The organism is uncultured Psychrobacter sp. (assembly GCF_947500265.1).
Classification (GTDB): Bacteria; Pseudomonadota; Gammaproteobacteria; order Pseudomonadales; family Moraxellaceae; genus Psychrobacter.
Window position 1 is genome coordinate 1 of sequence record NZ_CANMRN010000011.1, and the last position, 57,671, is coordinate 57,671.

A 57,671-nucleotide genomic window follows, 5' to 3' on the forward strand; every position below is an offset into this window, starting at 1 on the left:
CTGAGTCCTTTGTACATACCGATAGCCATTAGTACACAGATGGCCAATATAAGAGACAAATGCGGCACCCAGCCAAAACCAATCATGGTGATGCCCATGATACCGATGACAATGGCGGATATGATAAAGGCGAGCTTGGCACTGATTAATGTAAGCGGTTTTGGTGGCATGACACATCCTTAAAATGCCAGTAAATACTGGCACTAAATTGGGTTTGATTTTAATTTTAATGGTAGAAGTATGATTGAAGTGATTTGCTAGTGAAGCAACTTATTACTTACCCAGTAAGTCATCGGTCTTAGCTGCCATGACGAAATCATTGCGATGCAAACCCTTGATACTATGTGACCACCAAGTGACCGTAGCCTTACCCCACTCTACCAATATACCCGGATGATGACCTTCTGCTTCGGCGATTTCTGCCAGTTGATTGGCAAATGCCATTGCTGAGACGAAGTTTTTGAATTTATACTGACGCTGCAATTGCTGAATACCATCTACTTCGATCAATGACCAATCAGGAATTTGCGGTAATAGTTCTCGTGCTTCGGCTTCATCAACTTTCGGTGCGCCAATGCGGCAGGCTTCGCAGCTGTTTTGTGATAATGCTGTCATAATAAAATCCTTTTATAATGGCTGTTTTTAATGGTTGTTTTGATAGCTATTTTCTAATACTTGTACATTGATGTTGATATAGCTGTATTGCTATCTCAATACTTCGTACTGAAGCGATAGTTTTCATGTTTAATTTTGAATTAACGTTTTTAACGGGTTTTTTCTGGATAGGTCGGCTCAAATAGTCCAAGCGACATTGCCTTTTTGACCGCTCCCATAATGTCACTATTGACGATATCAAATAAGGTATCTAATTCATCAATGACATAGTAGATCGGCTGTATCTGATCAATACGATAAGGCGTCCGCAACACATCGAGCAAATCAAACGCTCGGTGCTCAGGTTGAGACTGAGGTTGAGATTGCGGCTTGTTTTGAGCGACTGAGAGCTCTTGCGGCATCCGATTAAGTGCGTAGACTGTTTCAGAAGGTGAGCTCAATATACCGCCGCCGTAAATTCTACGATTTTCTACGCGACTGCCAACCAACCCAAACTCAATAGTGAACCAATACAGCCTTGCTAAAAACCAACGCTCATCTTTTGTTGCGCTAAGACCAAGCTTACCATACGTCTCATTAAAGGCTGCAAACGCAGGATGAGTCAATAGCGGACAATGCCCAACGATTTCATGAAAAATATCAGGCTCTTCAATATAGTCCATATCATCGAATCGACGAATAAACGTCGCCACAGGAAAGGACTTATTGGCCAGTAATTTAAAGAATTTACCAAAGCTAATTAATGCCGGCACAGCGGCGGTCTGCCAACCTGTGGTCGCTTGCAATACCTCATCGATATCATGCAACTGCGGGATATGCGTCGTCGGTAAATTTAACTTAGTCAAACCCTCTAGATATGCAGTACACGCACGATTGGGCGTTTGTTCCGCTTGACGTGCCAGCAGCGCTTGCCACATCGCATGCTCATTATCACTATAGTGAATATGACCATTACTATCTGGCTGGTGTGAGATGTACGGCTGTTTTTTATTTGTCGCGTTAGAATAACTGGACGCATCGTTGCTTTGCTTATTAGTCGCAACGCTATTGGTACCGATGGCAGTATTAAGAGAATCTATCTGTGATAGGCGTTCCATGCCTGTATTCCTTTTATCGCAATGAGAGCATTACCTTTGCTGTCGTGCTTGTAGGTAATACTCCTATTAAGGACAACACAAACTCCTTTTGTCTTGTCCATTGATTAAATGTGGTCTAAGCGTTAGATAATATTATAGCGTTTCAGTCTCTGGCTGACCGACTGTGCCGCGACGTACTTGGTCACGCTCTATCGACTCAAACAACGCTTTAAAGTTACCTTCACCAAAGCCATCTGCATAATCGCCTTTACGCTGAATAAACTCAAAGAACACTGGGCTACCCAAGATGGTCTCAGAGAAAATCTGTAGCAGCAGACGCGGTGCACCGCCTTCTGTCGTACCGTCTAACAAGATACCGCGCGTTTGCAAGTCAGCGACATTTTCACCATGGTTTGGCAAACGCTCGCTCAGCATTTCATAGTAAGCAGCATTTGGTGCAGTCATAAGTGGAATACCAGCCGCTTTTAGCTTATCGATACTGGCAAACAAGTCATCACTGGCTAGCGCAATGTGCTGAATACCTTCGCCATTGAAATGCATTAGGTACTCTTCGATTTGACCACCGCCCTGCTTGGCTTCTTCATTCAGTGGAATACGGATTTTTCCATCAGGTGCGGTCATGGCTTTGCTAGTTAGTCCCGTGTACTCACCTTTGATATCAAAGTAGCGAATCTCGCGGAAATTAAAGATACGCTCATAGAATTTTGCCCAGTACGCCATGCGTCCACGATAGACGTTGTGCGTTAGATGGTCGATGACTTTGAAGCCATAGCCGACAGGGTTTCTGTCGATATCTGCAAAGAACTCAAAGTCGACATCATAGATAGATTCGCCGTCTTTATAGCGGTCAATCAAATAGATTAGTGAGCCGCCGATGCCTTTGATAGCTGGCAATCTAAGCTCCATCACCCCAGTTGGCACATCTACTGGCTGCGCACCCATTTCAACCGCACGCTCATACGCTTTTTTGGCATCTTTTACCCGAAAGCCCATGCTACAAGCACCAGCGCCATGCTCTTCAACGAAGTAACTGGCTTGGCTTTTCGGCTCGCGATTTAGGATAAGGTTGATATCACCTTGGCGATATAGAGCAACGTCTTTCGAGCGATGATTGGCGACATGGGCAAAACCAAGCTGCTTAAACAATGCGTCGACTGCATCAGGCTGCGGAGAAGCAAACTCGACAAAATCAAATCCATTTAGTCCCATTGGGTTGTCAAATAAATCTGCCATTGTAATTATCCTTAATTTCAATTGGTGGTAAAAAATCGGTTATTAGCGAAAATCTATAAAACGATTAATAATCAATCTTTATTGTTGACGTTGTATTTATATTAGATTAGCTTTATTTATAAGACTAATTGTTTTTTATGATTTATTTATCAGGTTTACTTATGAATATCAGCATTCGCCAATTGACCGCATTTATCAAAGTCGCTGACAACGGCAGCTTTACTCGTGCCAGCGAACAGATGTATTTGACTCAGTCTGCTGTTAGTGGATTGATTAAGGAATTAGAGACTGGCCTCGGTATCGTGCTGTTTGATCGCACCACTCGCCAGTTGTCTCTGTCAGCAGTAGGACGGCATCTACTACCACAAGCGCGGCGTATCTTGAATGAGATGCAGCTGTTTGAAAATGAAGCGAGTAGCTTGACCAGCTTGGCCCAAGGTCAGGTACGCTTGGCGGTGTCACAGTTTGCAGCATCTTCCCTACCCGCAGTCATCGCTCAATTTGCCAAAGAATATCCAAATATCGGCGTCTCACTATTGGACTGTTCAGCCGAGAATTTGCTTAAGCATATCCAAGATATCGAAGTCGATTTAGGCGTTGGCACCGAGCTTGGTTTTATAGAAACTGAAGATGACATCGGGGCTGACTTGTTATATCAGCTACCTTTTTGCGTGGTTATGCCAGACAGCCATGCGTTGGCACAAAGAGATGAAATTACTTGGCAAGATTTATTAGAAACGCCACTAATTACCTTACAAGGTCCGTTCCTAGATCAAGTAACCGCAGAGCTCGACGACTCTATCTCCGCTCACGTTCAACAAGCTCGATACAAGGTGAACTTTATGTCCACCGCGCTTGAGATGACACGCCAAGGCTTTGGTATCACGCTGTGTCTGCCTTATATGCCTGAAGTTATTGATTGGGTCAGCGCCAATGGTCTGCTGATGCGACCACTCACTCAACCAGTCAAAATGCGGCAATTCTTTATCTATCAGCGTGCCTCGCGGGCGCTCTCTCCGGCGACAATTGCTTTTAAGCAGTTTTTGCAAACCTATTTTGCGACCCATTATAACGACCTACATCATTCTGAATCATCGTCTAGCGAATGACGTATAGCATGTCAAATGCGCTTGATAGATGGATAAACAATCTATTTGGCTATTTATTTTATTAATTGCCGTATATAACCCACTCTCGTGTTGAGTTCAGCCGCGATTTGCTCTATGATTTTCGGCTGCTCGATTTATATTTTTATAAGGAAATGGCATGTTTGAACGTATCGATTATTACGCTGGTGATCCAATCTTAGGTCTTATGGAAAAATACTCAGCAGATAGCAATCCTAACAAGGTCAATTTAGGTATTGGTATTTATTATGATGAGAATGGCGTACTGCCTGTACTCGACTGTGTAAAAACAGCCGAAGAGCGTATTGCTGATCCTATCGCACCGCGTCCATACCTACCAATGGCAGGTCTTCCAGGCCACCGTAAAGGCTGTCAGGAATTACTGTTCGGTAAAGACGCTCAGATTTTAAAAGACGGCTTGGTCGCTACTATCGCTACAATCGGTGGTTCTGGCGCGTTGAAAGTTGGTGCTGAATTTATTCATGACTGGTTCCCACAAGCTAAGTGCTATGTGAGTGATCCGACATGGGGCAACCATATTGCTATCTTTGAAGGCTCTGATGTAGAAGTCGGTAAATACCCGTACTACGACAAAGCCAACAGCAGCATCAAATTTGATGAAATGATTGCGTTTTTTGAGACATTAAACAAAAATGACGTTATTTTGCTACACCCATGCTGCCATAACCCAACCGGTATGGATTTGACCCAAGCGCAATGGGATACCGTACTCAACGTCGTAAAGGCGCGTGAGCTGATTCCATTCATGGACATCGCTTATCAAGGGTTTGGCGAAGACATGGACAGCGACGCTTACGCTATTCGTAAAGCAATTGAGATGGGCTTGCCCTTGTTTGTTAGCAACTCATTCTCTAAAAACTTATCGCTATACGGCGAGCGCGTCGGCGGCCTATCAGTCGTCTGCCCAACCGTAGACGAAACCGATCGCGTATTCGGTCAGCTAAACGCAACCGTACGCCGTATTTACTCAAGCCCGCCATCACATGGTGGACGCGTGGTCGATATCGTCATGAATGATGAAGCACTACATGAGCAGTGGGTTGGCGAAGTTTATGCGATGCGCGACCGTATCAAAGCCATGCGCCTAAAGCTAAAATCGGTATTAGAAGCTAAAATCCCTAACCGTAACTTTGACTACATCACTCGTCAAAACGGTATGTTTAGCTTTACTGGTCTCACGCCTGAGCAAGTCGAGCGTTTACAAACTGAGTTTGGTATCTATATGGTTTCTAACTCACGTATGTGTGTGGCTGGACTAAATACCAGCAACATCGACTATGTGGCCAATGCCATGGCAGACGTCCTAAAAGACTGATTAGCCCACGTAAGCCATGTTACTCAATATGTAACTTTATAAAAAATAAACATAGATAAGAAAGGCTGAGCGATTGCTCGGCCTTTTTTTGTGCCTAGCATTTAATCAAAATTATTTTATTAAAATCATCTAGTCAGAACCGTTTAGCTAAAACACTGACAACCACTTTTCAAAGCAGCCTTTTCACAAAAGACATTGCACAAAAAACTTGCAATCCATATATCAATAAATTACATTATACGTAAGTGATTAATTATAACGTAATTCATAATGTATATTAGCAAGGAGCAAATCATGTCAACGACTGACAGCACCCTCACCTCTTTTATCGATATCGCTACTGACTCTGACTTTTCTATTCACAATCTCCCTTATGGCATCTTTAGCGAAACTAAAGACGCTGCTAGTGATAACAAGCGCCGTGCAGGCGTTGCCATCGGTGAGCATGTGCTCGACCTGTCTGTATTAGAGACAGAAGGCTTGTTAAGTTTGGACGGTGGCCCTTATTTTGACCAATCCACTCTAAATGCTTTTATTGATTCTGGTCGAGACAATTGGACGCAGGCACGCTCGACTATTCAAACATTGCTGTCTAATGACAATGACACCTTACGTGACAATGCAGGCTTGCAAAAAAAGGCGCTGTTCAAGCAAGCAGACGTCACCATGCACCTACCAGTGCAAGTACCGGGCTTTACAGATTTTTATTCATCGAAAGAGCATGCGACCAACGTCGGCACCATGTTCCGCGATCCAAACAACGCCCTATTGCCTAACTGGACCGAAATGCCAGTTGGTTATAACGGACGCGCCAGCACCGTCATCGTCAGTGGAACTGATATCGTGCGTCCATCTGGTCAGCTAAAGCCTAGCCCTGATGAGCGTCCTATTTTTTCTGCCTGTAAGCGCTTGGATTTTGAGCTAGAGACCGCCTTTGTCGTTGGTAAAGGTAATCATATCGGTCAGCCAATCGCCGTAGATGATGCCGCTGATCATATCTTTGGCATGGTGTTGCTCAATGACTGGTCAGCCCGAGATATCCAAAAATGGGAATACGTGCCATTAGGTCCATTTAATGCCAAGACCTTTGCCTCCGAGGTGTCTCCTTGGATTGTCACCATGGATGCGTTGGCTCCGTTCAAAACAGCTTGTCCAACACAAGAACCCAAGCCACTCGCTTATTTAAATGAAAAAGCGAGCGATAACAGCTTTGATATCAATCTATCAGTTGAGTTGCTGCCTGAAAATGCGGAAACAGCGACCATCATTTGCGAGACCAACTTCAAATACATGTACTGGTCAATGGCACAGCAGCTCACTCACCACACTATCACTGGCTGCAAAGTCGAAGTTGGTGACATGATGGGCTCAGGTACGATTTCAGGGCCAACGCCTGACTCTTATGGTTCAATGCTAGAGATTGCTTGGAACGCTACCAAACCAGTCACGTTAAAAGGCGGCGAGACGCGCAGCTTTATCGAAGATGGTGACACGGTCATTATAAAAGGCTATAGCGAAAAAGACGGCATCCGTGTTGGCTTTGGTGAAGTACGCGGCAAAGTACTACCAGCGCTTAGCTTTGATTTTGACAAGTAGCATTTGGAAAGTAGCGACTGATAAATAGTATTTAAGAAATAACATAGATAGAGAAATAGCAAAATAGGTGTAAAAATTCTCATGCAGGCGGATAGGAAGACAAACGCATTCACCTACTCATCGTTATGTGAATAAAGCCAAATGAGTGACGCGCCTTATCAAAAGGAGTTTGATATGAGCTTTCAAATTGAGAAAATCCATCATGTAGCTTACCGCTGCAAAGATGCAAAAGAAACCGTCGAATGGTATAAGAAAAATCTAAACATGGATTTTATCTTGGCATTCGCAGAAGACCATGTGCCTTCGACCAAAGCCTTTGACCCCTATATGCACGTCTTTTTGGACGCTGGTAATGGCAATGTCTTAGCGTTTTTTGAAGTACCCAACCAACCTGAGATGGGCTTTGATCCTAATACTCCAAGTTGGGTGCAGCACTTAGCGCTAAAGGTTAAGGACCGTGATACGCTAATCGTTGCCAAGGAACATTTAGAAAATGCAGGCATTGATGTTATTGGCGTGACCAATCACGGTATATTCCACTCGATTTACTTCTTTGATCCCAATGGTCATCGCCTCGAGCTGACCTATGACGATCCAACTTCAGAAGACAAAGTATCGATGATTACAGATGCCATCAAGCAAGACATGCTAGATGAGTGGTCTCGTACCAAGCGTGCTCCTGCACACACGCAGTTTTTGCATAGTGATGAGCTGGCTGAAGCACGCGAGGTTGCTCCTGTCGGCGAGTAACTCTCCTGTCATCCTGTTTGCTACTTTTTTACATGATCAGTTAATCATCGCTTTAAGTATAAAAATGATGATTAGCGACACGGCCTACATAATGAAAGGTAGCGAACCATATCTAACCATCATGAAAGGATTCTATGATGAAAGTAAGAACCCCCTTAGGAATACTCTTGGCTGCCTCGCTTGCGATGACTGGTTGCTCCAATAACGACCAAGCAGCAGGCGCCTCTACAGATACAGGTGAGGTGACGACGTTGCGATTCTCGCATTTTATGACTGCCACTGACAATATAAACACCGAAGCATTGGAACCTTGGGCAAAAAAAATTGAAGCCGATTCAAAAGGCCGCTTAAAGGTTGAGATATACCCTTCTGCGACGCTCAGCAAACCAGGTGCTACCTATGATGCTACGGCGAAAGGCAGTGTAGATATTGGTATGCAAGCGCAAGGATATACAGCAGGACGATTCCCTTTGACTCAAATCGTAGAGTTGCCAGGCATCACAAATACTGCACAGCAGCAGAGCTGTATACTTCATAAACTATATGACGAGGGTGTCATTAAAGACGAGTACGAAGACACTCACTTGCTAGCGCTGATAGGCACTGGACAAGGTGCACTTCATACGGTTGATAAACCGATTCGTACACCAGCTGATATGAAAGGTCTACGTATTCGCCAACCTTCTGCGGTTGCGAGCCATATTATCGAAGCCACTGGTGCTGCACCTGTCGGCATGCCTGCCAGTGATACTTATACCTCTCTGCAGCGCGGTGTCATTGATGGACTCAGTTTTACTTGGCAACCTATTCAAGCGTTTCGCCTTGATGAGTTAATCAATACACACACCAACATTCCTTTTTATAATTCTACGTTTGTGGTCAGTATGAACAAAGAGAAATATAACAGCTTGCCTGATGACCTCAAAAAAGTGATTGATGACAATTCTGGCGCAGAGCTGGCAGCACATATCTCTAAAGTATTTGACGTCAGCAATGCCAAAGCGATGGCCGCCGCCAAAGCAAAAGGCGATATTATGATTGATATTCCTGATCCACTTAATGATCCAGATTGGAGAGGCCCATTAATGGAAGGTTCTCAGCATTACCTTGATGAAGTAAATGCAACTGGCCTAGACGCTGACAACGTATACGAAAAAGCAAAAGCGGCCAGTAGCGCCTGTATGGTCTAAAGGATACATATCAGATGACTATGGCGTGAATTGAAGGCACGCCCTAGCTTATAGCACCACATACTGGCTAGGCAATTTGATAACGCTGTGCTATCGCCAGTATTTGCTTAACCACGTTATGTTGCTCGCTCATCGGCAATTGCTCTGTTGTTCCAATGATAGTTATAGCATATTCTAGCGGTAAATCTTCACTATCAGTTTTGTCACTACTCGTGGATGGTTTAGTAGCACTATTGGCAAGCTGTGGCAATATAACAGGAATCGTAATGGCGTTAATCCCCATAAGCATATCGCCCGTCACTGTCGCATAGCCTTGAGTACGAATTTTGGCCTGTAGCTGGGTAAAGTGCTGCCTCTTCTCGGCCATATCTGTGGCGGTATTACTCGTATGCCACTCAGCTGTGACCAATGGTTGAATGACGGCATCAGGTTGATAACTGGCAAATAACTGCCCTGTGGCCGATGTCGTCAGCGGCATACGCGAGCCAATGCGAGTGATGATACTAATCGGACTGTCTGGCTCAACGGACTGAATAATAATCGGGCCTTCGCTAAACCATTTGGCAATTTGCACACCGCAGTTTAAGGTGTCTTTGATGTCATTGGCCACTTGCGTGAGACGTGCCAAAAGATTGTTTTGGTTGAGTCCAGTATGTCCTAGTGATGCCAATGCATTGACCCTATCGCCAAGCCCATAGCGACCATCATCGAGCTTACGCGCGTAGTTTTTGCGGATGAGACTGACCAAGTAACGATGGGATTTTGCTGGATGCATTTGCATGGCTTCAGCGATATCTTTTAGCATCATAGGCTCATTGCGGTCGATCAGCACATCGAGTATCGACAGCCCAATCTCAAGCGACTGAACCCCACTTTGGTTTTTACTGGTGATAGAACTGTCTACAAGGGTTTTGTCTGCTGGCATGATTTGCTCGATTCTGGTGTGCTTGGTTATTTTTTAATGATGGCTTGCTTAATAATGGTTTGTTCAATAATGACTTGATCGATCAAATACCAGTGAGATACAGACCTTACTTCATAATATTTATCTTTATAAAAACACATCTACATAAGGACATGAATCATGATGACACTTTATGGCTACTTTCGTAGTAGCACGTCTTACCGTACTCGTATCGCTATGAACTTAAAAGACTTAGATTACGATGATATCACGATCAACCTGGCACAGGATGAACAGTTAGAATCTGCCTTTAAAGCGATTAACCCGCAAGGATTAGTGCCTGTCCTACAAGCTGACGATTTATTATTATATCAAAGTCCAGCTATCTTGGAGTGGTTAGAAGAGGTCTACCCTGAGCACGCACTATTACCTAACGATGCTGCTGGGCGTATGCAAGTACGCGCGCTGAGCGCCATGATTGGTTGCGACATCCACCCAATTAATAATCGCCGAATTTTGCAGTACCTGCGTAATGAGCTGTCAGTAAACGAGGAAGAGGTGATTGCATGGTGCAATCGCTGGATCAGTGAAGGTTTTGCCGCTTTAGAGACACGTTTGGCGGCGGATAACAATCGCGGACAGTTCTGCTATGGGAACAGTCCTACTCTCGCGGATTGTTATTTGATTCCGCAAGTCTCTTCTGCTCGCCGCTTCAAAGTAGATTTGAGCGCTTATCCCAATATCGTCGCTATTGATACTCATTGCCGTACACTAAAAGCATTTGCAGATGCCGACCCTATGGTTCAGCCTGATGCACCGAAACGTGATGCCTAATTTGAAACAGTTTTTATAGGATACCTATCTTTATAAAATATTTATTTTCTCGGCCAAATATTAAGTGACTTAGAATTAACACTTAATACTTGGTCGAGCTTTATTCTTCGCTATTCTTTACCCCTACCTATTTCTACAGCTTGATTTCTAGCTTTATCGCTTAACTTTGCCTCATTGATTACTATTTATTCAATTTTTACAATATAATTTTTAATATATTCATATTAACGGTTGTATGGTGGGCGGCTGTTGGTTATTCTTTATATAAGCATTTGTCATCGCTCAAATTTGTACTTTATCAGCTGTAGAAAAAAGTACTGTCTTATTCATCACAATAAGGTTGAACAATATGAATGATATATCCTCAGCAAAGATAACCACCCTACCATCGGATGCAGCAAACAAGATTTATGCATCAGCAATCATGTTCAGAGATGAAACAGAAAGCGCTAGAAAAATTGCGCCCGTAGTGGTCAATAAACTTTCAGAATTTGCATTATTTAGAATGGGGCTGCCTAAATCGTTAGGAGGATGGGCAGGAAACCCAATAGAAACGCTAAAAACTTATGAGACGTTGGCCAGTGCTGAAGCCTCCGTTGCTTGGATTGTTTGGAACAACCATTTGGCCTGTACATTCGGTCGATTTTTGGACGAGTCCAGTATGAAAGAGGTATACAGTAACCCCTCTCATATTTATGCCAATTCCGCACGTCCTGAAGGCGTGGCCCAAACAGTAGATAATGGCTATATGGTATCAGGACAATGGACACTCGTCTCTGGATGCCAATTGGCTGACTGGTTTGTACTCCGTTGTCTCGTTATCTCCGAAGGCTCTCCTACGACCCTTGGCCCAGGTGCAAATTTAAAGCTATTTTTTATTCCTAAAAAAGATGTAAAAATCATTGATACATGGGACGTGGGCGGCCTAAATGGCACAGGTAGCCACGATATAGTCGTCAAAGACGCTTTTGTCAAAGAGGCTTATGCAGTTGACTTTGATAGTCCTGTGGCTGTCGATACTGCCTACAGTCGTCTGCCTATCGGTTGTATCAATGCTGCTGGCTGTGCGGCGATGGCGCTAGGCGTATTAAAAGCCGCTATGGATGACTTGGTTGATATGTGCCTTGAAAGAGTAACACCTGGTAAGAGTCCAGATCTACGCGACCGTGCAACGGTACAAGCTACCATTGCTAAGAGTAAAACAATACTAGCATCGAAACGCGCCCAACTGCATCACAGTGTAGATATATTATGGAAAGAATCTCAGCAGAAGAACACCTTTACTGATATACAGCTTGCCGATGTGTGGGCAGCGTCTTGTGAAGGCGCAAGAGAAGCTCGTGACATGCTATCTGAAATTTACGCAGTCGCAGGCACAGCCTCCCTATATAAAAAGCATAAGATAGAAAGGGCGCATAGAGATATTCATGCGATTTTGCAGCATGGCATTATTCAACCTCACTGGATGAATCAAGCAGGTATGGCCTATGTTGGACTGAAACCGAATGGCGCAATGTTCAGAATATAGAAGCCCTTAATTAGAAATAATAAGCGCTTGTAAAACACAATTTACAAGCGCTTATTTTGATTTATCGATAGCTTTATTACCTTAATTGTTTATCTTTAAACCGTAAAAAAGCAAGACATCCAATGTCTTGCTTTTTTATAGTCTATCGATAACTACAATTGAGAAGCTTTGTTAGTCAAAATGGAAGCCTGCACCAACTGCACCGCCTACGTTGCCTTGAGTATCTGCTGTACCATTTACCTTAATGACCCAACGACCGTCATTAGATAATTTAGAGAAACCAATTGCTACAGCACTTTCTCCATTATAGGTACCGACACCGCCACCAATCAGTGACTTACCTGCGATATAAGCCTGAGGCATTGCTGACATTGCCATTGCAGCTGAGATACCTGCATTTGCATCGTCTTCTACTTCGTCGATTTTGTAGCCAAGATCGCTCATATTGTTATTGAGTCGACTATCAAGCGCGCTAAGCTGACTATAATTGACGGCGTCTGTTGCTTCGACCCCATCGGCGACACCGGTCATGCGTTGGTTACCAGCATATAGACCTTGAGACGTCATACTTGGCCCATCTTGCATACTGATGCCCTCACTATTGATAACCGTCGTCCCAACTGTGACACTATCAACGCTGATATTACCGTTTAGATCAAATTTAATACTACTACCATCTGCTGTGGTGGTGATGTTATTGCCACCAGTGAAGCTTAGGACACTACCATCGCCAATTGGTTTGTTGATATTGGCACCACTGTCTGCACCAAAATTGAGTCCAGCATTTAGCTTGTCCGTGTTGGTTTCGATATTCGTAGTATTGGTCGTGATATTGCTGGTATTCGTAGCAATATTTGTCGTATTGGTCGCGATATTGGTTGTATTAGTGGTAATGCTCTCTGTGTTAATTTGCACATTTTCACTAATTTCAATCGTGCCTTGTCTGATAGAAGCAATCGCACCATCGATATTGCTTTCACCCGTTCCACCAATGTCACTGTTGATGAAAGTACCATCTTCGGCATTGTAAACAGTGTCACCACCGATAATACTGCTGATACCAGTTCCTTGGGCATAAAGCTGACCACCATTTATAGCGTCCTGACTTGTCGCCGAAACTTCCCCATTTTGAACGTTGGTAATTTTGGTATTAGCGGCATCAATACCACTTTTCGTGATGCTTGGGCCACCTGCAATGGTCAGTCCATTATCATTCATAACCGTACCACCAGTGGTTACGCTATTCAAAGTAATATCTGGGTTCAAATCAAAGCTAATGTCATTAGCATTGGTAGGTATGGCTACAGCTTGTAGTGATGGACTACTATCGAAAGCAGCCACATCACTCACTGATTTCCTAGATACCTTGATATTACCGTCTTTACTACTGAGGTCGACAGCATCTCCTTGTTTTACCATCGTAGCGATATCACCTTGAGCGGTGATGCCCCAACCTTGATCTAAGGCAATGGCGACATCTTTTAACTGCCCAACATTGACAGCATCCGTATTTAGCACACCTTCCCCAACGTTGCGAATGGTGTTGCCTCCATTGTCTAGACCACGGCTACTCAATGAGACCTGCGAAACCATTCTATTCACGCCATTTCCAACGAAGGTAAAGCCTGCATCACTCATGATGCTATTGCCTATCTGTATACTGCCATCATCTCCGAGGTCTAACTGATTATTGAGCTCAAATGAGATATCATTACTGTCTGCTGTTTTAGAGACAATGATGTTGCTGTTTTTACTATTAAAGTCAACTGAGTCGCCAGGCTCTACGGTACTTACAGTGGTAGCGATACCTTGTGTACTAATATCCCAACCTTTATTAGCTGTTTCTTTAACACCTTCTAGCTGACTGACATTGACAGCGTCTTTAGCCTGTATACCATCATCAACATTCACAATTCTTTTGTTTCCAGCATTTATACCACCAGACCTAGTTACGCTTGGACCATCGATAATTGTTAAACCATCCATGGTTAGAACAGTACTAGGAATACCTAATGGGCCATTCACAAATACCCCTAAGCCATTAACTGCTGTACTGCCTAACCAATTACCTGTCAAGACACCTAGGCTATTAACAGTTGTTACAGGACCTAAACTATAAGGAAGGCTACTACTACTTCCCATTTTGACACTTCCATTAGTGCCAAGGTCTACGTTTTCAGCTAACTTTACAGTTAGGGTATTAGTACTAGCATCAGACTCTACCCCAATGTTGCCTGTAGTTAAAGCAGCAGTGGCTTCTGCACCACCTTTGATATTAAGTGTCTCACCAAGCTTACGATCCACGGGAGCTCCTCTATCACTCGCAAAGGTAATCTTGCTTTCTGATAAATCTTCAATAGATTGATTAGTAGCGTGTAGCTGACTACCATTGATAGCATCAGTACTGTCTGTATTGACTGCTCCAGCAGCAACGTGCTTGATCTGACGCTCATGTTCTACTGAACCAACAGATACTTGTGCTCCTTTATCACTTGTTACACCAGCGTAATTATAGATCTTGTTGCCGATAATAAGGTTCTTTTCCTCCGTAGCTTCACTAAGCGTAGTTGATCCTGCACCTAAAGCTACAGAACCGTCTCGACTTGCTGACGCCCCCACACCAAAAGCAGAAGATGCTGCACCTACTGAGCTTGAACGGACACCGACAGCAGTAGAAAGATTACCTTCGGACCGTGCTTTAACACCAACTGCTAAGGATGCAGCGCCCCCTGCTTCAGTATGCCCATATGGATTATTTGGATCCTCTATAAGATCACTACCAGTATATGCATTGAATAAGTCGTTAACACCATCAACATTTGCAGCAGCATCTAAATCATCACCACCAATAGCGATAGATGAGTGTCCTTTTGAGACAACATTGGCACCAATAGCAATAGATTGTTCACCACTTGCCAGCGTCTGTTGTCCAAATTCAGAGCTACCAATAGCGATGGTTTGGCTGCCAGTCGCCTTTGCATTGCCACCCATGGCCATAGCGTTATAACCTGTTGCGCCATCGTTGTTGGCATTGCCAATAGCTTCAGAGTCAACACTATAATATTTAGTTTTGTTATCCTTGACTATATTAACTAGCCTATATAGCTGCGAGCCATTAACTGCATCTTTACTCCCTGCTATCACAGCACCATTGGATACATTGGTGATTTTGTTATTACCATTGTTTAGGCCACTATTGCTCAAAGTGATACTATTGGCTAGATTTGTGGCTGTAATCTTAATGCCAGAGTTATCGACTAAGGTATCACCCGTCTTAAGACTGCCATCAGTCCCTAAGTCGACATTTTCATCGAGCTTTATCGTTAGCGCTTTATCACGCCTACTAGCAGTCACGCTGATATTTTTGGTATTGGGATCGCCCGAGACTGTCTCTCCACCCTGCACCGTTAGTGTTTGATGAAGGAATGAATTGGTATGTATTCTAGGTGTTGGGTCGTCTCCAACAAAGTAAGTACCCAATGCATTTGCCTGCATGCCAAAGCCAGCACCTAGTAGCCCAAGCGCTATGGTGCTCAGACGTATCGTACGGATAACGGACAGGTTAGACGTTGTATTGATGGTAGCGTTAGAGCTAACGCTAGATTTGGAAGATTTGCCACGTCCCTTCGCGTATTCACCAACGGCGGTAAAACAACTTAAGGCTTCATTCCAGATGACTTTATAGATGCGGTTCATGATGCGTACTCCCTTACAGACTTGTCAGATTTAAAAAATCAGAGATAAGATCTATGTCAGAGAGACGATGTGACAAAATAAAACGGGTTATAAGCTTATAATAACGAGACCTTGTTCAAATAATAGTTGTAGTAGTCTTTAAGGAATAAGACGTTCTGTTTTGTATAATCTTTATCACTCTCTGTATATATTAGTATCACCGAATATATACAGAGAGACAATGCCGTTTATCCGTGTTTTGATACCGTTCGTCTATTATATTCACATAAACGAATATAAATACTTTTAATTTTTGTCTATTTATAATAAATTACGTCGGTTTTAAAAAGAGTCAGCTTTTATCTACTATCAAATATGCGCTTATACACATTAAAAATACATGATAAGCGCATATTGGTTACATAAATTATTTCTGCATTATTTATCTTTTTATCTGCTAGGTAGCACTATTTGAACCACCAACCCTTGAATACCATCTTGCCGGTTATGAGCATTGATATATCCTTTATGCGCCATAACTACAGCATGAACAATGGCCAATCCAAGACCATAGCCGCCAGTATCACGATGCCGAGCAGTATCGAGCCGCACAAAAGGATGAAAAATACGTTCTAAGTCTTTTTCTGCGACACCGCCACCTTCGTCTGTTATATTAATTTGAACAGCTGGTGCCTTATTATCCATTTGTATTGCCTTTACTTCAGCAATCACTGTCGAACCCGCTGCCGTGTGCATAAAAGCATTGCGAATGACATTTTCAAGTGCGCTATATAACTGCTCTGCATTACCTTGGACTGTCCAAAATCCTTCCAAACTATCTAACGCTGAGGCTACAGGCGGTTGCCATTGCCAATGCACGTCTTTATGTTGAAACTCAAAGCAGACATCCTCTCCGATACTGCTAATGATGTCAGATATGTCGACTGCCTCACTCTCCAAATTATCGACGGTATATTGCTGCATTTGTAGGGATTGAATATGAATGATTTGCTCAATTAGCTCATTCATTCGTGTAGATTCTTTATCGATACGGTCTAGATAGCGATTGGCATTGGGCGCAAAGTCTCGAGTCAGCTCAGTCGCTACATCCAGACGAGCAAGCGGCGAACGCAGCTCATGTGAGATATCACTGAGCATCTGCTTACGTGCCAGCTCACTGTCAACCAGTCTCGTCGATAGATGGGCGACGTCTTTGGCAAGTAGCCCCAACTCATCATCGCCCATCTTGGACAGTTCTGGGTTGGCTTGATAGTTACCATCAATCATACGGTGTACGGTATTTTGTACACGGCCAATTCGCTGGGTTAGCGTACGACTGAGCCATATGCAGACCAATACACTAAAGATAACAATCAATAGCAAACGGATTGGAAAATTACCGTGCTGTATTTCTACCACGTCTGAGAAACGCAAGTGCGGACGCAACTGTATGATAATTGACTGACCATCAGGTAATTCAACAGACATATCGGCCAATTCAGGACGAGTATCGATATCAGCCACTGCGGCACTACTTGCTGTTCTTGGTTTTAGAAATTTTTGCCAAAAAGACGGCTCATCTTTTGGTATCTCATTGTCGTGTTGGCGCAGTCTATTGTCAGCATTGCGGCCTTCTACGCCATAAACATTACTCTCTATTCTAGGCGGTCTAGACGGTATTTGCTGCAACGGTTGTATTGCACGATCCATTAGCTGCCGACCACTTTGCAGCTGTCCTTGCGCGCGCTCATCTTTTTCACGGTAACGCGGGAATATAATAGCGCCCTGCTCATCATAGACTCTGATTTGATTCATCAACTGGCGGTCTTGACGATACATCTGCCTGACAGACTCTACATCACCAGCCCGTAGTGACGCGACCATCTCTTTACGCTTTATTAATAGGCTATCGATTTGCACGTCCATACGAGAGGTCAGCTCTTTTTCAGCTAGCCAGCGTTCTACCACGATGGACAGTACAGAGGTGATTAAAATCGTCAGTAATAGGCTCAGAAACAGACGCCAAAACAAGGTGATGCGCACCTTAAACTTAGGTGCTTTTTTGAGATTCTGCTCAGCAGCTTTCATCGATATGTCCGTCATTACAGCACCAGTTGATAACCTTTTCCACGCACCGCTTTTATTGGCTCATCGTGGAAAGGTTGAAGTTTTTTGCGTAAGCGAGATACATGTACATCAAGGCTACGGTCAAATGGCTGTAACTCACGCTGCAAAACGTTTTCTGACAGCCATGCTTTACTGACCACCTCCCCTTTTTGCTTGAGTAGAGCCACGAGCAGATCAAACTCTGTACCAGTGACTTGTAGCGTCACCCCATCTATCTGACAGGCACGTTGGTTTTGATCGAGGTGCAAACGACTCTCTGGCAACGGAGTATGCTCTGATGCGGTCGTATTGGTACGTTTAATCACTGCATTAATACGTGCCAGCAGCTCTCGTGGGTTACAAGGTTTGGTAATATAATCATCGGCACCAAGCTCTAGACCAATAATACGATCAATCTCTTCCCCTTTTGCCGTCAGCATAATGACTGGAATATCGATAATATTTGGTAATTGGCGCAGGACACTCAATCCATCCAGTTTTGGCATCATAATATCGAGCACGAGTAAATCATAAACCGTATCTTCGTGTGCTACCGCTTTGAGTCGTTGTATGACTGCTGCACCATCATGCACGCAGTCACAGCGAATACCGTGATTGTCCAAGTACTCTTGCAATAACTGAGTCAACTCTTCGTCGTCATCGCCTATCAGGATGTTTGGCATACTTCTCTCCTTTAATTTTTATTTATCTCTATTTACTCAATCCAATCACTCTATAGTAATCATGACGCAATAAATCCGCGTACAAGTGTCATTGTGATATGGTTAGCGAAATTGCCGCCGTGGCATTCTTATTGTCGGTAGACTGTAGTTAACCATATTATCAGGCAAGCACTTGCCAATTCACCAGAAACGTTACCTTTCTTAATACTTCATAAATGTTCGTAACCTTTAACTGTCGTAATATACTCATATCAACAGCAAGTATTGCATTTCTAAGATGGCTGACCATAACGAGCGATAACGTTCAACAGATGCTACTTGCGAGATAAAAATTTAGTGCTTATGAAATCAAACTCAATGTAATCAAGGATATTATGATGAAAAAATTACTATTAGGCTCAGTATTAGCAGCGTCTAGCATATTTACAGTAACCGCTTGCACCAGCGTTAACGCAACCACTGATACAACGCCAACTGCGCAAATGCAAAAGAACCACAAAGATGGCATGAAAAAAGGTGAGATGAGAGGCCCAATGTCAAAATTGGATCTAACAGCGACACAGCAAGCGCAAATCAAAGCCATCATGCAAAACAAACGTGGCGATCGCACTGCTGACCGTGCAGAACATCAAGCAGAACGCGCGCAAATGGATCAGCAAATACAAGCGCTGACCAATGCCAGCACTTTGAATACTGCTGCTTTAAACCGTCTGGCTGATCAACGTGCGGCAAAAGAAAAGCAACGCTTTATCGAACGTGTACAAACCCAACATGCCATCGCTCAAGTGTTGACTGCTGAGCAACGTGCAAAGATGGAACAGATGAAGTCAGAGAGACAAGAAAAAGGTCGCAAGCATTCAAAAGATCGTAAAGGCCATGACAAACAGCATCAAGGTATGTAATAAGCCACTCCGGAAAAGTGTTATTTTACCTAGCTGTATACGTATAAAATGAAAAAGCGCGCCGTTAATAGGTGCGCTTTTTTTTAATGCAAAATTATCCTGTTCAAAAACTAATAATGCTTTCTATTTACTCATTAATACTCTAACCAGTTACTCAACCGAACCAAAACGCTCTCTGACCATCGGCAACATGTTAAAGACCATTTTACCTACTGCCGTGCCATTACCATCTTGGTAGTATTGCAGCAGCTCTGGAGCATACTTTCGTAAATCAATGCTATTGCTAGCGTTCGGCGACTGCACATTGCTTGGTAGGTTAGGGAACGCCAAATCCTTAGTGCCGATAGCAGAATACTGTTGCAACACATCTATCCTCATACCCTTATTGTTATTCGCTTCGCTAGTGTTATCTAACTGACGACGTAAGTGCTCCCATTTGAGTTGACCGCGTTTATCAAACCCGTACAGTTCCTGTACTTCTGTATTGGCAACGGTCTCACCTGTCGTGGCTTCCTCATTCATTTGATTTTTTATCATAGCCAGTATTTTTTGTACTATAGACTTACTGGTGAATACCTTTGGATTTTGAATCGACTCAAACGCTGTCATCGGTTCGGGTTCTTGTACTAGCTCTGGGTATTTTTCACTGATCCGATCGTAGAAAATTTGCATATATTTCTGTTGCGACGCTTGATAATCCCCAAAGCTTTGTACTCGGCGAATGATTTGATCGCTTGGTAGCATAGCCGATAACTGGTGCGCAGGCAGTTTTGGAGACAGTGAAGCAAGTGAGTTAGGAGCAACATAATTAAACTGGCTAACAGGAGCCGCATCATAAGTCGCATCTAACGCCGCAAAGTGGCTTTTGATTACTTCACCACCAAACCCTTTAGGTAACGTACCATCATCAATGGGTATTTTTAACCATTTGTTTTGCCATTTTGTACCGAGTTTATTATCTAACAATTCTGAGTTTAGAATCGCAAAATTATCTGCCCATAGGTAAATATCACCGTTTTTAAAATCCATATAAATAGGCTGGTTGATACTGCTGTGATGATTACGTGCTTGATATTGTGCACTAGCGAGCATCGTAGCCTTGCCTGCCATCGGTTGATAAATCCCTTGAGAATCGATAGAAAGCGGCTTTAGTAGATACTCATCTAATAACTGTGCTTTTTTCACATCTAACGGTCTTTGTTTATCTTCATAATTATCAAATAGCGCTTGATAATCTGGTGCTACTTTTACATCACTATCGTATTGATGGTCATCCCATGCATGATAGGCAGCTACGCACTCAAAATACGACTGCCTTATGCTGTCACGCTTAGTATCGTAATCCACCGCTAAGATATCTTTGTTTTGCTGTTCTGCTTGCAGGATTAGAGCGGCGTACGCTTGGTCATGTGTCTCTTCGCAATGTTCATCTATGTAGTCTGATGCCGCCATTTTCTCCGTACTAGTATTAGTATCGGCATCAGCATCTGTAAATTGTTGGTTATTGCCAATTTCAAGATTGCTATGATAGCTAAAGGACTGACGTCGCTGTTTTTGCAGGGCTGTTTCTAGTGTTTTTTTGGCAATGCTAGGTGCTTGTTTTACAGCCGCCGTGTTGGACTGGCCCAAACTGGTAGACTGGCAACCTGTTAACAACAGCGCCCCTGTCAAAAATGCGCTGGTGACTAGCAGATTGTTTTTAGTCTTAAATGGTAGACGTTGTGCAATGGTGTGATGTACTGTTTTCATTTTTTATCCTTAATAGATATGAGCGTAAATGCAATGAGATAATGTCATTTGACTTCTATTTTTCATTCATATCATCTTGAGCATCGTCAACTCGGCTCTCATCGACAGCGTCTGCGCCATTGTCATTATCGTTACCATACTCATCAGTGCCATATTCATTACTGCTATAAGCACCTTCGACACCGCTATCTTGATAGTCGTAGCGTGCATAGCGAGCCGTTTGTAATCTGTCTTTTTTATCGCGCTGCTTAGCCATCCATGCATTGCCATCGATAGGAGGCGTAGCGTCTGAACCAAAAGACTCTGTAAGCAATGGTGTCAAGGCATGATGGTTAAAGCTGGCTTTATCGTAACGTACTTGGTTTAGCATGGTTGTGGTCGACCCCATAAAATCACTACCGATATTGACACGTTGCTGCTTGGCCAGCAGTCGATCTGAGCTGTCTAAGTAATAGTAGTTGATTTGATTAAACGAGATAGGACCGATGGCTTCGATCAGCTGCAATAGCGAACCGATATCCGCGCTTTGATAGCCTTTATTGTATAATTGCGCTTTAGCCAGTGCTGTCTTCAGTGCAGCACCATCAGGATATTTATCTGGATTGGCATCTACGTATTCTTGCAGTGATTTGGTTACATATTTGAGCATCTTGCCAATTACTTCACCGCTTTGCTGACTACCGAAATAGACTTTTACGGCGCGAGTCGCACCGACTTCTTTGGCAAACGTGTCACCACTGATATCTACTGCGCTAAAATGCTCAGGCGCGAGCTCAGCCATACTGTTCTGTATCGCATTGAGCACTGCATCGTAGAGCACCGCTGGTGGCAACTGTGCCGTGATGCTTTCAGGCAAACCAAAGCTCACCGTATGCGAGGTCATCTGTGATGGTAATGGCGTATTCTCAGGATTGACAAGTGCAACAATCGGCATAATGGCCGATGGATCTACTACGACACTGCTGTTATTAAAATCAAATGCTAACGGTATCTGTATTGATGAGCTAATCGTTGGTGTGGCGTAGTCGTAGCTATAGGCGCTTTGTAGTTGGCGCTGCTTGGGACGGTATTGACTGACACTATTGAATGTTAAATGCTCATACTGATAAGCATTGGATGCAGCTATTTGCTCAGGAGTACGATGGAACATATCAAGTATATTGCCAATCATGCCTGTAGATGACATTGGTAGGCTGCCACGATTTACCGTCTCTGTCTTAGCTTGCTGTTTCGCCATTTGCATGGCTTCATACTTTGCAGCCATTGATTTAGGACTTAACCCTGACATCCCTGAGAGCATACCTTCAGCACCGCTACTGTATTCATCATAATTATCATAGTCGTCACTACTGTAATCATCGCTGCTATAGTCATCTGCTATATCGTAAGCATACTCGTTATCGCTGCTAGCATCACTGCTCGTCGGCTCATTCTCCCCTGCTTCAGCCAATATAGCAGCAATAGCTCTTCTTTCTGCTTCAGCTTCTGCTCTAGACTTATCATAGTCACTAGGGTAGTCGGACTCTATGGAATCTTTCGCATCATCATAATCGTAGTTAATACCCTCTACCACACAGACTTCATAAGCGTCATCATCTTCGTTTTCATTGCATTTATTCGACTCTACACCTACCGCTGCTAATTCTGCTCTAGCCTCAGCTTGCGCCTCATCATCGCTACTATCATACATACCCTCAGGCTGATACACGTAGGTTTCTATAATCGTTCTGAGCAAGCTACTAGATCCTGCGTCGATACTATCTGGGTCAATGAATGGTGCTGATCGATAATTGGCTGTGGCGACTGCCACATGCTCGGTCGCCAAGTGCTGACGAATGGCTGCTAACAAGTGCGACTTGGCTTGGTTTTCGGTACTTGGATACTTCTCTTGATCAAACAGCTGCTCATAACGCGCGGCCTGAGCGTTTTGACTGACAGTAAAAGCTTGACCTTGACGTTGGCTCTGCGCGGTATCTGCGACACTAAAGTCCATCATGGCACTAGAGGCGCTGCTATTCGACGACAGATTGGCAGTTGAGCTGGCTGGAGTTGATTGGCAACCTGCGAGTACAAGCGAGGCACTACTAACTAGCAATGCGATAGAAGTCAATTTACCGGTTGGATATAGATGACCGTTGTTATTTTTACCATTATAGTTTTTATGATCAGTGTTAGGTAAACAAGCAGGCGCCGTCTCAGAGTAGCGCTGTCGATTGCGGTTATTAATATGGTGTGATGACATAGTAATCTCTTTGTATGAATAGACAGTCGATAATGAGTGTACATTGGTACCGTTATTTATATCACAAGACGTTACAATTTAGTAATATTAGCGAATATTTTTAAAGAATTTCTTCATTCATAGATAACTTTCTCTTTATAACTGCTGTCTTATCATTAGCTTCATTTGCTTGAAAATTAGCTCCGCCGATTTGAAATAGAGCTTTTACAGCTAAGCGCTATAAAAGCGTACACCACAAAAGATAATAAACAACTTTCTACTATTTCATATTTTCGTTACTATTTAGACTTATCTATTTCCTAGCTCTATTCCTTCCACTCGCGTAAAAAGGACTTTGCGATGTCACAGTTATTATCTCGCCACCATCGAACCGCTCAGCAGCGTAAACCAAAAATTAATACCTTACTCAAATCTAGCGTCGTGCTCATTACCAGTACGCTACTGCTATCTATATCCGCACAGGCTGTAGAGCCAACGACCTCAATAAGTAATGCGACGGTCAACAATACATCAATCAATACCAGTGCTATAAACTTGGCCATCATGGCTGATAGTCCAATGGTACTCTCTGAAACCAAGCGCATCACGCGAGCGAAGACAAATACCCTTAGCACCACATCGAACAATGCTAACAATGCTAATAGTGACCAAGCCATCTATTCTGAAGACGCCATTCATCATCCAGTTTGGGCAAAAAACGGCATGGTCGCTACCCAAGAAGCGCTTGCCTCTGACATCGGTTTACAGATTCTAAAGGACGGCGGTAATGCGGTAGATGCTGGCGTTGCGGTTGGTTTTGCCCTAGCAGTGACCTTGCCGCGCGCAGGTAATATCGGTGGCGGCGGTTTTATGATGATTTATGATGCCAAGCAAGGCAAAACGGTGGCGCTTGATTACCGTGAAAAAGCACCGAGTAGCGCCTCGCGCGATATGTACCTCGATGAAGCAGGCAATGCTGTCAGCGACTTATCTCGCTATCATGGCTTGGCCGTTGGCGTGCCAGGGACAGTAGCAGGACTACTAAAAGCACTAGAAGAGCATGGTACGATGAGCCGCGAGCAAGTCATGGCACCAGCGATAGCACTGGCTGAAGACGGCATAGAAGTCACCGCTGGCTTGTCCGAGTCACTCACGGCGTTGAGTGATCGCTTGCAGAAATGGCCAAGTACCAAAAAAGTGTTCTTTAAGCCTGATGGCAGCGCTTATCAGCCGGGCGAACGTTTAAAGCAGCCTGAGCTTGCGCGTTCGCTAAAGCGGATTGCGGTACAGGGTACCGATGGGTTTTATAAGGGTGAAACCGCTCAAAAACTGGTCAAAGCAGTCAACGAAGCAGGCGGCAGCATGAGCCTGAAAGATTTGGCCAATTATCAAGCCATTGCTCGCGAACCTGTCAAAGGCTACTACCGTGGCTATGAGATTGTCTCTATGCCACCGCCTTCCTCTGGCGGTATTCATATCGTGCAGATTTTAAATATCTTAGAAGGCTATCCGCTGGGTGACTACGGACAAAACAGCGCACAGACTATTCATCTAATGGCGGAAGCGATGCAGTTAGCGTATGCAGATCGAGCTGAGTATCTGGGAGATGCTGACTTTATCGATGTACCTGCCAGCGGCTTAACGTCACAAGCCTATGCGGACAAACTGCGTACGTTGATTGATCCCAATAAAGCCACGCCAGCATCTACTATCAAAGCTAACAACCCTCTGCCGTACGAGAGTGATCAGACCACGCATTTCTCTATCGTTGATAAAGAAGGTAATGCCATAGCCAATACTTATACGTTAAACTTCTCTTATGGTACTGGTCTCGTTGCGGATGGCACAGGCATTCTACTCAATAATGAAATGGACGACTTCTCTGCCAAACCAGGCGTACCAAACGGCTACGGTTTACTTGGTGGCGATGCAAATGCGGTGGAAGCCAATAAGCGTCCGCTGTCCTCTATGAGTCCGACGCTCGTATTCAAAGACAGCAAACCTTATATCGTTACTGGAAGCCCAGGTGGTAGCCGTATCATCACGACTGTCACTCAAATTATCTCCAACGTCATTGACCATGATATGAATATCGCGGAGGCAACACATGCGCCGCGTATCCACGATCAATGGCTACCTGATGAGATTCGAGTGGAAAAAGCACTGAATATCGATACCGTGAAAAAGCTCGAATCAATGGGTCATACCGTCAGTCCAAAATCCGCGATGGGCTCTACGCAGTCGATTATGCTTACCCCAAATGGTGTTTATGGATCGTCTGATCCACGTATTGTCGATGCAGCGGTGGTTGGTTACTAAGTTATGAATATATGTCTCTAGTCATTATAAAAAAGCTCTATGTGTTGCTATAACTCATAGAGCTTTTCTTGTATAAATAAGTAAATACTGACCTGCTTTAATATAGCTTAATTCTTTCAAAAAAGTCATTGTCCAATAATAATTTTGGTCTGGCATTCACCTCTTTTAAACCGACTTTATGTTGCATCATTAACTCGATCAAGTTCATCTGATCAATGAGAATAAGACTGTGCGAATCAGTCGAATTAGCATAGTCTTGAGCAGGCTTAGTAAAGCTAGTGGTAGTAATAAAGATGCCATGATGATTGGTTTTTTGTGGAGGGTATGCACCTATGAAATTTCTCAAGTCGCCATTAGATATATTATTGCCATTACTATATAGCTTGGCCTGTATATAATAATTGTGCACCTCACCATCTGGAAAGTCCTGAATAATTAGTCCATCAATACCATTATCGTTAGACCGCCCTGTATGACGAGATGTTAGATTACTTTCAGGACTTTCTATCTCTAAGGATCTCTCAATTAATTTCAAACAAAACCACTCAAACTGCAAAGGTGATAAGCTTTCAAGCTGAGCCATGATCATATCAGGCGTCACTTTGACAAAATCATTACCAACAGCAGCATCTGCATAATTATTCATAAATATAGAGGTTCGACGTTTAGTTTCGTCAATCAAATGACTAATAAGTGCGTCACCATTTTTGCCATAAGCAGCAATATTAACTTTTTGCAAATCAGCAAAAGATTTGCTATCGAAGCGTTTAAAGTTAGCAATATAATCACCATTTGGTATTCCTTCACCAATATATTGATTAAAATTATTACCCGCCAGCCAAAAATAAACTTTACCGAAAGGGTCTAAACGTATGATATTTTTAGGCGTTACTTTCTCATCGAAAGTAATAAAATTGGCAAAGTTCTGATTTAGATTAGGAATCAAACTAAATTTATCTTCCTTAACCAAGCCCATTGCAGATAAGCATACTAAGATCAAATCAATAATTTCGTCGTAGCAAGGCGAACCATCATGACATTCATGGCGTATATCGTAGTTACTCATATAGTTGATGTCTTTATGATCATTTACGATTTGCGCTAATTTCTCAAACTCTCTGTAAAATACAGTGCGCCCAATAGTATTTCGCGTACTTAAATTTTTTATAGTTTGTATTCCAGCATTTAACATGTCGCCAAATGCAGGCAGCTTAGTAATATTACTCATAGTATTATCGTCTTTTTTGATTGCGTGAATAATATAGTGAAATCGGCATAGTATTACAATTATTTAAAAACAAATGTTTATGCTAACAACTATTGAGAGAAAACGCAGCAAAATTTCATGTTAATAAATAAGAAAAACAAATCCTCTCACGCAGATTAAACACTTTGAACCTGTGGCTGTCTGCGGCAAATAATGCTATTATTGACGACCCCATTTAAAACGTATCAATATGGCTATCGAGGTCTTATCGGCCTCTAGATATCAGTATAATTGATTGATAATAATCAATTATTTTATCGGTAGCTTATTTCTTTGATCGTACCAGTAAGAGTCTTCTATGGCATTTGTACACCTTGGCATTCACAGCGAATATTCCATCACCGATTCTATCGTGCGTATTAAACCGCTGGTAAAAGCTGCTGCGGCTGACAATCAGCGCGCTTTGGCATTGACCGATTTGTCCAATTTATATGCCACGGTGAAGTTTTATCGTGCCTGCTTAGGTGCGGGTATCAAGCCTATTATTGGCAGTGAAGTTATCATGGATAATGAAGACACACGCCTTACCTTACTTGCGATGAATAACGAAGGGTATCAAAACATTACCCGTATCGTATCGCTCGGGTTTACCGAAGGTCGCGCTGATCCTATCAATCATGGTACGCCAGTTATCAAGCGCAGTCATATCTTAGAGCATGCAGCAGGTGTCATTGTACTGCTCACAGAGAAGTCAGACGTGGGTCAAGCTTTGGTCGGCTCGATGCCAGAAAAGGCTGATGAACTACTTACTGAGTGGCAGGCAAAATTTGACGATCGTTTGTACTTTGCTATCAAGCGTACTAATCGTTCAGGCGAAGATGCTTTTATTAGAGCAGCTATCCATTCAGGCGCCAAACACAATATCCCTATCATTGCGCATAATGACGTGCGTTTCTTAGAGCAGGATGATTTTGATGCTCATGAAGCCCGCGTATGTATTGCAGGCTCTTATGTCCTTGCTGATCCAAACCGTCCGCAGACTTACTCAGATGAGCAGTATCTAAAAACACAAGCTCAGATGGAGCAATTATTCGCTGATATTCCGCAGGTCATTGATAATACCTTGCGTCTCGCTACACGCTGCAATGTCACCTTGACACTTGGGATTAACGTCCTACCTGATTTTCCTGTTCCTGAAGGCGAGACGATTGAATCGTTTTTTCGTGCCGAGTCACAACGCGGTCTTGAGCAGCGCTTAGGTAAGCTGTTTCCTGTCGAAGCACGTACGGACAATTGGAGCGACTTCCGTCAGAGATACGATGAGCGCCTTGCATATGAGTTAGATATTATTCTATCCATGGGCTTCCCGGGTTACTTCCTAATCGTCATGGACTTTATCCGCTGGGCAAAAGCCAATGGCGTACCAGTAGGCCCTGGACGTGGTTCTGGTGCAGGTTCGTTGGTCGCATACGCATTAAACATTACCGATCTTGACCCGATTCATTACGATCTATTATTCGAGCGCTTCTTGAACCCTGAGCGGGTATCCATGCCCGATTTCGATATCGACTTTTGTATCGAAGGTCGTGACCGCGTTATTGATTATGTCGCGCAAACCTATGGCCGTGATGCCGTCTCACAGATTATTACCTTTGGTACGATGGCCGCAAAAGCAGTTGTGCGAGATGTGGCACGTGTACAAAGCAAATCGTACTTTTTAGCTAATAAAATATCCAAGCTGATTCCAAAAACGCCTGGCATCACACTGAGCCAAGCGCTTGAGCAAGAGCCACAGCTCAAAGACTTGATCTCTAATCCTGATAATATGGATTATGAAGATGCCATTGAGATTTGGGAGATGGCGATTAAGCTTGAAGGCGTATGTCGAAATGTCGGTAAACATGCCGGTGGCGTATTGATTGCTCCGCACAAGATTACTGACTTTAGTGCCATTTACTGTGATGATGAAGGTCACCGTGTCAGCCAGTTTGATAAAGACGATGTAGAAGCTGTTGGTTTGGTGAAGTTTGACTTTTTGGGTCTACGTAACTTAACCGTCATCAACGCTGCGGTTGAAAACATCAATTTGCGCCGTGCAAAAGAAAACGTACCTGCCTTAGTTTTAGAAGATTTGCCGCTAGATGACAGCAAAGCCTATAAACTGCTGCAAGATGCCAAAACCACGGCGGTCTTTCAGCTAGAAAGTATGGGTATGAAAAAGTATCTGGCTAAACTGCAACCGACCAATATCGAGGATGTCATCGCCATGTGTGCGCTGTATCGTCCCGGCCCACTCGATGCAGGCATGGTAGAGATGTATATCGACCGTAAGCATGGTCGCGAGGAAGTCATTTATGACCATCCCAATCTTGAGCCGATTTTAGAAAACACCAATGGCGTTATTGTCTATCAAGAACAGGTGATGCAAATCTCACAGGTGATGGCAGGCTATAGTTTGGGCGGTGCGGATATGCTACGCCGTGCGATGGGTAAAAAGAAACCTGAAGAGATGGCAAAGCAGCGCGATATTTTTGTCACGGGTGCCACCTCACAAGGCATTGATGAAGTCACATCAGGCGGTGTGTTTGACTTGATGGAAAAGTTCGCAGGTTACGGTTTTAACCGCTCGCATTCTGCGGCTTATGGCGTATTGGCTTATCAAACGGCCTACCTAAAGCAATACTACCCTGCCGAATTTATGGCAGCGGTCTTAACTTCAGATATGAACAACACCGACAACGTCGTGTTCTTTATCAATGACTGCCGTGAAAACTTTGGGTTAACTGTAGTCAATCCTTCAGTCAATCGCAGTGAATGGCATTTCGTTGCCGATACTCCGACCAATATCATCTATGGTCTTGGCGCAATCAAAGGCGTGGGTGAAGGCGCGGTAGAGTCTATCGTAGATGCACGCCGCCGCGAAGGTCCTTTTAAAGACTTGTATGACTTCTGTCGCCGTGTCGATATCAAAAAAGTCAATAAACGCACGCTTGAAGCATTGGTCAGCGCTGGCTGTTTTGATGACTTTGCCGCCACGCTACGACCTGACCTGCCAGCCGATGAAGCTTACGAAATTCGCGGTGCCTTGATGAGTCAATTGCCAAGCGCAGTGCAGGCCGCTGAGCAAGACCGTCAAAACCGCGAAATCGGTATGATGGATTTGTTTGGTGAAATGGATGGTGTGGTCGCAGCGCCGCCGTTAGTGATGACGCCAGAGCTCATCTGGGGTGACAAACACCGCCTAAAAGCCGAAAAAAACACCTTGGGGCTTTACTTAACGGGACATCCAATCAATGAGTATTTGGATGAGCTCAAACGCTATACCTCTGGTGCGCGTCTCGATAAGTTAACTGATACTGGCTATAACGGCAGCTGCTATTTCTCGGGGCTTATTATAGATATTGCCAACTTTGGTAATCGTAACGTGATTACTTTAGATGATGGTACATCGAGACTCGAGGTCAGCTGCTACGCTGAGCGTTTTAATCGTGTCAAAGAGCAGTTGAAAATCGATGAAGTCGTCATCATCAAAGGCAGCATCCGTGAGCGTGATGGACGTTTGTTTGCACGTCTTGATAGTGCCATGAGCATGGTAGATGCGAGACTACGTTGGCTCAAAAAAATCAGTATCAAAGTTCACGGTAGTGATATTAATCTGCTCACACGTCTACAGCCATTACTCAAATCAGCCCAAGCTGACATTATTCCTGAGCCGCGTCTGGCTTATAACCAAGAGCAAGACGAGCAAGGTGGCAGCGGTAGTAATGTCTACGACCCTGCAATGGGTGGTAGCTTGTATGATGAGAACGGTAATGATTTATTGGCATTAGAGAGCGACATGAACCATGACGCGGCCAATCAAAACGGTATGTCAGCCAGTTATGCCAATAATGCCCTGAGTAATACTGACGCTTCTATCAATGATAACTGTCTGCCACTTGGACTAAGCATTTATGAAGTCTATGGCATCGCAAATGTTGGACTGTCTGAGCACTGGCGCGTTTACCCAAATGACGACAACCTGCAGACATTAAAGACTTTGGTCAGTGAAGAGAACTTACATTTCCATTACAGCTAAGACGTACATTACGTTTTAAAAATTCATTATAGTAATCTTATTGCTTTAACTTTTATAAATTGGACAACCACCATGGATGACACTACAAATAATAATATGCTCGGACAAACTGATGAAGAGATTATCAATCATGAACAGTTCGAGGACATGCGTGACCTGCTCGAAGAAGACTTTGTTGATTTGATACAAGTATATTTTGCTGATAGTAAGCAAAGAGTTGCAGCGCTGCGAATTGCCCATCAAAAAGACGATAACGCCAATGGCTTTGAAACTGCGCATGCCCTAAAAGGTGCCAGCGCCAACTTAGGTACGACTCAATTAGTCCGTCTTAGCAGCCAGTTACAAGAATACTGCCGTGAGCGCCGTATCAATGAGCAAGCCGTCCTGATCGAAGAGATTGCCATTGCATTACACCGTGCTGAACAAGAAATCAATCAGAGACTGGGACAATAATGAGTAACGACGCTTCATTAGCAGTATCATCACGCACAGTGAACGACTATCTTGATTGCCTACAAGTAGTCATGGTTAATACAACTTTGCCTGCCAATATTGGTTCGGCTGCCCGCGCGATGCATACCATGGGCTTGTCTCGTTTAACGGTTGTCGATCCCAAATTACCGATTGACGAAACCAGTGTGTCTCATGCAGCGGGTGGCAGTGAGTTATTATCGTCAGCTTTGATTGCACCTACCTTAGAGTCTGCTATCTCTGGCTGTCAGTTGGTATTTGCTGCTAGCAGTCGTAGCCGTCATATGCCGCGCCCTGTCGTTACACCTACGCAAGCCGCTAAGATTATGTTTGACTTTATCGATGCACAGGCAGCTTTAAGTGCAGACGATAGTAATGTTGATACCTCATCTGCTGCTACTTCTAGCAAACCAAATATTGCTATATTATTTGGACGTGAAGACCGTGGATTGACCAATGAAGAATTGGCTTATGCCGATTATCATATTCAAATCGACGCCAATCCTGCTTACCCTGTGCTAAATGTCGCATCAGCGGTGCAAGTCATCGCCAGCTTTATCTTTGCTTATGCTCAAACGCACACTCAGACAGCTGATAATTTAGAGTCGGATACAAGCACAGATGTCCAATCGACAATCAATGTGAATTTGCGTCAGCAATGGGATGAGCCTGCTATTAATCAGCAGCAGCTGCAACAGCTCACTCAGCGCACCACTGACCTTATGGTGCAGCGTGGACTAGCCAATAGCGAACATCTAAAGTCATTGCCATCACGCTTGTCTAGACTTGGGTCACGCCTACAGCTTGATCAAAAAGAGTATCAGCTATTAAGCGCTTTGATTGCAAAACTATCGAAAGACTAAAACAAGCCATAGTTTATAAGCTTGCCTTTATTTGACAGCTTTTTACTATATTTTGCGGTATAAAGCTGTTATAACTTGCAGAAGCTTAGCGAAAATATATATTCTTAATTATCCGAACTTTATGACCACAGATTAGAGGCATCGCTGTTTTCGCAACGACACTCTACCGACGAATAGATAGGACGCTTTATGTCATTGCCATCCAAATTATTCAAATCGCTTATTAATATCAAGAACGATTTGAAAGAAGATATTGATGCAGTATTCACCCGAGATCCTGCGGCGCGTAATAGTCTGGAAGTGATCCTAACTTATCCGGGCATACATGCGCTTGTTTTGCATCGCGGGGCTCACTGCCTTTGGAACAATGAACAAAAACTAGCGGCACGCGTGATCTCCTACGGCTCGCGCATCATGACAGGTATCGAGATTCACCCTGCTGCTAAGATTGGTAGACGCTTTTTTATCGATCATGGTGTCGGCGTCGTCATCGGTGAGACTGCTGAGATTGGTAACGACGTGACGCTATACCATGGTGTTACTTTGGGCGGTGTGTCTTGGAATAATGGCAAGCGTCACCCAACGCTGGAAGACGGTGTAACCGTTGGTGCTGGTGCAAAAGTCTTAGGGCCGTTTACAGTCGGTAAAAACGCTAAAATCGGCTCGAATGCAGTGGTAGTCAAACCTGTACCAGCAGGCGCTACGATGGTCGGCAGTGCCGCGCGTATGATCTCAGATCATCACGATGAAAAAGGCAATCCAATCGCGACAAAAGTACAAGACGCCAAGCAACAAGAAAAAGTCGCGCAAGCTGGTGAGAGCAACGATCAAACTAACGACACTACCCCTACTGCCAAACGTACCAATACCTTCCGTGCCTATGGTATCGACCCTTATTCACAAGACCCTGTCGCAGAAGCTTTTGCTAAAATGCTTGAACACATCCAACAGTCAGAGAATCGCCTCGATCAACTGCAGTCAGCGATGTGTGATATTGATCCTAATTTTTGCAAAAAAGAATATGATAAGCTTTGTTTAGAAGATTTAGATGTGATTGGTCGTGCTGATATCAATGACGTAGATAACGAGCAGAAGTAACTACTAGAACTTCAGTAAAAGAAATAAAACTAAGGGGCCTACAATATATTGTACACCCCTTAGTTTTATCTACTGCAAAAATATCAGATGTAGTCAGTGTCAGTTAAAATAAGTCACCCCACTAACTGTCTAAATCTATCAACAATTTTCCCTAAAAACGCTATTCAAACATCTAATCAGTAGATACGGCCAATTCCCTGACTCCCGCTTCCTCATGCGTTTTAAACGGATAACGATCTGCCATTACTATCCAATCAGATATTGATTTAAATATCGAATATTTGCTTAGGCTATTTTCTATAGTAGCCAATTTAATCATCAAAATATCAATATCCATCGTCACCTGCCGTACTTGATTCGGCTCAGTCTGTCGGCATCTATTACAATCGCCTTCAAGCGTTTTAAAAGTTTGCTGTAGTTGTTGCAGACTCATCGGTGTGGTCAATGTTAGATGGACACACTGATTGGTATAATCAGGTTTTGGTAATTGGGTAGTCGCAGTAAAATCAGGATTTTGAAAAGCCGTAGACAATCGCACCTCACCTAGCGCTGCCAAGCGCTGCCGAGCAAGCGGGAGATACTTGTCAGCTTGATAGTTACTACCTAGCGCTAACACTAGCTCTACCACGGGTTGCGCTTGCACAGTCTCAGGTGCGCATTGTGTGAACGTTGTCAAATTCAAATCCACGGGCTTTTCATGCATCATCGACTTGGCTGTCATTAACTTCTTTGGCAGCTTCTTTAGTAGCTAGCTCGTTGGTTGATGCTGGCGCATAGCGCGTTATTTGTACCCCGACTGCATCAGCTTGGGCAATAGCGGTAGGCTTAGCAATGCTCAACGTTATTTTTTGACAGTCATATTTTGCAAATATCTTATCAGAGATCTGACCAGCCAAATGCTCAAGCAGCTTTGCTTGAATCTCTTTGCACCACTCGCTCACATCATCGCAGACTTCTTTATAGCTCAGCGCATCGCTGACATCATCTGACACAGCAGCACGGCTAATATCCGTTTCAAGCGCGATATCAATTAGTAATGGCTGAGTGATAGCACGCTCCCAATCATAAACACCAATTACTGCATCGACTTTTAGACCTTTTATAAATACAACATCAGACTGAGTATGAAACATGCTTTCATCCTTGTTTGCTAATTTTTTTCGTATTATTAATATTTACTTAACCGATTTTAGCGCTTCTTCACGTAGGCGCGCCGCTTTTAACACTTTACTTGGACGATGGCGCCACAGGTCAATGCTGAATAATAGCAGACCTAACCAAATCAAACCAAATACTGCCAAACGTTGTAAATCGAATGGTTCTTTATAATAGAACACCGCTAAAAAGAAAATAAAGGTCGGCGTCAGATAGTTCATAAAGCTCAGAATACTGTATGCAACGAGCTTGGTAGATTTATTGAATAATAAAAGCGGTATTAGCGTAATCGGACCTGCGATCATAAGCAGCCAAATGTTTGAGCTAAACCAAAAGCTCAGTTGATGGCTTGCCACATCAGATTGCCAAAACCACCACAGACATAACGGCACCAACATCGCAGTCTCGACAAACATGGCATCGACAGCAGTCAATGGCGTTTGTCGTTGAATCGTCCCGTAAGTACTGAAACTAAATGCCAAAATCAACGATATCCACGGCAGACTACCAAGCATCACCACTTGAATGATGACAGACAATAATGCAAAGCCAATGGCTACCCATTGTAGCGTGCGCAAACGCTCTTTGAACAATATCATGGATAGTGCAACGCCAACCAATGGCCCGATAAAGTAACCCAAACTGGCCTCAAGGATACGGTCTTGATTGACCGCCCATACATAGGTCAGCCAGTTGGTTGCAATAATTAACCCAGAGACGAGTGATAGCGCAATCCATCTTGGGTTTTTCTTGAGCGTTTCTATCCATCCCCAACGTTTGGTAGCCACTAACACAATCAGTAGGCAACAAAACGTCCAAACGATACGGTGGCCTATGATCTCCGTCGCATCATAATCAGAGAGCTGTTTGAAGTATAACGGAAATCCACCCCAAATAAAGAACGCGATCAGCGCAGTAATAATGCCGCGTCTGGTTGTGGTTATCGGGGCAACGGGTTTTTTGACGACATTTTGGGTAGTCATAATATAAGACAACTTTTTAGAGCAAAGCGCGCTCCCACCTAATTCTAATTATTATTGTTAATCGAATTGTGAAAGCGCAGGGTTACTACAGTGAGATTATAAGGTAAAAAGCAATGTACTCATGCCAATAGTGACATGAGTACATTGCTAACGATGTTAGATTAAACTTTTAAGAGTTAATGGTAGCTTAGCGACTTACTCAGCACTAGTATCTACTTGGATAGACATACCGATTTGGTTGGCAAGTTCAGCAAATCCTGGGAAGCTGGTATTAACCGTTTCAACCCCTTCAATGGTAATTTGCTGGGATGCACGCAGACTGGCAACAGAGAAGCTCATTGCAATACGGTGATCATGATGCGAGACAATATGACCACCACCAAAGACAGGCTGGCTATTGTTGACTTCACCGCTTTCAGTAGCAACGCCTTTGCCTTCGATAATCAGACCATCATCAGTTACAGTACAATCAATACCAAGCGTATGTAACCCTTCTGCCATCACAGCGATACGGTCCGATTCTTTAACACGCAGCTCTTTGGCACCAGTCAATACCGTCTGACCTTGTGCACAGCTGGCTGCGATAAATAGCACAGGAAATTCATCAATCGCCAGTGGTACGAGATGCTCTGGTATCTCAATACCGACTAGGTTTGAGCTGCGAATCGTAATATCAGCAACTGGCTCGCCGCCCACATGCGTCTCATTGCTTAGGCTAATATCTGCATTCATTAATTTTAGAATATCAATGACGCCAGTACGCGTAGGGTTGATACCTACTTGGGTCAAGGTAAGCTCACTATTTTGACTGATGGCCGCTGCTACCATAAAAAATGCTGCAGATGAGATATCAGCAGGAACCGCGATATCGCCGCCTGTTAGTGTACCGCCACCAGTGACACTGATGCGATTGCCTTCTACGGTTACTGGATAACCAAAGGCCGATAGCATACGCTCAGTGTGGTCACGGCTAATCTCAGGCTGTGTGACCGTTGTCGCACCCTCGGCCCATAGACCTGCTAGTAGCAAACAAGACTTTACCTGAGCTGAAGCAACTGGCATATCATACTCAGTGCCTTGTAATGGCTTGCCAACCGTGTCACGACCAGTGATGCTGAGCGGCGCAGTACCACTATGACCAGTGCTCTGAATCACAGCTCCCATCGTGCGTAGCGGTGCCGCCACGCGCTCCATTGGGCGTTTATTCAAGCTAGTATCACCTGTCAATACACTATCAAACGATTGCGCTGCCAAGATACCAGATAGCAGACGCATACTGGTGCCAGAGTTACCCATGTACAGTGGAGTTTTGCTAGGTTTTAAACCATTCATACCGACACCATGAATGGTCAAGTTGCCATTATCAGGGCCTTCGATAGTCACACCCATATCACGGAATGCTTGTAGCGTTGCTAGCGCATCTTCCCCTTCCAAAAATCCAGTCACATTTGTCACGCCTGTGGCAAGACTGCCGAGCATAATGCTGCGATGCGAGATAGATTTGTCACCAGGAATCGCGATGGTGCCAGAAACAGTATTGCTAGGGGTAATATTATAAGAAGCTGACATAGCAGAAGTATCCGTATAAGGGGTGCTGGCTAACATATGGCCGAAATGTCGCCGTGCGGCTTGCGCGCGGCCCAAAAGTCCCATCAGGGCAGTTGAATCTTGATCAATAATAAGCTGGCGCATCGTCTGTAAATAGACACCATACTCATCAAGGGCGCTGACAATCGCGCTTTGGTTGGCAAAAAATATATCATGCCACATTTTAGGGTCACTGGCAGCGATACGCGTAAAATCGCGGAACCCACCAGCAGCATAACGAAACATATCTAAATTATCATCATGGCTTGCCAATTGCTCAACCAAATTAAAGGCAAGTAAATGTGGCAAATGGCTGGTGTGCGCTAATATGCGGTCATGATGCTCAGCATCCATTGACATAACATTTGCGCCCACTGATTCCCATAATAGTCGCAACTTTGCAATAGCAGTTGCACTGGTTGTCGGTAGCTCGCAAATAATGACGCTATGATTGACAAATAAACTGGCGCGGCGCGCATGATACCCTGAATTTTCAGCCCCAGCAATTGGATGCGCTGGCACTAATCCTATCGGTAGCGAGCCAAACACTGCTTTAGCGGCATCAATGATATTGACCTTAGTACTACAGACATCCGTCATGATGCAATCACTGGCAAGCTGTCCGTTATCCATCGCTTGCTTGATATCAACGAACACTGCTTGAACTGCCTGTACTGGCACTGCAATGATGATTAAATCACTGCCAGCGATGACGTCCTGTAAATTTGCACTACCTGCATCTAGCAGGCCATGCTCAATAGCTTCTGTAATACTTGGTGCATGTCTATCGACTGCTACCAGTCGCGCGCTTAAGCCATTGTCTTTAATAGCTTGCGCAAAACTGGCACCAATCAGCCCAAGTCCAATCACACAAACTTGTTTAAATATAGGTAGCGTAGTATTTAGAGACGATTGAAGTTTATTATTTTTCTGACTACTCACGGCTTTTCTCGTTGGACACACTAAGACATAGATAGGGCCAGTCTTAGTGTTATAAATTTTAATGGCTAATTAAGAACAATTTTTAAGTTAAAAAATATTAATAGATGCGCTTAGTCTTCAGTCAAAATAGAACGCAAAGTATCAATCAAACGCAGATTATCTTCAGCCACACCTACTGTGATACGCAACCAGTTAGGCAATCCATAAGCATCCAACGGACGGACAATAACGCCTTGTTCAAGTAGTGCCTGATGGATAGAAGCAGCAGTTATATCTTCCATCTCAACCTGCACTTCGACCATAATAAAATTGGCATGCGACTTCACAAAACCCAGCCCTAGCGCGTCAAACTGCTTTTCTAACCAACGCATTTGCTCATCATTTATCAGACGAGTTTTTTCGATAAAGTCTTGATCGGCAAGTGCAGCAGCAGCGGCAGCTAAACCAACACGGCTGACATTAAATGGCTGACGAATTCGGTTTAGTAAATCCGCCACTGCCACCGAGCTTAGAGCATAACCGACGCGTAAACCTGCCAGCCCGTAAGCTTTGGAAAAAGTGCGCACAATAATGACATTATCGAATTCATCCAATAAGGCGCGGTTGTTACTCTCAGGACTATACTCGATATAAGCTTCATCTAGTACCACCAAGACTGAGCTTGGTACACTGGCAACGAACTGATACAGCTCTTTTTGCTCTAGCTGCGTACCCGTTGGATTGTTCGGATTGGCAATAAAGACGATTTTGGTATTCGGATTGTCTTGAACCGCTTGGCTCATGGCTTTTAGATTATGGCCGAAGCGTTGAGCAGGTACTTCAATTCCCGTGGCACCTTGCATCTTCGCTAGCATAGGATATACCACAAAAGCATACTGGCTATAGACGATGGCATCATCAGCACCCACAAAGCTACGTGCCAAAATATCGAGCAAATCATCAGAGCCATTACCCAAGGTAATTTGATTGGCATTGACATCGTTAAAGTCAGCCAGCGCCTGCTTTAGATAGTAACCATTGCCATCAGGATAACGTGACAACTGCCCTAGCTGCTCAGTCACTGCTAGCGTCACTCGGGGTGAGCATCCCATTGGATTCTCATTACTAGCCAGCTTGACCACGTCTGAGACACCATACTCACGTGTCAGCTCCTCAATTGGCTTACCGGTTTGATAAGGTGCCAATGCCAAAATACTGTCGTAAGCTGGCGTTAACGGCGATAGATCTGACACGGTCAATTGAGTAGTCTGCATGGTTTATCCTTAGATGGTATCTATAAATGCTTTTTTTGAATACTATCTGCAAAAGCTAAGACCCATCTATTATGTATGAATACCAGTGAGTAAGCCTGTAATTATCTATAGGTAGTTGTCTATAGTACAGCTTTTGGATATGAGCCTAATATGCGCAAATCTTTGACCAATGGACGAATATCATTGATGGCAGCGCTAACGTTTGGATCATTAACATGACCATTCATATCGATAAAGAATACGTATGCCCACTTGTTAGGACGCTCAGGACGCGTCTCAATACTGGTCATCGATACGCCATGATATGACAAAGGTTTCAAGATTTCGATCAGTGCGCCTGCTTTATCATGAGCGGAGACGACGATAGAGGTTTTGTCTTGGCCAGATGGCGCAATTGCTTCATGACCGATGATAAGGAAGCGTGTGGTGTTACTTGGATTGTCTTCAATATTTGAGTAGAGCTTATGCAAACCGTACTCTGCAACAGCAACGTCACCTGCAATCGCAGCTGAATGCCATTCGTTTTTAAGGCGGCGAGCGGCTTCACCATTGCTTGATACAGCAACGCGTTCGACATTAGGGAAGTTTACATCTAGCCAATGACGGCACTGAGCAAGCGACTGCTGGTGCGAATAAATACGGCTCAAACCATCAATCTTAGTATGCTCAGCAACCAAGAAGTTTTGATGAATTGGCAATTCAACTTCGCCAATGATCTTCAAGGTAGAAGACAAGAAACCATCTAGAGTATGGTTGACCACGCCTTCTGAAGAGTTTTCGACAGGGACCACGCCATACATCGCTGTACCTGCTTCGACTTCGCGGAACACATCGGTAATGGTTGTCATCGGTACGGTATCAGCTGCTTTACCAAAGTGCTTGAGCGCAGCGGCATGCGTGAAGGTACCGACAGGGCCCAAGAAGGCAATACGCTGCGGCGCTTCTAAATCCAAGCATACTGACATGATTTCACGGAACAAGCGCGCCATTTTTTCATCAGCGATTGGACCTGCATTACGCTCCATGACAGCTTTTAATACCTGTGCTTCACGCTCAGGGCGGTAAAAGATAGGATTGCTATTGTCATCAGCAGCGGTATGATTTTTCTTTACCATGGCTACTTGCTGAGCCAGCTTTGCACGGTTATTGATTAACGTTTGGATCTCACAGTCTACTGCGTCAATATTTTGGCGAATATTGTCTAAAAACTCTTTTTCAGTTGCGGTATCGCTAGCGCCTGTAGTGGTTTGATTTAGATTATCCATTGTTTGCTCTGGTGACTGCTCGCTCATTACCGCCCATCCTTTTTAGATTTTATCGCTGTTAGATATTACTATTATTTAAATATTGCTATTACATTTTATTACGTAGGGTAGCTCTATTGCCAAATCTGACTGTTTTCTGTTTTTAGTTAAAGACTAAGACTGATGATAGAAACTATATTCAAAATCAACCTCAAAACAGTCTATCAAAAACACCTTATATTGCTAGTGCCACTTGGCGTTAATACTATATTTACTGCCAAATACAGCAGCTTGATACATAGCCGGCTCTACTATAGCAAAAACTAAGGTCAGTGCCCATGCGTAAATGCGTATAAATATACCAACTGTTATTAATATTAGCACAGCTGAGCCAGATAACAGCGATGCATAGCATAACTATGAAGCAACACCTGCCCAAAACTGTGTTACAGTTCCAGTTCAGCTCCCTACCCCGCTATATATAAGAGGAGCATCATGTGATTAATAAGAAAAAGGATACCTGATGAGCGCATTACAACAGCTACGCACTATGACCACAATTGTTGCTGATACTGGTGACCTTGCCGCTATTGCCCGTTTAAAACCTATCGATGCAACCACCAACCCAAGCCTTATTACCAAGGCTCTGATTCATCCTGACAACCAAGGTATGTTGTCAGAGACCATGAGTCGTCACAATGGTGACGTGGATGCCGTGATCGATGCGCTGACCATTCAGGTTGGCTGCGATATTTTAGAGCTGATCGAAGGCCGAGTCTCTACCGAAGTTGACGCTCGCTTATCTTACGATACTCAAGCGACGATAGATAAGGCACTGGCCTTTATGGATGCTTACCAAAAAGCGGGCGTCGATTCAGAGCGAGTATTGATCAAAATGGCAGCAACTTGGCAAGGTATTGAGGCGGCGCGCTATCTTGAGACTCAAAATATTCACTGCAACCTGACCTTACTATTTGGACAACACCAAGCGATTGCCTGTGCAGATGCTGGCGTGACCCTGATATCACCTTTCGTTGGCCGTATTCTAGATTGGCAAAAACGCCAACAAAGCCGTCAAAACGTACCGGCTTCTGATGACATGGGCGTACAGTCAGTCAAGCTCATTTACCAGTATTACAAACAGCACGGTTACGAGACGCAAGTAATGGGCGCCAGTTTCCGCTCTACCGAGCAAATTTTGGCATTGGCAGGTTGTGACTTGTTGACTATAGCTCCCAATCTCATTGATGAATTGGCAGCCATGGATACCGAGGTAACTCGCCAACTGTCTCCGAGTATGTCGATGGATATGAAAGCGATGACTCAAGTAAGCTTAACGCATGAAGAGTTTAGTGCTGCATATCAGCAAGACAAGGTTACGCAGGACTTATTACCTAAGGGTATTGATGGTTTTATCGGGGCGCGTGACGAGCTGTCTAAGACATTAGCAGCCATTCGCGGACAATAATAGCCACACGACAGAGCACGACGGATACTGGGCTGGCACAAAAGATATTTGCCTACTAATAGTAAGTTGGCTATCATTACCTACTTCAAATGACAAGAAGCAAGGCTTATATGAAACGGCTATCAATATTATTGGCAGGCAGTGCTTTAGCGATCAGCGCCCAGGCAGTCAACTGGGTAGAGGTGTCCGAGAGCAGCTCTGGATCAATTTTTAGTATAGATTTGGATTCTATTGAAAGCTCTGACATCAGTATCATAGATGAAAAAGACGTCGAAAATATCACGGTATCTATCCTTAGAACCTATCCTAAAGACAAAGATGCCGATAAAGATGACTCGAAGGAAGAAAAAAACAGTATTGACCATAGTGAGCAGCAACTACTCATTTCATGTAAAGACGCCAGTTACTATAGACGAGCCTTCGTTAACTACGATGCTGAAGGCAAAGTAACCAAATCATGGCAGTCAGAAAAACCAATATTGACCACAAAAGACTTTAAAGTCACTACACCAAAGACAGTCGGTCGTACGGTGATAGAGCAGTCTTGTAAGGACTACGAACAAGACGAAGAGCAATAAACACAGCCTACTTAACACAATACTAAAAAACATTAATACAGCATCAAAAAAAGCGCCCTGACATAGTATCAGGGCGCTTTTTTATTTGGAGAATCGTTTAACTATATCGACAATACAACCTGTCTAGTAGTCAAAGAAATAGCAATTCATTTTAAGCTTTGAGTACCGTATAAACAGGTACTGGGAACTCGCCATGCAAGTCGACCAAGTCCAGTAACACTAACGCACCGACTACAGTATGGTCAGCCGATTGGCACAGCTCGTAAGCAGTGGTCAACGTACCACCAGTCGCCAAGATATCATCGACCAATAGTACGCGCTCAGGCGGTAGATTGTTTTGCATCTCAAGCGTGTCTTTACCATACTCCAATGCGTAGGCTTTGTTGGCAACCGGTGGCGGCAGCTTACCTGGTTTACGCAGCAAGATCATGCCTTTGCCCAGACGGCCTGCTAGCATACTGGCAAATACAAAGCCGCGCGCTTCTACTGCACCCAGACAATCTACCTCGTCCATAAGCCCTTCTGGCAAAGCGGCAAGCAGCGCATCGATGACAGCGTCAATATGACTGCGCAGTAACGGGGTAATGTCGTAAAAATCAATGCCAGCTTTTGGAAAGTCTGGTACTGTGCGAATAATCTGCCAAAACGGATGGTCAGTATTGAGCACATGAGACGTCTCATTGTTGGTGGCGGATGTGGCGGCGGCATTGGTACTCATGATGACCCTTAGCTTATGTATTTAGATGGTTTAGTTAGTTTAGATAAGACAACAGCTGGATGATATATCAGCGATAAATGCTAAGCATTACTGTGAATTTAGCGGCGATTATTATAGCATAATTGGTTTTCGTATGGCGGGCTGGCGTCCAGTCTTGTTATTAAGCGCTAATAAGGTAACGTATGTGATTGACTTGATAAAAGAAAAGTCATCTCAATATACAAGTGTAAACTTAACTATGAAAATTGCGGTTATATGCTAAACTACGTGCGTTTTTGCAGTCTAATATAATAGCTGTAATATTAAAAATGAGCGTTTATAGCACGCTGTAACTGTAATACTGGTAATGATCGATAGGACTATTTATGAAACGTTATGAATGTATTGTCTGCGGCTGGATATATGATGAAGCGCTTGGCTGCCCAGAAGAAGGTATCGCACCTGGTACTAAGTGGGAAGACATCCCTGATGACTGGACTTGCCCTGAGTGCGGTGTCGGCAAGCTTGATTTTGAGATGCTTGAGCTGTAGTAGATGACCCTCTAATTAGGACACTTCATGACAAAATCAAATGACATCAATAGTGCCAAATTGCCTGAAACGCTAGATAACAATCTAGAAGATCATCTGAATAACTACCCTACTCCTGAGTGGCGCAAGTTTGGGGAGCATCAATGGCGCGACTCTGACTTGAGTAAGCACCTTCGTCAAGCAATGATTGACATCGGTGATGGTATTGAGTTGTGTGTCGAAGCTGGCGGTAACCCCAACAATCCGCCGCTGCTGATGATCATGGGGCTAGGCTCACAAATGATATTTTGGCCAGACAATTTTATTAAGCGCTTTATCGATGCTGGTTTTTTTGTGATTCGTTTTGATAATCGTGATATCGGCTTGTCTTCTAAAGTACAGATAGAAGGCTTGCCGCGTATTAGCCAGCTTAAAATGATGGTACGTCTACAGACAGGGCTGTCTAACAAAAGCACACAGGTTGCTTATAACTTGACGGACATGGCTGAAGACACCGCACGTCTAATTAAAGCACTAAAGCTTGGTAAGACACATCTGCTTGGGGCTTCGATGGGCGGTATGATTGCACAAATCGTGGCGGCACGTTATCCAAGCTTAGTACAGCGAATGGCACTTATGTTTACCACGACCAATCGTGCATTTTTGAAGCCGCCAAAACCCAAACAGCTATACACCCTTATCAATCGTCCAGAGAGCCACTCTGAGCGTGATATCGTACGTCATAGCGTTTGGTTTATGAAGACCGTTGGTACACCAGGTCATGTGAATGTGCGTATGGTGCGTGAAATTGCTAAGATTCGTTATCAACGCAACTTCCACCCGCTTGGTACAGTACAGCAGCTCAATGCTATCTTAGCATCAGGCTCTATCAGCCGATTTAGTAAGCAAGTTAAAGCACCAACGATTGTATTACATGGTAGTGCTGATGGACTCCTGCCTGCCTCGCAGGGCCGAGTCGTTGCCAAGACCATCCCTAATGCTACGTTCCATCTCATCGAAGGCATGGCACACGATATTCCAGAGTATTATCAGCCTTATATGGTTGACTTAATCAGCAATCATTTATCGAGCAAATAGCTTTAAACACATCAGTGTCAAAAAAAGAGTGCAAAACCTATCGCTAACTCACAGGTTTTACACTCTTTTTTATTGCCTATTTAATCCTAGGGCGTGTCCTCAATTCAATCGATAGTTATCTAAATGGGTTAAAAATGGCTAAATCTTGCCAAATGGCGTCAAATAGCTGACTAATATCTCGATATTATCCTTGTTTGACTGCGATTTATCTCATTTTTATCACTATTTTTAAAATGAGGACACGCCCTAGCAATTGCATCAATCACAAGCAACGCCAGCGCCTTCCTTATCAATACACATTTTATTCCCATTCTTTAGGTTACCAATCCACGCCTTACCACCTGTAAATACAAAGGATGGTTTACCCTGATAGCTATCGTTAGCGTTCACACCATTATTAGCAAAGCGAAAAGGAATCACCAGCTCACCGCCTAAATTGACAAACCCCCACTCTTCACCGATACGCACGCCAGCATACTCCTCAGAGAACGGACGCACTTCGTCAAATGAGTACGTAATCATCGTGACATTATTGTCATCGACGAAACCCCATTTACCATCTTGCTGACGCGATTGAAGCGTCGTAAAACGCGCTGGTACAGACTGTGATGCCGCGCTAGGTTTTTCGTTAGAAGAAGTAGGTTTATTTACTGCCTGAGTGTCATTCTGGGCATTTGGATCATTCGCTGCATTACCGTTTTTATCCACCCAACTGGTTGCACGGCCTTTGCGTACACGCGCCACTCCATTACGATAATTATCGATATCATCAATCGCTGCAGAAAACGAGATAACGGTATTATTGGATGTATTAATCACACCATAGTTACCCTCTTTTTTTACCACGATACGCCCATCCGATACAGGACGCGCCCAACCTTGACTCTCTGTCAATATATCGTACATAGCAGGCACGACTTCGCGGCCCTGCATATTAAGATAACCAACGCGACTGTTGCGCAGTACAGGCAACAGACCGCCTGACAGTTTATCGGCATCGACTTTTTGATAACGTGATAAATCAACGACTCGTTTGCCTTTTTTATCAATTAAAGCCACTGGCGCACCAAAGTCTTTGATCGCCAAAAAGTAACTACTACTAGCCGTGCAGGAGACGTTTTTATAATAACTTTTTGGGATTTTACAACTGGCGGCATGTGCGCTAGGCATCAAAAACAATGCGCTAGATAGCATTGTCACGACGACACCGTATTGCGATATTTTTGGTAGCGAGCCAGACAATGTATGTGGCTGTTTTTTTGATAGCAATCGTTGAAGCATAAATAAACCTAGACAAATAATATAGATTGTTTTGTATAAAAAATCAGACGTTAAGTACATTATATCGTCAATCTACTATACATGTGTTGCAGCGTTAATGTCGCTTAAAGTGCTACACACATATCCTCTGTGTAGAAATATCACTTGTATACATTATGCTCTTTCCTACTCCTACGAATCGTCGCCCTGATACAAATATTTTGATATAAGTACTATTACCCAACTGTCATAAGTCTATTTCTAAAAACGCAGCCATATCAAATACTTTGGTTATTTATTTGCGTCTGACATACTCAGAAATTTTCCGAACAGCGAGAATATCTGTATTCAGCATAATAAATTATGGTTTTGCCATTTCATTTTGTACTTAAAACCACGACAATATGGCTTTGTGTCAACATAAGTTCTGACATGATGCAATGATAATAAGAGTGCTGTTATTCAAAATGCTGTTATTCAAATACTGTTATAAGGATAAATTATGGCTATTGCTTCAACGCGATCTGCACCTATTGGCTTAGTCATTGGTTGTATCATTTTTGGATTGGGCAGCTTAATTGTCGCTCACGTCGATATTGGTGGCTGGGCCATGTCGTTTTGGCGATTGGCTGTTTCTGGTATTGTATTTGCGGTATTGGCTAAGATAATGGGCCAACGTATGCCCAAATCAAGACGCGCCATTTTTTATGCGCTACTATCAGGGGCGTTTTTAGGATTAGATTTGGCGCTGTGGCATGAGAGTATTTATGCGGTTGGGCCTGGTATTTCGACGCTGCTTAATAGTCTGCAAATATTTTTCTTGGCCGCGATTGGGTTTATGTATTTCAATGAGCGTCAGTCTATCGTGCAGCTTATTAGTTTGTTTTTGGCAATGCTGGGCGTGGCGATGATAGGTAGCCCTGAATTCGCACATAACACTGCTGCGACTTGGGGCTTTGTTACTGGTATTGTGTCAGGTGCCATGCTAGCTGCATCAATGACCTTTATCCGCAAAACGCATGACATTGAACCGACACCTATATTTATGCTAATGCAGCTGATCAGTATCGGCGGCGTCTTAGCCATGATTATACCGATGTTTGTATTTGACACAGGTAATATCCTACCCAATACATGGTCTGAGATTGGCTGGGTGCTTATCTATGGTACGGTGATGCAGTGCTTGGCATGGGGATTGATTGCCTACTCTATCCCTAAGCTATCTCTGGCACTGACTGGACTGCTATTGTTGACTGAGCCTATTGCAGCCCTTGTCATTGACTATAGCTGGCTGGACAAGCCGATTAACACTTTACAGTGGAGTGGCGCATTACTAACGATGTTTGCTATTTACTTAGGCTCATTGAAGCCAAAGCCACGCGCCCTTCGCCGCTATCGTTTTTTTTCAAGATTTTATAAGCGAAATTATAAGTAATATTGATTTTTTTCAAGACTGTTGTTCAACACTGCCATAAAAAAAGCGCCCATGCTATCGATAGCATGGGCGCTTTTTATTAGATGAGATATGCTTTGACCATATTTATTTGATAGGCGCAAACTTCACTCTCATCAGTATTACTTATTTCGCTTCAGAACTTTGGTTAAACAAAGCATTTAACACGATAGCGGCTAAAGTAGCAGTACCGATACCGCCTAAATCAAAGCCACCTAAGTGCAAGCTAAAGTTACCAGTACCCATAATGACCGTCACTGCCGCGATGATTAGGTTGCTGTTTTTACTAAAATCAATATGGCTATCGATCCAGATTTTTATCCCAGCAACAGTAATAAGACCAAAGACAACAATAGAAGCACCGCCCAATAGAGCCGCCGGTATAGTCTGAATAATCGCACCAAACTTTGGTGACAGTCCCAATATGATAGCAACCAATCCTGCTACGACAAATATCGTCGTACTATACACTTTGGTAACCGCCATGACACCGATGTTTTCAGCATAAGTGGTGACACCTGTACCGCCAAACCCTGCTGAAAAAGTCGTGGCTAAACCGTCCGCCAAAAATGCTCGGCCCATATAAGGGGTCACACGAGCCTTGGTCATGCCCTCTACTGCCTTAAAATGTCCTAGGTTTTCAGCCACCAAAATAAAAGCCACAGGTGCAATTAGGATAATAGCGCTCATCTCAAAGCGCGGCGTATGAATGCTTGGTAGTCCAAACCATGAAGCAGCAGCTACTGTACTAAAATCAATCGCAGTACCAAATCCTAAAATATTGGTCATGACAAAATAAGCAACGTACGACAGTACCAGACCGACGAGTAGCAATAGACGACGCAACATACCGCGAGTAAATACTGCAACACCACTAATGAGCAGTACGGTCAAGGTAGCCATCCAAGCATCAAACTGATTGGCAGACACGCCTTGAATGGTCACTGGCGCCAAGTTAAGACCGATAATCATGACAATCGCACCCGTCACGATAGGTGGCATCAAACGCTCAATCCAACCTGTACCCGTCTTCATCACTAGCAGACCAATCAATGCATAAATGATACCGCAGGCCATAATACCGCCTAGCGCAACATTTAGATTGTCATTGAACCCTGCGCCTGCATAAGCGGTCACCGCGATGACTGGACCAATAAAAGCAAAGCTTGATCCCAAGTAGCTCGGCATGCGCCCACCAGTAATCATAAAGAACATTACCGTACAGATACCGGACATCAAGATAGCTAAGTTAGGATCAAACCCCATCAATAAAGGCGCAAGCACGGTTGCACCAAACATCGCAAAGGTATGCTGTATACCGAGCAATACGCTTTTTGACGGAGGTAGATAATCGTTGATACCGACTGGATCACGATCCAAGTCGCCCTTATAAGGACGCCATGTCGGAAACCAACGGCCATTTTCAAAATCTGGATTGTGCGGATAATTGATAGCGGCTGAATCAATGCCTGCAGACTCCAAGGCATTTTGAGTCGATAGATCTTGAGCGCTATTGTCTGACGCTGATGAAGGGTCTTTTTGAGATGGCATGCGCGCTTGTCCTATGTGAGCTAAGCTAAAGTAATAGGCTAGAATAACTGATAAAATAAGAATATTAATAAATGGACATATTTCTAAGGGCTTATATAAATAGCAGAACGTTAAGTCTTTCTATCTAGAATATGTCATCCCAATTCATTCATTTATGTTGTAATATGACAAACCAAAAGTATTATTTGGTATGATAGCCATATCTTACTAAATGTATTGATACGGATGTGTCTGACTGAAAAATTTAGTCTTTTTTAATCCGTCTTATTTTATGATGATAACCAACTTACAGGATGTTACATAGTTGTTGACTGCGAGCATGATAACGGAGTTTCAAAATAAATAAAAGTTATTATTCAACTGCCCTCAGTGCTCATTTACCTTATAACCTTCATAAATAGTGTCTCGCGCCCACCTATCAATGGTGACTAGGAGCGATGGCTGTCTATTATATTTTTCATAAAAGCGCCCAATGCCATAGATAAAATAGGCTAAAGCGCTTAAAATTTTTGGTGACTTATTATGATCAGTGTTTTTGATTTATTTAAAATCGGCATCGGCCCATCCAGTTCGCATACAGTCGGACCGATGGTCGCTGCAAACTTATTTTTGACCTCGCTAACTGAGCAGATGGAACTGACTGCAATTAAGACCATTGAGATTGAACTGTATGGCTCTTTGGCGGCGACCGGAAAAGGCCATGCAACAGATACCGCTATCTTGTTAGGACTGCTTGGACATACGCCTAGCACGATAGACACACGCATGACCAGTAGCTACCTATCTCCTATTTTCTCTGACAAGATTCTCAATGTATCAGGCACGCATACGATTGCTTTTGATACAGAGCAAGACATCTACTGGTATGACGATACTGTGCTACCTTATCACCCTAATGCATTGACGCTACGCGCTATCTCAACTGAAGGCGTTCGCTGTCAGCAGACGTACTATTCAGTCGGTGGCGGTTTTGTCATCAATGAAGAAAATGCAACTAACCCAGACGAAGATCATGCCAGCCCGACCATCGATAGAGTTCCCTACCCGTTCAATAACGCAGCAGAGCTACTAGAGCAATGTCGTGAGCATGACTTGAGCATCAGCGAATTGGTACTAGCAAACGAATGTCACTTCCATGCCAAAGAAGAAGTATTTGCTTATCTAGATAGCATTTGGGAAGTCATGCAAGACTGCGTCAAACAAGGCTGTGAAAATGGCGGTATCTTGCCGGGCGGATTAGATGTAAAGCGCCGTGCCCAAGATTTGCATACGCAGCTGTGCGCTGAAAAAGACCAACCTATCACCAAAACTGATAAGTTAGCCGCTATGGACTGGGTCGATTTGTACGCGCTCGCCGTCAATGAAGAAAACGCCAATGGCGGCAAAGTAGTCACTGCTCCAACCAATGGCGCAGCAGGTATCATTCCTGCCGTACTGCATTATTATCGTGACTTTTTGCCCAACTACAGCCAAGATGGGGTTCGTAAGTTTTTGCTAAATGCTACTGCTATCGGTAGCCTTATCAAGCAAAATGCCTCAATCTCTGGTGCTGAAGTCGGTTGCCAAGGTGAGGTTGGTTCTGCATGTGCAATGGCAGGCTCTGCACTGGCAGAAATCATGAATGGCACGCCAGCCAAATGCCTAAATGCAGCAGAGATTGGTATTGAACACAATCTAGGCCTTACCTGTGATCCTATTGGCGGACTGGTACAAGTGCCTTGTATCGAGCGTAATGCGATGGGTGCAGTCAAGGCAATCAATGCAGCACGTCTAGCCTGTAGAGGTAATGGTCAACACTTCGTATCTTTAGATAAAGCGATAGAGACGATGAAGCAAACAGGTGCCGATATGTCTGATAAATATAAAGAAACAGCACGAGGCGGCCTGGCAGTTTATGCTGATAATAGAATCCCTACAGCAACGCGCGGCGTTAGTGTCAATTACAGTCAATGCTAATCTGAATTCTCAAAAACTAATTTACTTATAATAGAAACAACAAAAAGGCCTCTAACGAATTAGAGGCCTCTTTGTCAGGTATAACTGCTTTTATAACTGCTTTATCATTTATATATTACTACTAATATTATTCAGCAGTTTTTGATACCACTTCGTTTAGAATCCAAACTGGCTGCACTACGTTTGAGCCTTCTGCTGTTACTGCTTCTTGACGTACATCTAGGACATAACGATAGTTCGGCTCATAAGTAAAGCCTTGAATATTACCGTTTAGCGTAGTGTAGTTTTTCTGATAGGTCTGACGATACTGCAAGCACTGTGATTCAACCATGCTGCCATCAGTAGCAGTCAAGTCACACACTGCTTTACGCGGTGCAATTTCCACTTCAAAACTCGGGATATTTACTACTTTTACATTCATAGGTTGTCCTTCAACAACCATCGTGCGCTCATCATCCATACTCATCGTAGAGCAACCAGAAAGGGCAAAAGTCGTCATTAATGCTGCAAGTGCTAATTTCTTCATTATTCAATCCTCAGATAATTGTTATTGATTCTTTATTGATAGCTTAGTTACTGACTTATTTATTGAGTTAGCTAATAATTCATTGTACTCATTGTTACTTAGATAAACTTATTATTTTGAACACCTTATCTTGCTTTGCTACAAGCTAACAAGGTCATTTGCTTCTTACTGGAACCAGTATAGGTCGCTAGTCGTCTTACCCTCTATGACTGCTTTGTAAAGTAACGTCAGCTTTTGCAACTGATGTTAATGAAGCGTATTGAATAGCGGAGTTATTTGCTACTGAGCAGAAGTTTGACATTAAAAAGCCAGAACAATATATGTTCTGGCTCTTATATAACTATGCAAATTCTGTTTTGTTTAAAATGACTAGCTACGATAATCAGCATTTATTTTGACATAATCGTATGATAAATCGCAGGTATATACGGTATCACTAGCATCGCCACGTGCAAGGTCGATATGAATGGTAATCTCAGGTCGGCTCATGACTGTTTTGCCCGCCTCTTCTGTATAGTCAGGTGCAACACCGCCATTTTGGCAAATCATTACCTCGTCTAGATACACATCGACTTGCTCTGTGTCTAGGTCTTCGATACCAGCATAGCCCACTGCTGCTAATATGCGTCCCCAGTTAGCATCACTAGCAAAGAATGCCGTTTTTACTAAGGGTGAATGTGCGACTGCATAAGCCACATCGCAGCATTCTTGCGTGGTTTGACCGCCAGTCACTTTGACCGTCATAAATTTAGTAGCGCCTTCTCCATCACGTACAATCAGTTGTGCCAGACGGACAAACACATCAGCCAATGCATCAAATACAGGTTGATAATGTGGATGCTCTGGGCTATCAATCACCTCTGAGCTAGCAGCACCTGTTGCGATTAACACACAACAGTCATTGGTTGAGGTATCGCCATCGACAGTAATGCGGTTGAAAGACTGTTCATTGATAGCGCTTAGCATTTCTTGCAATACGTCAGCAGCGATATTAGCATCTGTCGCCACATAGCCTAGCATAGTTGCCATATTCGGGCGTATCATTCCTGAGCCTTTAGACATACCAGTAACATGATAGCTAGTACCTGCTACATCAATTTTTTGGCTGGCCAATTTAGGAATGGTATCTGTTGTGCGAATGCCATTAGCAGCGGCTAGCCAGCTATCAGACGCTAGGTTAGCCAATGCATTATCCAGACCTGCGATGACCGCATCACTATTTAGCGGCTCACCAATCACGCCGGTAGAGAATGGCAATATCGTATTGGTATCTACACCGGCCTTTTCAGCCAACGCTGTACAGATATCAATAGCGCGGCGCTTGCCATCAGCGCCCGTACCTGCATTTGCGTTACCAGTATTAGTGACTAAATAGCGCGGACTAACCTTAGCAAAGTGCTCACGCAATACTCGCACTGGCGCTGCACAAAAGGTGTTTTTAGTGGTGACAACCGCAGTAGTAGCTTTGTCAGATATTTCGATAACTACTAGATCATCGCGGTCTTTATAACGAACGCCTGCCGCTGTGGCACTGAGCTTGATGCCGTCGATAGGATAGATAACGTCAGGTACTGATACATTTCCAACAGCCATAATAAAATCCTTATTCTTCAATTTTTATCGTTATTTACGGAATACAAAGTGATAAATACTATAGTCAGTTCAAGACAGTTCAGATACAAGAAGAACTAGCTGTAGCACTACAACCAGCAGACTGAACAAGCTAATCATCGTATCTAATTGACATGAGATTGACTATATATAAGTATTACTGTTTCTTTAGGTCAAATGCTGACCAAATCGGTGCATGGTCAGAGGGTTTTTCCATAGCACGTAGCTCATAACTAATACCAGCATCGATACATTTATCGATTAAGTCTGAGGTACATAGGATATGATCAATACGTAACCCGCGCTTAGGTTCATCATTGAAGCCGCGACTGCGATAATCAAACCAGCTGTATAACTCAGTGCTCTCTGGATAATGCAGGCGGTAAGTATCTGTCAGCTCACGTGACATCAATGCTGAATACCATTCGCGCTCTTCTGGCAGAAATGAGGTTTTTCTGTTTTTCAACCAGCGTTTGGCATTAACTTCACCAATACCAATATCGATATCTTCTGGTGCGATATTCATATCACCCATGACGATAATCGAACGACCTTCTGCTTTTAGCGTATCAATATAAGCCATCAAATTGGCATAATAAGCGCGCTTCATTGGAAATTTGGTCGGGTGATCTTGGCTCTCTCCTTGCGGGAAGTAACCATTGAGCACATCCACTTCACGACCTTCAAACTCATAACGTGCATGGATAAAGCGCTTTTGGGCTTCTTCATCTTCGCCAGGGAAGCCTTTTTGTACAAACACAGGTGCAGCTTTGGATAATAGTGCAACGCCGTAATGCCCTTTTTGTCCAAAATACTCGACGTGGTAGCCTAGGCTTTCGATATCGCTAAGCGGAAATTGATCATCATGAACCTTGGTTTCTTGTAGGCCCATGACATCAGGATCGATTACCTCGCGCACCGCCTCGAGCTGATGCTGACGTGCACGGATACCATTGATGTTAAAACTGACAAAACGGGTCATAAACTGTCCTATACTGATTGGTTAGAATATAGCGCTCTATAAATAGGTGAAATATAAACGACTATGATAACAAATGTAAGCGTTTCTAGCGGTTGCATGGCCTGATATCTTGAGCTAGAGTAACTCTATTATAAGCACTATCTATTATTGGTCTATCTGAAACACTTTTATTCAACAATACTTATTAAAAATATCGAGCATCACTATGACAACAATTAAGCGAAAAAATACGACATCAGCCATGAATAATGACACCAAACCATTATTTGCTAAAGATTATAACGTCTATATTAACCATACTGATGCTGGCGGTATAGTCTATCACGCCAATCACTTGGTGTTTTTTGAAAACTGCCGACGCGACTGGTTTACTGAGCTAGGCTTAAATGGCTATTTTTTGCAGACTGACAGTGGTGAAGTACAGCATTTTGTCGTGAGTCAGGCGGACTTGCAATACAAAAGAGCCATTCTATTAGATGAGGTAATTAGCGTACGTATCGATAAAGTGGAGCTAAAACCTGCCAGCATCATATTTTACCAAAGCATATACCGCAATCTACCAAATCATGGCACTACCGAAACAGATGATAGCCAGCTACTAAGCAGTACCAAAATCGTCATTGCCTGCGTACAAAACCTCGTCAAACCAGAGCCAATGAGTAATGACGAAATAGGCAGCGATAAACCAGATACTGCAGCGACAACTCCACCAATGCGTCCTATTCGTGTGCCAAAAAAACTGCGCGTTACGATCGAACAAGCTATCAACGAGCAAGTAAATGGTCAGCAGTAGAACGCTATGAGCATAGATACGGATAGAGTGTTGCTTGAATTTGATAACCTATGGGTACATAGCCAACGGACGATACGTACTCATAGCATTAAAGATAGCAAAGAAGCCTCGAATAAAATCTCTATGCCGTCTAGCATTTATCAAAAATGGACAAGCAAGCTAACCGCAAACACTTCACTAGATAAAGAACCATCAACTCCTGCTCTAGCACTAATAAGTGGTGCAAGCGGTACGTTATTGTCAGGGCAAGTCACTGTTTTGACAGGAGCGTCTGGTAGCGGTAAATCAGTACTATTGCGAGTATTGGCAGGATTATTACCAATGAGCAGCGGTACTGTTCGTTTGCACGATGACACGTCGAGTAATGTTTATCACGATATGCATGAGACTGCGCCTATACGGTGGCGCCAGCAGGTCGCCCTACTTGCTCAGCATCCACAACTGTTAGACGGTAGTGTCCTTGAAAACTTACAAATGCCTTATCAATTATATGCTCACCAATCGCAGACTTTTGACATAGACTGGCATGTTGCTCAGCTTGAACACTTAGATAGAAGTGCAGATTTTTTGCAACAAGACGCTAAGCATTTATCTGGTGGCGAGCGCCAACTGGTCAATACATTACGTCTATTGCAACTCAGTCCACAAGTTCTATTGCTAGATGAACCAACTGCTGCTTTGGACATGGACACTTCAGCACAGCTAGTCAACTTACTTATCAACTGGTTGCACGCAGATGCACAGCGTACACTCCTATGGGTGACTCACGACACAAAAGATATTATGCCTTTGGCAAATAGACACTGGCATATGCAAGCAGGTGTGCTCACTGCAGACTCTTGACATCTTTTTGATTGGCAATATTTAATCAAATGAGTAAGTCGTCGTATAGTTGCTCAGACAATTTAACACGTTAATAACCTTAACCCTCACCTTGTATTATTACCATAATTACTTCCTAAATAAGCTCATACGAGTGGTACGAATGATATGCAAATATTTCTCACTTATGGTGATATCGCTCTTGCTAGCAGCCTAATTATCATTGTATTACTCATCTCTTGGCGCTTACGTTTAAAGCTAAGCAAGACCCTTTTGATAGCGGCATTTCGTACGATCATACAGCTTAGCTTTATTGGGCTAATACTGGCGTGGATTTTCGCACGTGAACAATGGTATGAAGTGCTACTTATCTTAACGGTCATGACTTTAATTGCAGCAAGTGCCGCCAAGAATCGTGTTAAACGCAGCTATAAAGGGTTATTAACAGATACGTTATTAGCAGTTGGCATCTCAGCAATATTAGTAACGGCGATTGCGATTATAGCGATTTTGAATGTTGAGCCTTGGTATACACCACAATTCATTATTCCTATATTGGGTCTGATATTAGGAAACTCCCTGACTGCCATTTCGTTGACGAGCAATCAATTGATTGAATCCTTTCATGAGCAATCAGGGCGCATAGAAATGATGCTCAGTCTATCTGCTAAGCCATTCGAAGCCGTCCATGAACAGATAAAAGCAGCTATCACTAATGGCATGACCCCAACCCTGAACTCTATGCTAGTCGTCGGTATTGTTAGCTTACCAGGCATGATGACGGGTCAAATCCTAGCGGGCGCCGATCCCTCTCAAGCCGTACGCTATCAAATAGTCACTATGTTCCTGATATGTGTCAGCAGCACGCTTGGCTGCACCATCAGTGCCTTACTTATTTATCGAAGATTCTTTAATAAAAAAGATCAATTCATTTTACCGCGATAATTTTGGCATCTATATCCCTTTGCGTTTTATCAGCTCATCAATATTAGCTATTTAATACTTCATTTATGAGATAACAAAGTCAATATATTCTTATAAGTTAATATATGTACTGATCAGTATCGCTTACTGTTATTGTTTTAGACTAAATTCATGCTAATGTATTGCTCAAATGTATCGTTTTTTTGATACTTTATTTGTAAGTTGCAGATAAATATTTTTAGAACGAGCATTATTTTTATTACTGAACTTTTTATTTATTTGTTCTATTTAATGCTTTATATAAATACTCATTGAATAAAATGCTGTGACAGCAGCAAAAAAACTAGCTATTAATCAATAGACAGGGATGCTATTGATTACGGTAGATACCACTTAAATAAGTAGTGGTTTGTACCATTGATAGATTGACAACTACCTTTTTAAAATACTTTAGCCTATATCAAATCGCAAGGATGCTAACTATGATATCGAACAAACCTTGGCTTTCTCAATATCCAGCCGGTGTGCCAAAAACCATTAACCCCGATAGATATAGCAGCATTATGGAGCTGTACGAAGAATGCTTCGATCGCTTCCGTGGACATCCGATGAGCATTTGTATGGGAGTGACTCATACTTATGGTGATATTGATAATGCTTCGATGGCAGTCGCCGC

General features: G+C 43.4%; 45 protein-coding genes (1 of these 45 running past the window's edge). 23 read left to right on the forward strand and 22 right to left on the reverse strand.

Annotation, left to right across the window (positions count from 1 at the left end; translation table 11 throughout):
• Positions 1-273 precede the first annotated feature (273 nt).
• From Q0788_RS12815 to hppD, 3 genes are all read right to left on the reverse strand, one after another.
• Positions 274-615: a 4a-hydroxytetrahydrobiopterin dehydratase gene (locus Q0788_RS12815; protein WP_298811295.1), complete on the reverse strand. Its 342-nt coding sequence runs from the start codon at positions 613-615 to the stop codon at positions 274-276.
• 149 nt (positions 616-764) lie between these two features.
• The gene (phhA, locus tag Q0788_RS12820) at positions 765-1,712 is read right to left on the reverse strand and encodes a phenylalanine 4-monooxygenase (RefSeq protein WP_298811297.1); all 948 of its coding nucleotides are present in this window, start codon (positions 1,710-1,712) and stop codon (positions 765-767) included.
• Between the two features lie 132 nt (positions 1,713-1,844).
• The gene (gene hppD, locus Q0788_RS12825; RefSeq protein WP_057759888.1) at positions 1,845-2,945 is read right to left on the reverse strand and encodes a 4-hydroxyphenylpyruvate dioxygenase; all 1,101 of its coding nucleotides are present in this window, start codon (positions 2,943-2,945) and stop codon (positions 1,845-1,847) included.
• A gap of 161 nt (positions 2,946-3,106) precedes the next feature.
• Here hppD and Q0788_RS12830 point away from each other — a divergent pair, with 161 nt between their 5' ends.
• The 5 genes from Q0788_RS12830 to Q0788_RS12850 all read left to right on the forward strand — a co-directional run bounded on the left by Q0788_RS12830 (position 3,107) and on the right by Q0788_RS12850 (position 8,944).
• Positions 3,107-4,054, forward strand: coding sequence for a LysR family transcriptional regulator (locus tag Q0788_RS12830; protein WP_298811300.1), 948 nt, complete (start codon positions 3,107-3,109; stop codon positions 4,052-4,054).
• Between the two features lie 157 nt (positions 4,055-4,211).
• A complete protein-coding gene (locus Q0788_RS12835) occupies positions 4,212-5,408 on the forward strand; it encodes an amino acid aminotransferase (protein ID WP_298811302.1) in 1,197 nt (398 codons plus the stop codon).
• Between the two features lie 294 nt (positions 5,409-5,702).
• Positions 5,703-7,004 (forward strand): fumarylacetoacetase, encoded by a 1,302-nt coding sequence (gene fahA / locus Q0788_RS12840; protein ID WP_298811305.1) that lies wholly within the window; start codon positions 5,703-5,705, stop codon positions 7,002-7,004.
• Positions 7,005-7,178: 174 nt separating this feature from the next.
• Positions 7,179-7,754, forward strand: a complete 576-nt coding sequence (locus tag Q0788_RS12845; protein ID WP_298811308.1) for a VOC family protein — start codon at positions 7,179-7,181, stop codon at positions 7,752-7,754.
• A gap of 137 nt (positions 7,755-7,891) precedes the next feature.
• Entirely contained in the window at positions 7,892-8,944 is a 1,053-nt protein-coding gene (locus Q0788_RS12850; protein WP_298811310.1) for a TRAP transporter substrate-binding protein, read from the forward strand.
• A 67-nt stretch (positions 8,945-9,011) separates the two neighbouring features.
• Here the strand turns inward: Q0788_RS12850 and Q0788_RS12855 are convergent, their stop codons facing one another.
• On the reverse strand, positions 9,012-9,869 hold the full coding sequence (locus tag Q0788_RS12855; protein ID WP_298811312.1) for an IclR family transcriptional regulator: 858 nt from the start codon (positions 9,867-9,869) through the stop codon (positions 9,012-9,014).
• A 162-nt stretch (positions 9,870-10,031) separates the two neighbouring features.
• Between Q0788_RS12855 and maiA the strand changes: the two genes are divergently transcribed.
• Together maiA and Q0788_RS12865 are read left to right on the forward strand one after the other, a co-directional pair.
• Positions 10,032-10,682: a maleylacetoacetate isomerase gene (maiA, locus tag Q0788_RS12860; protein WP_298811425.1), complete on the forward strand. Its 651-nt coding sequence runs from the start codon at positions 10,032-10,034 to the stop codon at positions 10,680-10,682.
• A gap of 349 nt (positions 10,683-11,031) precedes the next feature.
• The gene (locus Q0788_RS12865) at positions 11,032-12,210 is read left to right on the forward strand and encodes a hypothetical protein (RefSeq protein WP_298811314.1); all 1,179 of its coding nucleotides are present in this window, start codon (positions 11,032-11,034) and stop codon (positions 12,208-12,210) included.
• A 171-nt stretch (positions 12,211-12,381) separates the two neighbouring features.
• On the opposite strand, the gene Q0788_RS12870 is transcribed toward Q0788_RS12865, so the two are convergent.
• The 3 genes from Q0788_RS12870 to Q0788_RS12880 all read right to left on the reverse strand — a co-directional run bounded on the left by Q0788_RS12870 (position 12,382) and on the right by Q0788_RS12880 (position 18,674).
• Positions 12,382-15,906: a YadA-like family protein gene (locus tag Q0788_RS12870; RefSeq protein WP_298811316.1), complete on the reverse strand. Its 3,525-nt coding sequence runs from the start codon at positions 15,904-15,906 to the stop codon at positions 12,382-12,384.
• A 429-nt stretch (positions 15,907-16,335) separates the two neighbouring features.
• Positions 16,336-17,973 (reverse strand): ATP-binding protein, encoded by a 1,638-nt coding sequence (locus tag Q0788_RS12875; protein ID WP_298811318.1) that lies wholly within the window; start codon positions 17,971-17,973, stop codon positions 16,336-16,338.
• A gap of 14 nt (positions 17,974-17,987) precedes the next feature.
• Positions 17,988-18,674, reverse strand: coding sequence for a response regulator transcription factor (locus Q0788_RS12880; protein WP_057759848.1), 687 nt, complete (start codon positions 18,672-18,674; stop codon positions 17,988-17,990).
• 377 nt (positions 18,675-19,051) lie between these two features.
• On the opposite strand from Q0788_RS12880, the gene Q0788_RS12885 reads away from it, so the two are divergent.
• Positions 19,052-19,576 carry a Spy/CpxP family protein refolding chaperone gene (locus Q0788_RS12885; RefSeq protein WP_201567212.1) on the forward strand — a complete coding sequence of 175 codons (525 nt, stop codon included), beginning with the start codon at positions 19,052-19,054 and terminating at the stop codon, positions 19,574-19,576.
• Between the two features lie 150 nt (positions 19,577-19,726).
• Here the strand turns inward: Q0788_RS12885 and Q0788_RS12890 are convergent, their stop codons facing one another.
• Together Q0788_RS12890 and Q0788_RS12895 are read right to left on the reverse strand one after the other, a co-directional pair.
• Positions 19,727-21,325, reverse strand: coding sequence for a hypothetical protein (locus Q0788_RS12890; protein ID WP_298811321.1), 1,599 nt, complete (start codon positions 21,323-21,325; stop codon positions 19,727-19,729).
• 55 nt (positions 21,326-21,380) lie between these two features.
• Positions 21,381-23,567: a hypothetical protein gene (locus Q0788_RS12895; protein ID WP_298811323.1), complete on the reverse strand. Its 2,187-nt coding sequence runs from the start codon at positions 23,565-23,567 to the stop codon at positions 21,381-21,383.
• A 339-nt stretch (positions 23,568-23,906) separates the two neighbouring features.
• Between Q0788_RS12895 and ggt the strand changes: the two genes are divergently transcribed.
• A complete protein-coding gene (gene ggt / locus Q0788_RS12900) occupies positions 23,907-25,865 on the forward strand; it encodes a gamma-glutamyltransferase (RefSeq protein ID WP_298811325.1) in 1,959 nt (652 codons plus the stop codon).
• A gap of 97 nt (positions 25,866-25,962) precedes the next feature.
• Here the strand turns inward: ggt and Q0788_RS12905 are convergent, their stop codons facing one another.
• Positions 25,963-27,093 (reverse strand): restriction endonuclease, encoded by a 1,131-nt coding sequence (locus tag Q0788_RS12905; RefSeq protein WP_201579632.1) that lies wholly within the window; start codon positions 27,091-27,093, stop codon positions 25,963-25,965.
• Positions 27,094-27,430: 337 nt separating this feature from the next.
• Here Q0788_RS12905 and dnaE point away from each other — a divergent pair, with 337 nt between their 5' ends.
• The 4 genes from dnaE (at position 27,431) to cysE (ending at position 33,582) form a co-directional block, all read left to right on the forward strand.
• Positions 27,431-31,150, forward strand: a complete 3,720-nt coding sequence (gene dnaE / locus Q0788_RS12910) for a DNA polymerase III subunit alpha (RefSeq protein WP_298811328.1) — start codon at positions 27,431-27,433, stop codon at positions 31,148-31,150.
• 72 nt (positions 31,151-31,222) lie between these two features.
• On the forward strand, positions 31,223-31,603 hold the full coding sequence (locus Q0788_RS12915; protein ID WP_057759831.1) for an Hpt domain-containing protein: 381 nt from the start codon (positions 31,223-31,225) through the stop codon (positions 31,601-31,603).
• A complete protein-coding gene (locus Q0788_RS12920; RefSeq protein ID WP_298811336.1) occupies positions 31,603-32,484 on the forward strand; it encodes an RNA methyltransferase in 882 nt (293 codons plus the stop codon). Before Q0788_RS12915 ends, Q0788_RS12920 begins: the two co-directional genes overlap by 1 nt.
• A 189-nt stretch (positions 32,485-32,673) precedes the next feature.
• On the forward strand, positions 32,674-33,582 hold the full coding sequence (gene cysE, locus Q0788_RS12925; RefSeq protein WP_298811339.1) for a serine O-acetyltransferase: 909 nt from the start codon (positions 32,674-32,676) through the stop codon (positions 33,580-33,582).
• Between the two features lie 172 nt (positions 33,583-33,754).
• Here cysE and Q0788_RS12930 read toward each other — a convergent pair whose 3' ends face one another.
• The 6 genes from Q0788_RS12930 to pheA all read right to left on the reverse strand — a co-directional run bounded on the left by Q0788_RS12930 (position 33,755) and on the right by pheA (position 40,794).
• Entirely contained in the window at positions 33,755-34,303 is a 549-nt protein-coding gene (locus Q0788_RS12930) for a 2-amino-4-hydroxy-6-hydroxymethyldihydropteridine diphosphokinase (RefSeq protein ID WP_298811341.1), read from the reverse strand.
• Complete coding sequence (folB, locus tag Q0788_RS12935) at positions 34,278-34,715, reverse strand: dihydroneopterin aldolase (RefSeq protein WP_298811343.1); 438 nt, start codon at positions 34,713-34,715, stop codon at positions 34,278-34,280. Before folB ends, Q0788_RS12930 begins: the two co-directional genes overlap by 26 nt.
• A 42-nt stretch (positions 34,716-34,757) precedes the next feature.
• Positions 34,758-35,720 carry an EamA family transporter RarD gene (rarD, locus tag Q0788_RS12940; RefSeq protein WP_298811346.1) on the reverse strand — a complete coding sequence of 321 codons (963 nt, stop codon included), beginning with the start codon at positions 35,718-35,720 and terminating at the stop codon, positions 34,758-34,760.
• A 195-nt stretch (positions 35,721-35,915) separates the two neighbouring features.
• On the reverse strand, positions 35,916-38,249 hold the full coding sequence (locus tag Q0788_RS12945; RefSeq protein WP_298811349.1) for a bifunctional prephenate dehydrogenase/3-phosphoshikimate 1-carboxyvinyltransferase: 2,334 nt from the start codon (positions 38,247-38,249) through the stop codon (positions 35,916-35,918).
• 110 nt (positions 38,250-38,359) lie between these two features.
• A complete protein-coding gene (gene hisC / locus Q0788_RS12950; RefSeq protein WP_298811351.1) occupies positions 38,360-39,502 on the reverse strand; it encodes a histidinol-phosphate transaminase in 1,143 nt (380 codons plus the stop codon).
• A 119-nt stretch (positions 39,503-39,621) separates the two neighbouring features.
• On the reverse strand, positions 39,622-40,794 hold the full coding sequence (gene pheA / locus Q0788_RS12955) for a prephenate dehydratase (RefSeq protein WP_102092477.1): 1,173 nt from the start codon (positions 40,792-40,794) through the stop codon (positions 39,622-39,624).
• A gap of 475 nt (positions 40,795-41,269) precedes the next feature.
• On the opposite strand from pheA, the gene Q0788_RS12960 reads away from it, so the two are divergent.
• Both Q0788_RS12960 and Q0788_RS12965 read left to right on the forward strand, forming a co-directional pair.
• Complete coding sequence (locus tag Q0788_RS12960) at positions 41,270-42,214, forward strand: transaldolase (RefSeq protein WP_298811353.1); 945 nt, start codon at positions 41,270-41,272, stop codon at positions 42,212-42,214.
• Between the two features lie 110 nt (positions 42,215-42,324).
• Entirely contained in the window at positions 42,325-42,792 is a 468-nt protein-coding gene (locus tag Q0788_RS12965) for a hypothetical protein (protein WP_201566557.1), read from the forward strand.
• 151 nt (positions 42,793-42,943) lie between these two features.
• On the opposite strand, the gene Q0788_RS12970 is transcribed toward Q0788_RS12965, so the two are convergent.
• A complete protein-coding gene (locus Q0788_RS12970) occupies positions 42,944-43,510 on the reverse strand; it encodes an adenine phosphoribosyltransferase (protein WP_057759806.1) in 567 nt (188 codons plus the stop codon).
• Between the two features lie 365 nt (positions 43,511-43,875).
• Between Q0788_RS12970 and Q0788_RS12975 the strand changes: the two genes are divergently transcribed.
• Positions 43,876-44,040, forward strand: coding sequence for a rubredoxin (locus Q0788_RS12975; protein ID WP_057759803.1), 165 nt, complete (start codon positions 43,876-43,878; stop codon positions 44,038-44,040).
• 27 nt (positions 44,041-44,067) lie between these two features.
• On the forward strand, positions 44,068-45,117 hold the full coding sequence (locus Q0788_RS12980) for an alpha/beta hydrolase (RefSeq protein ID WP_102092481.1): 1,050 nt from the start codon (positions 44,068-44,070) through the stop codon (positions 45,115-45,117).
• Positions 45,118-45,375: 258 nt separating this feature from the next.
• On the opposite strand, the gene Q0788_RS12985 is transcribed toward Q0788_RS12980, so the two are convergent.
• Positions 45,376-46,398, reverse strand: coding sequence for a WG repeat-containing protein (locus Q0788_RS12985; protein ID WP_298811358.1), 1,023 nt, complete (start codon positions 46,396-46,398; stop codon positions 45,376-45,378).
• Between the two features lie 481 nt (positions 46,399-46,879).
• Between Q0788_RS12985 and Q0788_RS12990 the strand changes: the two genes are divergently transcribed.
• The gene (locus Q0788_RS12990) at positions 46,880-47,812 is read left to right on the forward strand and encodes a DMT family transporter (protein WP_298811359.1); all 933 of its coding nucleotides are present in this window, start codon (positions 46,880-46,882) and stop codon (positions 47,810-47,812) included.
• Between the two features lie 144 nt (positions 47,813-47,956).
• Here Q0788_RS12990 and Q0788_RS12995 read toward each other — a convergent pair whose 3' ends face one another.
• Entirely contained in the window at positions 47,957-49,381 is a 1,425-nt protein-coding gene (locus Q0788_RS12995; protein WP_102092484.1) for a solute carrier family 23 protein, read from the reverse strand.
• 522 nt (positions 49,382-49,903) lie between these two features.
• On the opposite strand from Q0788_RS12995, the gene Q0788_RS13000 reads away from it, so the two are divergent.
• Positions 49,904-51,337, forward strand: a complete 1,434-nt coding sequence (locus Q0788_RS13000) for an L-serine ammonia-lyase (RefSeq protein ID WP_298811360.1) — start codon at positions 49,904-49,906, stop codon at positions 51,335-51,337.
• A 127-nt stretch (positions 51,338-51,464) separates the two neighbouring features.
• Here the strand turns inward: Q0788_RS13000 and Q0788_RS13005 are convergent, their stop codons facing one another.
• From Q0788_RS13005 to xthA, 3 genes are all read right to left on the reverse strand, one after another.
• A complete protein-coding gene (locus Q0788_RS13005) occupies positions 51,465-51,863 on the reverse strand; it encodes a DUF4377 domain-containing protein (protein ID WP_101204449.1) in 399 nt (132 codons plus the stop codon).
• Between the two features lie 369 nt (positions 51,864-52,232).
• Positions 52,233-53,456, reverse strand: coding sequence for a bifunctional glutamate N-acetyltransferase/amino-acid acetyltransferase ArgJ (argJ, locus tag Q0788_RS13010; protein WP_298811361.1), 1,224 nt, complete (start codon positions 53,454-53,456; stop codon positions 52,233-52,235).
• A 175-nt stretch (positions 53,457-53,631) separates the two neighbouring features.
• On the reverse strand, positions 53,632-54,456 hold the full coding sequence (xthA, locus tag Q0788_RS13015) for an exodeoxyribonuclease III (RefSeq protein WP_201571811.1): 825 nt from the start codon (positions 54,454-54,456) through the stop codon (positions 53,632-53,634).
• Positions 54,457-54,661: 205 nt separating this feature from the next.
• Here xthA and Q0788_RS13020 point away from each other — a divergent pair, with 205 nt between their 5' ends.
• From Q0788_RS13020 to Q0788_RS13035, 4 genes are all read left to right on the forward strand, one after another.
• On the forward strand, positions 54,662-55,249 hold the full coding sequence (locus Q0788_RS13020; protein WP_298811362.1) for a thioesterase family protein: 588 nt from the start codon (positions 54,662-54,664) through the stop codon (positions 55,247-55,249).
• Between the two features lie 6 nt (positions 55,250-55,255).
• The gene (locus tag Q0788_RS13025; RefSeq protein WP_298811364.1) at positions 55,256-56,092 is read left to right on the forward strand and encodes an ATP-binding cassette domain-containing protein; all 837 of its coding nucleotides are present in this window, start codon (positions 55,256-55,258) and stop codon (positions 56,090-56,092) included.
• 147 nt (positions 56,093-56,239) lie between these two features.
• Positions 56,240-57,016 (forward strand): iron export ABC transporter permease subunit FetB, encoded by a 777-nt coding sequence (gene fetB / locus Q0788_RS13030; RefSeq protein ID WP_298811367.1) that lies wholly within the window; start codon positions 56,240-56,242, stop codon positions 57,014-57,016.
• A 461-nt stretch (positions 57,017-57,477) separates the two neighbouring features.
• A protein-coding gene (locus Q0788_RS13035; RefSeq protein WP_298811369.1) for an AMP-binding protein crosses the window boundary here: on the forward strand, positions 57,478-57,671 show its beginning. The gene runs 1,504 nt beyond the window's last position; 194 of the gene's 1,698 nt are visible here — the first part of the coding sequence; it begins with the start codon at positions 57,478-57,480; its stop codon lies beyond the right edge, outside the window.

What these genes read in the sequence shown, in the direction of transcription:
- Q0788_RS12815 (WP_298811295.1), bottom strand. Translation starts at nt 615, where the DNA reads ATGACAGCATTATCACAAAACAGCTGCGAAGCCTGCCGCATTGGCGCA.
- phhA (WP_298811297.1), bottom strand. Translation starts at nt 1,712, where the DNA reads ATGGAACGCCTATCACAGATAGATTCTCTTAATACTGCCATCGGTACC.
- hppD (WP_057759888.1), bottom strand. Translation starts at nt 2,945, where the DNA reads ATGGCAGATTTATTTGACAACCCAATGGGACTAAATGGATTTGATTTT.
- Q0788_RS12830 (WP_298811300.1), top strand. Translation starts at nt 3,107, where the DNA reads ATGAATATCAGCATTCGCCAATTGACCGCATTTATCAAAGTCGCTGAC.
- Q0788_RS12835 (WP_298811302.1), top strand. Translation starts at nt 4,212, where the DNA reads ATGTTTGAACGTATCGATTATTACGCTGGTGATCCAATCTTAGGTCTT.
- fahA (WP_298811305.1), top strand. Translation starts at nt 5,703, where the DNA reads ATGTCAACGACTGACAGCACCCTCACCTCTTTTATCGATATCGCTACT.
- Q0788_RS12845 (WP_298811308.1), top strand. Translation starts at nt 7,179, where the DNA reads ATGAGCTTTCAAATTGAGAAAATCCATCATGTAGCTTACCGCTGCAAA.
- Q0788_RS12850 (WP_298811310.1), top strand. Translation starts at nt 7,892, where the DNA reads ATGAAAGTAAGAACCCCCTTAGGAATACTCTTGGCTGCCTCGCTTGCG.
- Q0788_RS12855 (WP_298811312.1), bottom strand. Translation starts at nt 9,869, where the DNA reads ATGCCAGCAGACAAAACCCTTGTAGACAGTTCTATCACCAGTAAAAAC.
- maiA (WP_298811425.1), top strand. Translation starts at nt 10,032, where the DNA reads ATGACACTTTATGGCTACTTTCGTAGTAGCACGTCTTACCGTACTCGT.
- Q0788_RS12865 (WP_298811314.1), top strand. Translation starts at nt 11,032, where the DNA reads ATGAATGATATATCCTCAGCAAAGATAACCACCCTACCATCGGATGCA.
- Q0788_RS12870 (WP_298811316.1), bottom strand. Translation starts at nt 15,906, where the DNA reads ATGAACCGCATCTATAAAGTCATCTGGAATGAAGCCTTAAGTTGTTTT.
- Q0788_RS12875 (WP_298811318.1), bottom strand. Translation starts at nt 17,973, where the DNA reads ATGAAAGCTGCTGAGCAGAATCTCAAAAAAGCACCTAAGTTTAAGGTG.
- Q0788_RS12880 (WP_057759848.1), bottom strand. Translation starts at nt 18,674, where the DNA reads ATGCCAAACATCCTGATAGGCGATGACGACGAAGAGTTGACTCAGTTA.
- Q0788_RS12885 (WP_201567212.1), top strand. Translation starts at nt 19,052, where the DNA reads ATGAAAAAATTACTATTAGGCTCAGTATTAGCAGCGTCTAGCATATTT.
- Q0788_RS12890 (WP_298811321.1), bottom strand. Translation starts at nt 21,325, where the DNA reads ATGAAAACAGTACATCACACCATTGCACAACGTCTACCATTTAAGACT.
- Q0788_RS12895 (WP_298811323.1), bottom strand. Translation starts at nt 23,567, where the DNA reads ATGTCATCACACCATATTAATAACCGCAATCGACAGCGCTACTCTGAG.
- ggt (WP_298811325.1), top strand. Translation starts at nt 23,907, where the DNA reads ATGTCACAGTTATTATCTCGCCACCATCGAACCGCTCAGCAGCGTAAA.
- Q0788_RS12905 (WP_201579632.1), bottom strand. Translation starts at nt 27,093, where the DNA reads ATGAGTAATATTACTAAGCTGCCTGCATTTGGCGACATGTTAAATGCT.
- dnaE (WP_298811328.1), top strand. Translation starts at nt 27,431, where the DNA reads ATGGCATTTGTACACCTTGGCATTCACAGCGAATATTCCATCACCGAT.
- Q0788_RS12915 (WP_057759831.1), top strand. Translation starts at nt 31,223, where the DNA reads ATGGATGACACTACAAATAATAATATGCTCGGACAAACTGATGAAGAG.
- Q0788_RS12920 (WP_298811336.1), top strand. Translation starts at nt 31,603, where the DNA reads ATGAGTAACGACGCTTCATTAGCAGTATCATCACGCACAGTGAACGAC.
- cysE (WP_298811339.1), top strand. Translation starts at nt 32,674, where the DNA reads ATGTCATTGCCATCCAAATTATTCAAATCGCTTATTAATATCAAGAAC.
- Q0788_RS12930 (WP_298811341.1), bottom strand. Translation starts at nt 34,303, where the DNA reads ATGACAGCCAAGTCGATGATGCATGAAAAGCCCGTGGATTTGAATTTG.
- folB (WP_298811343.1), bottom strand. Translation starts at nt 34,715, where the DNA reads ATGTTTCATACTCAGTCTGATGTTGTATTTATAAAAGGTCTAAAAGTC.
- rarD (WP_298811346.1), bottom strand. Translation starts at nt 35,720, where the DNA reads ATGACTACCCAAAATGTCGTCAAAAAACCCGTTGCCCCGATAACCACA.
- hisC (WP_298811351.1), bottom strand. Translation starts at nt 39,502, where the DNA reads ATGCAGACTACTCAATTGACCGTGTCAGATCTATCGCCGTTAACGCCA.
- pheA (WP_102092477.1), bottom strand. Translation starts at nt 40,794, where the DNA reads ATGAGCGAGCAGTCACCAGAGCAAACAATGGATAATCTAAATCAAACC.
- Q0788_RS12960 (WP_298811353.1), top strand. Translation starts at nt 41,270, where the DNA reads ATGAGCGCATTACAACAGCTACGCACTATGACCACAATTGTTGCTGAT.
- Q0788_RS12965 (WP_201566557.1), top strand. Translation starts at nt 42,325, where the DNA reads ATGAAACGGCTATCAATATTATTGGCAGGCAGTGCTTTAGCGATCAGC.
- Q0788_RS12970 (WP_057759806.1), bottom strand. Translation starts at nt 43,510, where the DNA reads ATGAGTACCAATGCCGCCGCCACATCCGCCACCAACAATGAGACGTCT.
- Q0788_RS12975 (WP_057759803.1), top strand. Translation starts at nt 43,876, where the DNA reads ATGAAACGTTATGAATGTATTGTCTGCGGCTGGATATATGATGAAGCG.
- Q0788_RS12980 (WP_102092481.1), top strand. Translation starts at nt 44,068, where the DNA reads ATGACAAAATCAAATGACATCAATAGTGCCAAATTGCCTGAAACGCTA.
- Q0788_RS12985 (WP_298811358.1), bottom strand. Translation starts at nt 46,398, where the DNA reads ATGCTTCAACGATTGCTATCAAAAAAACAGCCACATACATTGTCTGGC.
- Q0788_RS12990 (WP_298811359.1), top strand. Translation starts at nt 46,880, where the DNA reads ATGGCTATTGCTTCAACGCGATCTGCACCTATTGGCTTAGTCATTGGT.
- Q0788_RS12995 (WP_102092484.1), bottom strand. Translation starts at nt 49,381, where the DNA reads ATGCCATCTCAAAAAGACCCTTCATCAGCGTCAGACAATAGCGCTCAA.
- Q0788_RS13000 (WP_298811360.1), top strand. Translation starts at nt 49,904, where the DNA reads ATGATCAGTGTTTTTGATTTATTTAAAATCGGCATCGGCCCATCCAGT.
- Q0788_RS13005 (WP_101204449.1), bottom strand. Translation starts at nt 51,863, where the DNA reads ATGAAGAAATTAGCACTTGCAGCATTAATGACGACTTTTGCCCTTTCT.
- argJ (WP_298811361.1), bottom strand. Translation starts at nt 53,456, where the DNA reads ATGGCTGTTGGAAATGTATCAGTACCTGACGTTATCTATCCTATCGAC.
- xthA (WP_201571811.1), bottom strand. Translation starts at nt 54,456, where the DNA reads ATGACCCGTTTTGTCAGTTTTAACATCAATGGTATCCGTGCACGTCAG.
- Q0788_RS13020 (WP_298811362.1), top strand. Translation starts at nt 54,662, where the DNA reads ATGACAACAATTAAGCGAAAAAATACGACATCAGCCATGAATAATGAC.
- Q0788_RS13025 (WP_298811364.1), top strand. Translation starts at nt 55,256, where the DNA reads ATGAGCATAGATACGGATAGAGTGTTGCTTGAATTTGATAACCTATGG.
- fetB (WP_298811367.1), top strand. Translation starts at nt 56,240, where the DNA reads ATGCAAATATTTCTCACTTATGGTGATATCGCTCTTGCTAGCAGCCTA.